This is a genomic window from Burkholderia crassaminum, assembly GCF_964265005.1.
Classification (GTDB): Bacteria; Pseudomonadota; Gammaproteobacteria; order Burkholderiales; family Burkholderiaceae; genus Burkholderia.
In genome coordinates this window covers 1,591,995-1,649,665 of sequence record NZ_OZ183800.1, presented here as the reverse complement: position 1 = coordinate 1,649,665, position 57,671 = coordinate 1,591,995, and the positions used below count along the sequence as shown (strand labels likewise).

The following is a 57,671-nucleotide window of genomic DNA, read 5'->3' as shown; positions in this document are numbered from 1 at the left end:
GTCGACGGCCACCGCGGCCGGCAACAGCGTCAGGTATTCGGCGCGCAGCCAGTACCAGAAGTGCCGCTCGCGCTTGCGCTCGTCGATCATCGCGCGCCATGCGGCGACGAACGCCGGCGCGTCACCTTGCCGGATCGCCTTCGCGGCAGCCTCGCCGAGCGGCCCGAAGTACTTTTTGTGCGCGTCGAAGCCGAGGCCGGCGACCAGCGTCATCGTGTCCTTCGCCGCCGCGGCGAGTCGCTTCACCTCCCACTGGTCGGGCGTTTTCGCCTGGTTGCGCTTCGCTTCGTCCCAGCATTCGATTGCGGCCAGTTCGAGCGGCTCCAGCGTCAGCGCCGCCGCCTTCTTCTGCCGCGCGGCAAGCCACGGTGGCGCCGCCAGCACGCCCGGCAATTCCTCGGCCGATGCGACGTCGGCCGGGCCGGCCAGCAGCGCGAGAAGCTTGTCGATCACGGCCTGTGCCGGCGCGTCGAGCCACGGCCGCAGCCCGTCGACGTGCACCGTATGCGCGCGCAACAGGCGCGTCAGGCTCGGGGTCAACAGCCCGGCGTCCTTGCCGCCCGCGGCCACGAGTCGCGACAGCGCGACCATGCCCGCCAGCGGCCAGCGATCGAGCGACAGCGACAGGCGCGCGAGCGCGCCTTTCGAAGCACTGGCGACCTTCGCCAGCGCAGCCACCGCGTCGGGCGTGCCGATCGCGGCGAGCGCGTCGCCCGCCGCATCGTCGCCGGCGCCGCGTTCGAGCACGTCGAACGCGGCCGTGCCGCGCTCGCGCAGCACGGTCGCGACCAGCCGCGACATCCCCCAGAACGAATGGCCATAGCTATCCGGCCGGATCTTCGCGGCCACCGCGATCGCATCGGGATCGGTCGCGGTCAGCAGCATCCAGTGCAGCGTCTCGGGCACGTCGCGCTCGGCGCCCAGCCGGCGCACCAGTGCATTCGACACGTGCGGCGCATCGGGCAGCAGTAGTGCGGGTACGGGCTGGCGAGTCGGGTGCAGCAGCGGCAACGCGGCCTCGATCCTGTCGACGCAGGCCTGCCAGTCCGCATCGCTCGCCGCGGCAAGATGCTCGCGCAGCGCCGCCTCGGTGCCGACGATCGGCCCGCGCCAGCTACCGCGCACCGGACCTTCGACATTCGTCGAGAAACGATGGACGCGGCCCTGCGCCTGACGGTCGTAGTCGGCGTGCACCTGGATTTTCAACGCGTCGAACAGCACGTCGATCGCGCCCGTCAATCCGTATTGCGCGACCATGTAGTCGATGACCGGGCGGCCAATCGTGGTTTCGCCGTGAGAGTCGCCCAGGACCATCGCCAGCGCGAACAGCGCGGCGTCGGCTTGCGCATCCGCCACCGGCCCGGCGATCGGCGTACGCGCGGCCAGCCGGTCGAGCATCCGCTGCACGGCTGGGCGCAGCGCCGCGTCGGTCGCGCCGATGTCGATCGAGTAACCGTTCTTGCCTTCGATCTTCAGCCACGCAGCGCGCACGTCGAGCACGGTCACCGCGACGGGAAAACGGCGCGACGCATACGCATCGCGCTGGATCTGCGGCGACAGCCGCACGGGATCGCCTTGCATCAGCCACGGCGGTGCGCCGGTGTCGGCGACTGCGGGTACGGCAGGCGCCGGCGCGGCGGCCGCCTCGGTTGCTACCCACTCGCCGAGGGCCACCGCAGCCGCCTGCGCGTGCTCGAGCACGTTGGCCGACGTTCCCCAGCCATACAGCAGGCGGCGCGACTTGAGCAGGTCGAACGCCATCGCGGCGCCCCGGTCGCCGACATCGTAGCGGCGCTTGATCACGGCGACCGTCAACGTGTCGCCGGGCTTCATGTCGCCGTTCGCGATCTGCGCGCGCACGGCCTCGAAGACACGCTCGCACTGGGCATCGAAACCTTCGGCCGCGACGGGCGGCACGGGCACGGGCACGGTGGCAGCGGTGGTGACAGCGGCCGTCGAAGGCGGTGTCGATGCGGCCGGCACGGCCGACGGCGTGAGCGGCGCACCATTCTCGGCCTTCGCCGCTGAGGGTTGCGTGCTCGCCGCCGACTCTGCATCCGTCGACGCCTGCGGCGCAGCGGATGAGGTCGCCGACGACGCGCCGGCCGGCGGCTTCGCGGCAGTCGCGCCGATGCTGGCGCCGGCCACCACCGCGACTTCGGCATAACCCTTGCCGGTCTTCTCCTTGACGAGCTTGTCGAGCGCGGCGCGCGCCTTCGCTTCGTCCGCGAACGACTTCGTCTGGCTCTGGCCCGCGGTGCCGATGCGGCCCCAGCGGATATTGAGCCCGGAGCCGTCCTGCTCCACTTCCCAGAACTTGCTGGAATTGCCTTCGATCAGTTCAAAACGACGCATCCGTTCCCTCTCACTCGGATCGACGACGCAGCACGATGCCGCGTCCGCATGTCATGGCCGCCACGCAGCCACGACGCCCTCTCGTTCATTCATCCCGCGGCCCGTGCAGCCTGCACGACTCGCGGTGTCGGGCGCTGCCTGCTCGCCCGGTCGACGGCCATGCCGTCATTGCTCGACGATGCCCAGCAGCAGCAACGTCAGCGAACCCAGTTGCGCCAGTATCGACGCCGATTGTGCACCGCGCAGGCCGTCGGTCAGCGCGCGCAGCAACCGGCCAGCCTGCGCGAGGCCGGCCCGCTCCAGCCGCGTGGCCTGCGCCAACGCACGCTCGATCGCGCCGCCGCCCTGATGGCGCATGCCCTGGCGCAGCCACTCGGCCAGCAGCGCCAGCGTGTCCTCCGCAAGCGCGACCAGCGCGGGCACCGGCTCGCGCCCGCCGGCCAGCGGCAGCAGTTGCGGCGGCGCCGCTTCGGTCTGCAGCACGACGGCGCGCTGTGCGGTCAACACGGCCAGCGGCCGCATCACGGCCGTGCCCGCATGCAGGCGCACGGTGCCCGCCAGCGCACGCAACGCGCCCCATTCGCCGGACAGCGCGCGCGCCAGCGCATCGACCGCGCCGGGCGCCACGGCGCGATGCGGCAGCGCGAGGTGCAGTGCATCGTCGCCGTCCGCGTCGGCCGTCCCGGCTTCCCCCTGTGCAAGCCGCGCGTGCAGCACCTGGGCGGCCGCATCCCAACGGACCGACCGCACGACCATGGGCTCGAACGCGACGACGTGCAGCGACCCGGCCGCGCCGGCCGCCGCGCCGTTCGCCGCCTGTCTCGGCCGCACGAAGTCGGGCAGCGCGTCACGCAGGTGCGCGACGAGCGCCGCGATGCCCGGCTGGCGGATCGGCGCGACGAGATCGTCCCAGGATGTCGGTGACAGCGGCAGCACGCCTGTCTGCCGTACGCCGGCCGCCATGTCGACCGCACCGTTGGCGCGCCGCTTGGCGGCCTTCGTGACGACCTGCCCGGCGGCGATCTGCCGCAACGGAAAACCCGCGACACGGCGGCCCGCCAGATCCGGGGCACGGCCGCCGGCCGCGACGTCGGCGGCACGCGGCCAGTTTCGCGTCAGCACCATCACGGTCTGCGTGTCGGGATCGGCGAACAGCACGCTCGCCCCCTCTTCCGCTTCGTCGGCCCACAGCTCGACGCCGAGCGACACCAGCCGCAGATGATCGAGTTCGACCTCGCCCTTCACGCCGATGCCGAGCATCTGGCGGGCCGGCACGGCGGCACCCTCGCGCTGCGTCGCGGCGGATATCGCCGCGCGCAGGCGCGCCCACAGTTCGGCCAGCACGCGCACGAGCCGCAGCGGCTCGAAACGGCTGCTGCGTGCGTGCTGCGCATGCACGAGCTGCCAGGCTTCGTCGAGTGCGTCGTCGACCCACTGCCAGCCGCGCTCGCGCAGGCGGCCACGCAGCGACTCCACGCGCGCGGCCAACGCGATCGGCGGCTGGCTCGAACCGTCCAGCCACAGCGCGTGTATCAGCCTGTCGAGGTCGGCGATCAACGCGTGCGCCGCGTCGTCGCGCAACGGCGACCGGTCGTCGTCACTCTCGCCTGCGTCGCCGGCCGGCGGGCGCACCTCGACGATCGTCTCCGATCCGCCGTCGGCCGGTACACCGGCCTGGCGGAATGCCCAGACGGCCACCACGACGTGCGCGCAGCCGCTGCCCTGCCGGCAGTCACAACGCGCATGCGCGAGCGAGCGGCGCGAGAAGAACCGCACGGTGCACATCGGCAGTCGCGCAACCGGCGACGACTGCGCGCCGGCCCCCGGCTGCACGGCCACAACGGGCCGGGAGGCCGCCATGCGCGCGGCCTGTTCGAGCACGGACGGCGCGAAGCTCGCCGTTAGCGCGGCGTCGTCGAAATCGGCGGGGCTCCATGTGCGATCCGCGGACGACGTCACGTTCGCGTCGTTATCCGGCGGTGCATCGCACGAACCGTCGCGCGTCTCGCCGTTCGCCACATCGTCGGGATTGCAGAGCGTTTCACCACGCGTATCGGCCTGCCCCGTCTTGCCGTCTTCGACTGCACGCACATCGCCCGGATCAGCCGCGTCGGCCGCTTCGTTCGCCTGCATGCTCGCCTGGTAGGCAAGCACGAGCATCACGCGATGCCGGCACATGCCGCTCGCGGTGCAGTTGCACGCCGCGTCGCGCAAGGTCCGGCCCGGCGGCAGGCTGGTACGCACGCCGTCGTCGAACGATGCGTGCACCGTACCGTCGCCGTCGACGGCCAGCGCCGGCACCGCGCCGGCTGCGACATCCTTCTGTGCACGCTTGACGAACCCGGCGTTGGCGAGCGCCGTCAGCGCTTCGGGCGTCAGTTCGAGCAGGTCGTCACGGATCGGCGCGCTCATCCCTGCACCTTTTCGGCGAGCCACGCGGCCAGTTGCCCGGGCGTCATCGCGCCGACTTGCGCACCGGCGTTCACAAGCCGCGCGGCCATCTCGCGGTCGTAGGCGGGTTCGGCTGCCGAATCGAGCGCGGCCAGCCCGAGCACGCGCGCGCCGCTCTCGGCCAGCGCCTTCACGCGGCGCACGAGCTCGTAGCCGCTGCCGCCTTCATAGAAATCGCTGACCAGCACGATGATCGTGCGTGCGGGATTCGCGACGCGGGATTGCGCATACGCGACGGCTTTCGCGATGTCCGTGCCGCCGCCGAGCTGGACCTTCATCAACAGCTCGACCGGGTCGGATACGTCGGCGGTCAGGTCGACCACCGACGTATCGAACGCCACGAGCCGCGTGCGCATGCCCGGCAATTGCCACAGGCACGCCGCCATCACCGCGCTGTGAATCACCGAGTTGACCATCGACCCGCTCTGGTCGACGAGCAGCACGATGTCCCACGGCTCGACGTGGCGACGCGTGCGACTGTTGAAGACCGGCGTGTCGAGATACAGCTTGCGCCGCTCGGGATGCCAGTGACGCAGGTTCGCGGCGAGCGTGCGGGTGTAGTCGAAATTGCGCGCGATCTTCATCCGCGAGCGCCGGCGGCGGTCGCGCGTGCCGCTGAAGGCCTGCCGCACCTCGGTCGCGAGCCGCTCCATGATGCGCCGGACCACCTCGGCAACCAGCCGCCGTGCGGCCGCCAGCACCTCGGGATTCATCAGGTGCTTCGTGTGCAGCACGGCGCGCAGCAACGATTCGGACGGCTCGATCCGCTCCAGCACGTCGAGGTTCGTGACGACTTCGTCGATGCCGAAGCGCTCGACCGCATCGCGTTCGAGGCGATCGATCACCTCCTTCGGAAACAGCGTGTGGATCGTGTTGATCCAGTCCGGCGTGCTCAGCGCGGACGGCCCGAGGCCGGCACCGCGCTCGCCACGCTGCGCGCGATCGTCGTCGCGACCGTACAGCCATTCGAGTGCCGCATCGGCGGCCTGCGCGTCGGCGCCCGGCTTGCCGCACGCGGCTTCGGCCGGTTCGCCGAGCAGCAGGCGCCAGCGTTCGAGCGGACCGGGAATGTTCAGCGGCATGGCAGGACTCGCGGAAACCGCGCCGCGCCGTGCCGAGACGGCGCGACATCGTCGTGGTGAAGGAAGAAGAAGCCAGGCGCGCTGCGGCCCGTCGATCGGCACGTCACGACGCCTCCGGGTCGGGCGTGAGCCCCCAGCGGCGCAGGCGGCCGAGCACCTGTGCCTCGATGCGCGCGGCGTGCGCGGCCTCCTCGGGCGATGCTTCGTCCGCGTGCCGCTCCGTCAATACACGGCGCGACAGGTGCGTCGCGTCGTGCAGCGTGAGCACCTGGTCCGCGAGCCGCCCGCGCTCTTGCGGCGGCAACCACGCGAACGCGCCGCGCAGCCCCGGCAGCGCGAGCACGAAATCGGCGTCGTCGAGCGCGCGCACGGTCGCATCCATGCCCGCGACGAAGGCCGGCGCGCTCGCCAGCGTCTCGCGCGCCAGCGCAAGCAAGCCGCCGAGCGCATCGCCGAGCGTGGCGGCCGGCATCGCCTTCAGCAGCGCCATCGCATCGTCGATGCGGGCGACGGGTTGACCGTCGTCGACACCGGCCTGCTCGGCAAGGCCGAGCAGCGCCCCGAGCGCCGCGCCGCGACTCGCGGGCGCCGCCGCCGTATCGGCCGCCTTGCGCCGCCAGACGGCCAGCGCGCGCAACGGTTCGATCACGAGCGGCGTGTGGGCGACACCAACGACACCGTCGACACCGGCCAGCACGTCGGCCACGATCCGGCGCAGCGCGACGTACCCCTGCACGTGGGCATCGAGATCGGCCGGCGGCAGCGTGGCGGCCGGCTCCAGCAACCATAGCGCGCGATCGAAACCGGCCTCGACGACGATCCGCAACACCGGTGCATCGCTCATGCCGAGCAGATGGCCATGACGCAGCAGCGTATGCAGGTTGCCGAGCGCCGGTGCGAGCGCCTCGAAGCGCTGCTCGCGCGCGACCGCATCGCGCAGCGTGTCCAGCAATGCGGTGCTCAGCGCTGCCAACCCGGCCCACGCAGCACGGTTCAGGCCATCCGCGAGCGGCGCGATGCGGCCGCCCGCCTCACGCAATTCATCCTCGAGCCGTGCGCGCGCCGCGTCGGACAGCGTCGCGCCCCACGCGCCGGCTTCGATCAGCGCAGCCTGCTGCTCGAGCGGCTCGCCGAGTTGCCAGACCTCGTCGCGCTCGCCCGACATCGCCAGCTGTGCGCCCTGGCGGCGCACGATGCCCGGCACGCGCAGCAGCGCCAGCCGGTGCAGCACGCGGCTGCGCGCACGACCCTGGTCGGTCAGCAGGTCGAGCGTCAGCGTGCCGTGCAGCACGATGCCGAGCGCGGCCAGTTCGTCGCGCACCGCGGCGACGAGCGGCGGTTGCGGCGTGCCCGGCGCGAGTTCGCCCGCGACGTCGCCCGCCAGCGCATCCATCGCCTCGACCAGCACCGGATCGGTGCCGGCCCGCAGCGGCCCGCGATAGGTCCACGGCAGCGGCGCGTCGAGCGCCTCCTTCACCAGCGCGCCGGCCAGTGCGTCGAGCCAGTCGCAACGCAGCGGCCGCGCATGGCCACGCAAGCGTGCCAGCCCTTCGGCCCGCACGTGCACGGCAATCAGGTCGGCCGTCGATACCGGCAGCTTGCGTGCACGCAGCCGCTGCATCACGTTCTCGAGCATGCGCCGCACGGCCTCTTCCGCGCCGTGAGCCCAGACCCACTGGTAATAGGCCGGCGAAGGCATCCCCGACGCGTAGCCTGCGAACGCGTCGAGGCGCTTGAACGTGTAAGGCACGAGATAGGAACCGTAGCGGACGCTGCGCGCGGCCTCGTCGGCGGGATTCGAAGCCGTCTCGCGCGCGCCGGCGTCATCCGCCTGTTCGTCCGGCACGGTGCAGGCACCGCCGTCGATCGAGCCGGGTTCGGGCGTGTCGGGCAACGCGGCCGGCAGCGTGTGCCAGAGTCGCGCCAGCGCCGGCGCGTGATAGCCGCCGCAGACGACCAGTACGTCGTCCGCCTGCCCGTCGGCTTCGGCGACGGCCCACGCGATCCAGCGCGCCATCATCCGCTCGCGTGCCTGGTTGCCGAGCGAGCCCGGATCGTCGTCGCGCAGATGCGAGAAGTAGGTCGACAGGCGCGCCGCGAGTTCGTCCAGCGCGCCCGGCGTATCGCCGACGTCCTCGAACAGGTGGTCCCATAGCGCGTCGCGGCCCTGTACGGCAAGCGTGTCCGCCAGCGCGCGCTCATAGGCATCGGCGCGCGCCTCGTGTTCGGCGTCCGCGACATCGGCATAGCGGTTCTCCAGCCGCGAGAACGCCGCGTGCCACGCGGGCAGGTCGATGAACCGAACCGTCGCGCCGACTTCGCGCCCCGCCTGCAATGCCTGCCATTCCGGCGAGTGCTCGGCGAACGGGGTCCACGACCCGTAATGCGCGGCAGCGCCGGACAGATAGCTGTAGATCGCGATCGGCAGGCGGTGCGGACGATACAGCTCGTCGAGCCGGCCGTTGAAATCGGCCGGCCCTTCGATCAGCACATAGCGCGGCCGCCGCGCACGGATGCGCTCGGCCACCAGCCGCGCGCAGGCCGGGCTGTGATGGCGGATGCCGATGATGTGGGGTTGGCTGGGCGTCACGGTCTGCATGCGGCGCGTGTCAGTTGACGTCGATACATGCGGCGGCGGCACCGGCGATTGCGATGGCGCCCAACCTGCCCTCGTCGCCATGTCCGCCGTGTCCGCCATCCACGCCGTGTCGGCCCACACGGTGCGCATCGGTCGCACCCCACCCCGGCCGCGGCATGCCGCCGTGATCGGTCGTACTCATGCCGCGCGTCACGGCAGGCGGTGGCGTGCCGCGTAGTACGCGCGCCAGTGCGCCCCTTCGCGCCGTGCAGCCTTTTGTTCGAAGTAGCGGCGCAGCTTCGCGCGATCGTCGGCGTTGTCCTTGACGACGGTGCCGGCGATGCAGTCGACGAGATCCTGCGGCGACCCTTCGCGCTGCTCGAGAAACCATGCACGCACGCCGACCGCGTGCGCGACGTTCACCGCTTCGGCCGTCGACATCACCGCCGTCAGCCGGTCCATCGCGCCGTCGCTGCCCGCCGCATCGCCGGCCCCGCCGCGCAAATCGCGAAACGTGGTGACCAGCAGTTCCAGCACCGGCTGCGGCACGGCTGCCGGAATGCCGCTGCCGGCCAGCAGGCGCGCGCTGGCTTCGCGCACGAGCGCGAGTTCGCTGTCGAAGTCGAGAATCGGAAACACGGTTTCGAAATCGAAGCGCCGCTTGAGCGCCGCGCTCATCTCGTTCACGCCACGGTCGCGCGTGTTCGCGGTCGCGATGATGTTGAAGCCCTCGCGCGCGTACAGCATCCCGTGTTCGCCGTGCAGTTCGGGCACCGCCATCACGCGATCGGACAGCATGCCGAGCAGGCAGTCCTGCACTTCCAGCGGCGCACGCGTGATTTCCTCGAAGCGCACGATCCGGCCGTCGTGCATGCCCTGGTACAGCGGCGCGGGCACGAGCGCGCGCGGGCTCGGCCCTTCGTTGATCAGCAACGCGTAGTTCCAGCCGTACTTGATCTGGTCTTCGGTGATCGATGCGCCGCCCTGGATCGTCAGCGTCGACGTGCCGCTGATCGCGGCCGCCAGCAGCTCGGACAGCATCGATTTTGCGGTGCCCGGCTCGCCGACCAGCATCAGCCCGCGGCCGGTGGCGAGCGTGACGAGCATGCGCTCGATGCTCGCGATCGGCGCGACCACCTTCGGCGCGATGCCGAGCGAGCGATCGCCGGCGATGAATGCGCGGGCGGCCGTCAGGCTCAGTTGCCAGCCCGGCGGGCGTGGTTGGCCGCCATCCTGCGCCTTCAGCTCCGCGAGCTGATCGGCATACAGGACTTCAGCGGGCGGACGCTGCAATGCATGCGGTTGAGACGGAGCCATGTCTGCTTCTTCTTGTCTTGTATTCGCGGTCGGGCTCGAATGCCCTCGGAGCGCGAATTATATCGCCGCGCGCGAGATCACGATCCGGCGATGACGGTTTTTGTCATCTCGCGGTTCGATCACCTGAGCGAGCGCTGGATTGCGATGGGTCGAGCCTGAGAGAAACCGCACCGGGCTCACGTTGCGCAACGTGCATCCGCACAATGCGCTTGCGACGCAGCTGTCAGGTCGGTTGGGTCGGAATCGCGGCTCAGTCGCGGGAGCGGGTGCTGGTTTGCGATGGGTCGAGCCTGAGAGAAACCGCACCGGGCTCACGTTGCGCAACGTGCATCCGCACACTGCGCGTGCGACGCCGCTGTCGGGTCGGTTGTGTCGGAATCGCGGTTCGGTCGCGGGAGCGGGTGCTGGTTTGCGACTGGTCAAGCCTGATGGAAACCACACCGGGCCGCACGTTGCGCATGCGACGCCGCAGCGGCGTCGGCCGGGCCGAAATCCGGATGATGTCCGGTCAAGCCAGACGAGGAGCAGGCGAGTATGCCTGTGGAAAAAGCGGAATCGGGCAACCCGAAGTGCCCGATCCGACAAGGGGAATTCATTGAACACACGAGCACTCGGTCGTCCTGACGTGACTCAGGTCATGACAGACATGGTGCTCGAGTCGGGTCGCGCCGCCAGGCGACTAGAACCGACGACGCGACAGACTGGACACGGTGGCGACCAACCGCGCGCTTTCGACCGTCGCCGCGGTCGCCCAGTTCACCCGGTTCGTCCTTGCCGACCGCATCCCGCACGCATCTTCGCCGGCATCACGCCGGCGAAGATTCATCGGCACGGGCCGGCGGCATCCCGTGTCGCCAATCCGGACCAGACCGCGATATCAGACCGCGATACGTGCCAGCCGGCTGCGGATGATCTCCGTCGCCTCGCTCACGATGCGCTCGACGAGTTCCTTCACGGTCGGGATATCGCGGATCAGGCCGACGACCAGACCGCACGACCATGCCCCCGCGTCGAGCGCGCCCTCCTTCATGATGCGCGGATACACGCCGGCGACCTCTTCGACGATATCGTCGAACCGGATGCCGGCGCCGAGCCGGCTTTCCTTTTCGAGGATGCGATCGACCGCGGCATTGCGCAGCACACGTTCGGTATTGCGCAACGGGCGCATGACCAGGCGCGTATCCAGTTCGGTCGCCGCGATCAGCGCCTGCTTCACGTTCTCGTGCACCGGCGCCTCGCGGGTGGCAATGAATCGCGTCCCCATGTTGACGCCATCCGCGCCGAGCGACAGTGCCGCAACCAGCGACCGGCCGTCAGCCATGCCGCCGGAGGCCACGAACGGAATCCTGAGCTCCTCGGCAGCACGTGGCAGCAGGATGAAGTTGGGAATGTCGTCCTCGCCCGGATGGCCACCGCACTCGAATCCGTCCACGCTGACCGCATCGCAGCCAATGGCCTCGGCCTTCAGCGCGTGACGAATCGACGTGCACTTGTGGATCACCTTGATGTGCGCCTCCTTGAGCGCCGCCAGGTAGGGCTGCGGGTTGTTGCCGGCCGTTTCGACGACCTTGACCCCGCCTTCGACGATGGCCCGGATATAGCCGGGATAGTCGGGGGACGTGACTGTCGGCAGGAAAGTGAGGTTCACGCCGAACGGCTTGTCGGTCATCTCGCGGCAACGCCGGATTTCGGCAGCCAGATCGGCCGGCGATCGCTGGGTCAGGCCGGTGATGATGCCGAGGCCACCGGCGTTGGAGACTGCGGCCGCCAGCTCCGCGTACCCGACGTGGTGCATGCCGCCCTGGATGATCGGATATTCGATGCCGAAGAGTTCGGTGATCCTGGTTTTCATGATGTTTGCGGTTCAGGTTGAGACGAAAGCGCCTTCGCATGCAGGGAACGCCTTGCGGCCACGACACGCGTCACGGCGCGCCGAATTGCCGGTGCGAAGCCGATGGAAATCCATGCTGCCAGGCAACGGAGGCGACTAGCGCTACCCAAGGGCGACCGCATTTGCGTTCGCACGGCCCGGACAGCACACGATGTCGCCTCCCCTGCGCTGCCGGCCGCGTGGGCGATTCTGTCTCCACCCGGCGGCTGGCGCGAGGTAGGCCAGGTGGACATGGACAGTTTCCCCCGGGTTCGAATTGCCGTACATTGGCGAAACTGACACATTGAATGCGATATCCGACACACCATGCCCCGCGCCGCCATCCTTGCGTATGACGATTGCTACGCTTCCAGCCTGGGAGGGTTCGCCGACATCCTTCAGATCGCGAACTCGCACTTGCGGCGACAAAGGGGCGATGCAATTGCGCAGTTCGAATGGCGGTTCGTTTCTCCGAAGGGGGAACCCGTCATGGCGAGCAACGGGTTGCAACTGAACACGGAGCCGATCCGGCCGCGCGAGAAGTTCGACCTGGTTTTCATTCCCAGCGCGCATTACGCAAGCGGCAAGGCCTTCGACCGGTTGCTGGCACGACAGTCCGCCGCATGCGACTGGCTGGTTTCGCAATGGAACGCGGGGGCCTACCTTGCGGCAAACTGCACCGGCACTTTCATACTGGCCAAAACCGGCCTCCTCGACGAACGGCCCGCGACGACCACGTGGTGGCTGGCCGATCAGTTCCGCAGCCGGTTTCCCCGCGTCGACCTTCAGCTGGAACCCGTCGTGACCGAAGCCGACCGCCTGATCTGTGCCGGGGCGTCGGCGTCCTACCTGCTGCAAACAATCCACGTCATCGAGCGCTTCGCCGGGGCGGTCATCGCCGCGCAGTGCGCCAAGACGATGCTGATCGACGTCAGCCAGACGAAGCAATTGCCGTATCTCCCGTTGCTGGCGGACAAGGAACACGCCGACTCGCTGGTTCACCGCGCGCAGCATTGGCTGCAGAAGAACATGACGAAGGACGTGAAGATGTCGGAGATGGCGCAAGAGCTTGGCGTGAGCGAGCGCACGATCATCCGCCGATTCCACGCAGCGCTGGATCAGCCGCCATTGCGGTACTTGCAGAGCCTGCGCATCGAAGCCGCGCGCGGTTTGCTGGAGGCAGGCGATCTCAGCCTCGAGCGGATTACGGCCCAGGTGGGATACAGCGATACGAGCTCGTTCTGCCGACTGTTCAAGGACAAGGTCGGCCTCAGCCCCGGCGCATACCGCGATCGCTTTCGACCGACGGGGGATTCGCAAACAGCCTGACCTGAAAAACCCGGCCGGCGCGACGCTCCGCGACAGGTGCCAGGAAGCGGCCGCATATGAGCTGAAACGTCGACCCGGTCGGCCGAATCCAGCCAGTCGCACCGGATCGGGATTCGGCACAACGCAGCCATCACGCAACGCCGTCACACGCAGCCGGATACCGCCGTCAGGCGCGGCGGATAATTGTCTTCAAGACCGGGCCTGCGATGCCCGACAGGATCGAGCGACACCCCCACCACCCACCGGAGGGCAGCATGGCGATTCACGAAGTCTTCCCCTATTTGCGCGCCCTGCGCGCGGACGACGCCATCGCGTTCTATGCGAAGGCGTTCGGCGCGCGGGAGAAATTCCGTCTCGTCGAACCGTCGGGGCGCATCGGCCACGCGGAACTGCAGCTCGGCCCGTGCACGCTGATGATCTCCGACGCGTTCCCCGAATACGATCTCCCTGCCCCCGATCCCGATGGCAAGGCGCCGATGCTGCTTCACCTGCACGTCGACGACGCGGACGCGACCATCGCCGCAGCGGTCGCGGCCGGCGCGCAGCTGACCCGCCCGATCCAGGACGAGTTCCACGGCGAGCGCGCCGGCAAGATTCGCGACCCGTTCGGTTACGATTGGCTGATCGGGCATACGATCGAAGCGGTCGAACCCGATGAAATGCAGCGGCGTTATACGGCGCTGCTGTCCGGCGATCAGCAGAAAACCTGACCGGCGCGCCGCGCGCACCGATCGATCATCCCGACATTCGCGATGCACTATCACCCCGACGACATCCACCGGCTCTACCGGAGCGTACCGACGCTGCTGCTGAACCGCCCGGCTCCGGCCGGACAGTTCCTGGCCGCTGCTGTCGAGACCGGCGCCGAACTCGGCCATGTGTTGCGAGACTATCCGCAGGTCCGCTACCAACCGCTCGATTTCCACTACCTGTGCCAGCAAAGCCTGTCCGTGCTCGACGACGCGCTGCTGGCCGACCTCACGCGCGACATGAACCATGGATGGCGCGGCGCGCACTGGGCCGCGCTGTTGATCGCGTTATCGGGCGACGCGCGCCATCTGCCGCACCTCGACGAAGTCAGGCGCCACCGCGGCGTCGAGTGGACGGCCGAGCTTGCCGACGCCGCGTCCGGCCCCGATGCGCGGTCGTCGGCATTCCATGGCTGCCAGTCGGTCGTGCGCCTGCGCGATCAGCTTGCCGCGTTGCCGCGCGTCGCGGTCCGCTTGCGGCCCAGCCTCTCACCGGAAGCACTCGAAGCCAAGGCGATCGCCGTCCGTGCCGCGTATCGCAGCGGTGGCGTCGAAACCGCACTGCCGGTTGCCCGCCGCTAACCTGCCCGCCGTCCATCGCTCGACGAACGAGCACGCGACGGCCAACTGACTCACCCGACACCCCCTCGAGCCCTCGAACGCATCGCAACCCCGGCGACGCACTTTCCGCCGCACCGCACGCTTCCCGTCTTCGTCCCGCCGCGATTCCACGCGATTTCGCAGAGGACCTTTCCTGTGCAACGCCTTAATCGACCGCCGCACGATCTCCAATAATGGCCGCTCGATCCGCCGGCCGCCGCGCCGGGAAAACGATAAAAACTCCTTTGCATTCCTACAAGATGAAAAAACACGCCAGCACTCGACTCGCGGGGACCGCCATTGCCACCTACCTGACCGCCTTCGCGTCGGGCAGCGCGCACGCACAGAGCAGCGTGACGCTGTACGGCCTGATCGACACGTCGATCACCTACGCGACCAATCAGCGCACGCATGGCGCCGGCTCGCCGGGCAGCGGCAGCGTCGCGATGACGAGCGGTGCACTGAACGCGTCGCGCTGGGGGCTGCGCGGCCGCGAGGATCTCGGCGGCGGGATGGCCGCGATCTTCGGGCTCGAGAACGGCTTCTCGGGCACCACCGGTGCGCTGTCGCAGAAAGGCGTCGACATGTTCGGCCGCCAGGCATGGGTGGGCGTGAGCTCGAAGACGGCCGGCACGCTCACGTTCGGCCGCCAGTACGACCTGATCCTCGATTTCGTGACGCCGCTCGGCGCGTCCGGCCCCGGCTGGGGCGGCAACCTCGCGGTTCATCCGTACGACAACGACGATTCGAACCGCAACCTTCGCATCAACAACGCGGTGAAGTACACGAGCCCGACCTACCGCGGGCTGACGTTCGGCGCGATGTACGGGTTCTCGAACACGGCCGGCCAGTTCTCCAACAACGCGGCGTGGAGTGCGGGCGTGTCGTATGCGAACGGGCCGTTGAAGCTCGGCGCCGGCTACCTGAAGATCAGCCGCGACCGCAATGCACCGAACCCGAATGGCGCGCTCAGCACGGTCGACGGCTCTGCGACGATCACCGGCGGCAACCAGCAGATCTGGGCCGCGGCCGGCCGTTATGCCTTCGGGCCGCATTCGGTCGGCGCCGCGTGGTCGCACTCGACCACCGACGGCGTGACAGGCGTGCTCCAGGGCGGCAGCATTGCGCCGTTGAAGGGTGAATCGCTGGTGTTCGACAACTTCTCGGTCGACGGGCGCTTCGCCGTCACGCGTGCGTTGAGCCTGTCCGCCGCGTACACGTACACGATGGGTCGCTTCGACACGCGTACCGGCCAGACGCGCCCGAAATGGAACCAGGTCGTCGCGCAAGCCGACTATGCGCTGTCGAAGCGCACGGATGCCTATCTCGAGGGCGTCTACCAGAGCGTCAGCGGCGGCAACGGCAATCCCGCGTTCAACGCGACCGTCTGGACGCTGACGCCGTCGGCGAACAGCAACCAGGTCGTCGTCGCGCTGGGGCTGCGGCACAAGTTCTGACGACGCGGCGTAGCGCTGCCGCGCCGACCGCGCGCCGCATGCGTTTCCCGCGCCGCTCGATCGTCATGCCCTGAGCCGGAAAGGCCGTGCCCGTGCGCGGCCTTTTCGCTGTGGCATCGCCCCGCGCGACGGCAAGAATGCCGCCCGGTCTGTCGCGCCGGCGCAAAAAAATGCGGAGAAACTGGTCACGCTGTGACATTTTTCCTAATCTGTTTGCAGCGACGCCGTAATTTGGCGTTCCGGCCGCGACACTCTTTCATATGGCGCACCACCGGCTTACGAACACGATTCACGTCGTGGATGCCGGACCTTTCGCGCTGTTGCGGCCGGATACGGACGTGCCGATCGCACGCCCCACGCGTTCAATGCAGTCAACCGCAGGAGACGAACGATGAGCAAAACGAACCGATTTGCGGTCCTGGCAACCGTCGTATTGCTGGCCGGTTGCCACCACGCGGCCAAGACACCCGAGAATGCCGGCATGGCGCCGGCGCCCTCGAGCGAAGCCGTCGCAACGGTGACGGCCGACGAACTCAATAATCCGAACAGCCCGCTCGCGAAGCGCAGCATCTACTTCGATTTCGACCAGTACTCCGTCAAGCCCGAATATCAGTCGCTGCTGCAGGCGCACGCCGACTACCTGCGCAGCCATCCAGCGCGGCACGTGCTGATCCAGGGCAACACCGACGAACGCGGCACGTCCGAATACAACCTCGCGCTCGGCGAACGCCGTTCGCAGGCCGTGGCGAGCGCGCTCGAAACGCTCGGTGTGCAAGCCACGCAACTCGAGGCGGTCAGCCTCGGCAAGGAAAAGCCCGTCGCGCTCGGCCACGACGAGGATTCGTGGGCGCAGAACCGTCGCGCCGATCTCGTCTATCGTTGATCGCGGGCCGCCGCGACAGCGGCGGCTTCCGGTTCAGGAACGGCATGGCAGCCAGCAGGCCGCGGAAGCGGCCGTGCGGCGCCTACATGCCACCGACGATGGCGCACTGCCTCTCGATCAACGCCGACGTACAAGCCGGCGATGCAGCCAGTACGACATCACGGCCGACGCCACCATCGCACTGAGCGTGGCGACCACTTTGACGGCGCCGAACTTGTCGGACTTCGTCAGGCAATTCACGATTTCGACGAAACCGAGCGTCGCGCCGGCACCGGCGACCATCCCCAGCAGCACGAACCAGCGCCGCTGGATTCGCGTGCCGATCGCGCCCATGATGCCGCCTGCCACGGCCGCCGGCAGGAAAAAGCCGAGCAGGAACGACCCGAAGAAGATCAGCGGCACCATGCCGGCACTGACATTCAGTCGCTCCCACGACGGGCCGTCGATCAACGACCACGCGATCAGCATCACAGCCGGCCAGACGAGCGATGTGATCAGCGGGCCGCCGACGGCAAACGACACGCAGCCGAGCGCGACGGAATGGGACGGACGCGACGTCGAACGTTCAACGGTGGCACTCATGTTTTTGTAGTCGGAATCGGAATGGCGGCCTGCCGGAGTGTACCAAGGCGCCGCGCGACGGCTCCGATCCGCCCCCTTCGCGCTCGATCATCCACAAAAATCATGGAATAAACGATCCGCCAGAAACGTTTCGTGTTTCGTCAGTGCGCAGACGAGCGGTTCACGCGAACCGGCCTTTCCCGCGGCCTGCGCGTGGCAAGGAGGCGGACATGAAATCGGCAACGTTGGCCGCGGCGCTGATCGCGGCGCTGGTGCTTGTGCTGTCGGCGGGATGTACGTCGGGCAGCGGCACTTCGCAAGGGCCCGGCATGAGCCGGTACGGCGGCGGGTCGGGAGGCAGCGGAAGTGGAGGCGGTGGCGGAGGCGGCAGCGGCTACTGAAGAGCCGCCGCAAAAAGTCGGGCGGGGCGTCGCGCGCGAACGCCGGAAACCGGCTGAATCGCGCGACGCCCCGCCCGGCGGCACGACTTAACGCATGGCCTTCACGTCGGCCGGCGTGACGCTCGCGGGCTGGCCGCCCCACGTCGCCCGCAGGTAGTTCGCGAGCTGCGCGAGTTCGTCGTCGCTCAGCGTGTGCGCAAAACCGGGCATCGGCTGCAGGTTCTCGAACCCGGCGAACTTCTGCTCGCCGATGCCGTCGAGCATCGCGACCAGCAGGTTGCGCGGGTCGCCCTGGCGCACCGTCGAATTGCCGTTCATCGGCACCGCCACGTGCGGCTTGCCTTCGCCGTTGAAGCCATGACAACCCGCGCACACCGCGAGATACACCGAGCGGCCGGCCGCGAGCTGCGCGGCGTCGGCCGACACCGGCTTCACCGGTTGCGGCGCGGGTGGCGTATCGCCCAGCAAGTACACGGACAGCGCGCGCAGGTCGTCCTTCGTCATGTACTGGGTGCTCAGGTGCACGACCGGGTACATCTCGCCGAACGCCGAGCCTTGCGGCGCGATGCCGACGCCGAAGAACGTCTGCAGGTCGGCGCCCGTCCAGCCGCGCGCGGCAAGGCCGGCCGGCGTGATGTCGGGCGCGGCCACGCGGCCGAGCGCCGCGCCCGCGAACGGCTTCGCGCTGTCGAGCTGCCCCGTGAACGCACGCGGCGTATGGCATTCCGCGCAGTGGCCGAGCGCACCCGCCAGGTAGCGGCCGCGCTGCCAGTCGGCGGACTGGCCGGCCGATGCATCGGGCAGGCTGTCCTTCAGGAACACCATGTCCCAGAAGACCATCCCGAAACGCAGGTTGTACGGGAACTTCAGCTCGTGCTCGCGGTTCTCCTGCGCGACCGGCTTGACGGTCTTCAGGTACGCGTACATCGCGTCGGAATCGGCGCGCGTGAGCTGCCGGTACGACGTGTACGGCATCGACGGATACAGGCGCTTGCCCGGCGCCTTGCCGTCATGCAGCGCGGCGTAGAAGTCGTCCGCGCTCCAGCTGCCGATCCCGTGATCCTTGTCGGGCGTGATGTTCGAGCCGTAGAACGTGCCGAACGGCGATTCGAGGGGCGCGCCGCCGGCGAACGGCGCGCCGTCCTTCGCGGTGTGGCACGCCGCGCAGTCGGCAGCCTTGACGAGATAGCGGCCGCGCGCGACCGGGTCGGCACCGGGCGCGCCGGACGCCGCGTTCGAGGCCGGCGCGTCATGGCCGCCGCACGCGGCGAGCAGCAGTGCGCAGGCGGCCGCGAGTGCGGGGAAGCCCGCAACCCGCGCGACACGATGAGCGAATGTGCGTTTCATGCGGCGTCCTTCACGAGTCCAGGCGTCGTCAGCACCACGTCCTTGACGGCTTCGTAGTAGCGAACATAGCCCGTGCAGCGGCAGAGGTGCGCATCGAGCGCCTCGGTGATCGTGCGTTCGACGTCGGCCTTTGCAACCGGCTCGCGCTTCAGGCGCTCGATCAGCACGGTCGCCGCGTTGACGAAGCCCGGCGTGCAATAGCCGCACTGGAAGCTGAAGTGCTCGAGGAACTTCTGCTGGATCGGCGACAGCTCGACCACTTCGCCCGCTTCATTGCGCTTCGCGTGGCCTTCGATCGTGCGGATCGAGCGACCGTGGAAGAAATGCGCGCCGGTGATGCAGGTGCGCATTTCCTCGCTGCTGCCGTCCGGCTTGTCGACGATCACGACGCATGCGTGGCAGATGCCCTGCCCGCAGCCGAGCCGCGAACCGGTGAGGCCCGCGTATTCGTGCAGGAACTCGATCATCATCAGCCCTTCCGGCACCTGCATCGGGCCGACGGACTTGCCGTTGATGTTGATCGACAGCGGTTTCGACTGGAACCGGACGAGCGGACGCTCGACGGCGGCCGGTGCCGATGCCGGCACAGCCGGGGCCGAGGCCGGTACGGCCGAAGCCGCGTCCGGTGCGGAAGCGCCCGTCGCAGCGGCGCTGGCGCTCGCGGCCGAAGCCGCGGTTTGGGCGGTCGTCATGCGAGCACCTCCTGAATCTTTTGCGGGGTCACCGGCAGGTCGGTGAAACGATGGCCGATCGCGTGCGCGATGCCGTTCACGATCGCACCGACGACGGGGATCATCACCACTTCGGCGACGCCCTTCGGCGGATCGGTCTCGGACAGCGGCGGCAGCACGTCGCCCGTCTGCGTCCAGACGGCGACGTCGGACGCGCGCGGCAGCTGGTAACGGTTGAAGTTCCACGTGCCGTTGCCGGGGCCGTCTTCATACAGCGGCAGGTATTCGTGCAGCGCATGGCCGATACCCATCGCGAGACCGCCCTGCAACTGGCCCGACACGAGCTGCGGCGAAATCTGGTTGCCGCATTCCATGATCGAGTGATGCGTGAGCAGCTCGACCTTGCCGGTCGCTTCGTGCACGGCCAGCTCGACCAGCGTGCCGACCGCCGTGTAGTACGTGACGGCCGCGTTGTTGCGGCTCGTCGGCGGGATGAACACGCGCTTGCGGTCCAGCACGCGGTAGCCGTTCGCGGTCGGCGCCAGCGTGCCGCGCATCGCGGTCGCGCCGGCCGGTGCAGCCGTGCCCGGCACCGGGCCGTTGTCGGCACCCGTCTTCGGCGCGCCGACACGCAGCGACAGCCCGTCGATCGGCAAGCGTTCGACCGTGCCGCCCACTTCGAACTCGGCGTCGGTCCACTGCCAGCGGTTGAACACGTGCACGACGGCGCCGGTCGGCAGGCCGAGTGCATACGCCTGCTTCGCAAGCTGTTCGAACGACAGCGGCTCGAGGCCGTCGGCGGTCAGCTTGCCGTCGACCCAGCGCGCGTCCTCGATGCGGATCGTGTACGGCGCGGCCTGGCCGCCGCCGAGGCCGCGCGTCCAGATCGACATCGCCGCCGGCCACAGGCCGTAGCGGAACACGGCGCGCGCGGCTTCGCGCGTGCTGTGCGTGAAGTAGTACGCGGAGTTCGTCGCGCTCGACGGCGACGCGTAGCTCGGCGACCAGCGCGGGTTCGCGCTCAGGCGATCCTGGTCGGCCTGCGACATCAGGTACGGATCGCCGCTCACCTCGACCGGCAGGTCCGGCCACTCGGTCACGGCAACCTGCACGTCCGTCGCCGGACGGCCGAGCCACTTCGCGACGGCAACCGCCTGCGACGTCGACATCCCGGTGCCGATCTCGGCCGCCGTGTGCCGCAGCGACACCTTGCCGTTCTCGTCGAATTCGACCTTCGCGAACGACGCTTCCGCGCCCGTGCCGAAATCCTTCTGCACGCACGCGAAGCCGACGCCGTAGCGCTTGCCCGGGTTCGCCGCCTCGTATTCGGCCTTGCGCGCGGCACGGCGCGTCCACAGCGGATGCTGCTTCGAACGCTCGAGCACCTCGTCGACGCGCAGCGCGCCGGCGGGAATCGCCCCTTGCGTGTTCTTCATCCCCGAACGCAGCGCGTTGCGCAGGCGGAAATCGATCGGGTCGATGTTCAGCTGCGCGGCGATCTCGTCGACCGCCATCTCGGTCGCCGCCATGCTCTGCAGCGTGCCGTAGCCGCGCGCGGAGCCCGCATCGATCGCGCGCGACGCGATCGCGACCGAGGCCAGGTCGCTCTTCGGGAAGTAGTAGATCGATTGCGCGGCCGTCGCGCCGACCATCGCGACCGACGGCGAGAAGTTCATGCGCCCGCCGCCGTTCGCCTCGAAGTCGCCCTTGAACGACTGCAGCAGGCCCGTGTTGCGGTCCACCGCGATCCGGTAATGCATCTTGAACGCGTGACGCTTCAGCGACGTCTGGAACTGCTCGTAACGGTCGTTCGCGAAACGCACCGGGCGGCCGTCCGCGTACAGCGCGCAGACGAGGCCGTAGAACGGCACGTTGAAGTGATCCTTGGAGCCGTAGCCGACCGTGTAGCACGGATGCACGAACAGCTTCTTCACCGGGAAGCGGCACTTCGCGACCATCGCGGCCGCGTTCTCCGCCACTTCGAGCGGCGACTGGGTCGGCACGACGAGGTGCAGCGACTGCGTCGCGGCGTCGTACCAGCAGTTCGCGTTGTCCGGCTCGAGCGCGGAGGTGTCGACCGATTGCGTGTTGTACTCGCGGTCGAACACGAGCCAGTCCGCCGACGGATGGTCGAGCTCGCTCGCGATCTGCCCGGCCAGGAACATGCCCTGCTCGTCGAGCTTGCCGTGCTCCTTGCCGTCCGGCCACACCGGCAGGTGCTTGCGCATCATGCTCGGGAAGATCGGCGCGTCCTTCAGGCTCGAATAGACGTCGTCGTCGTAGGCCGTCTTGCCGCCCACGCGCACGTAGCGGAAGGTGCCCCACGGATCGCGCTCGAGCGGGCCCGTGACCGCGCCGTAGCGGATCACGTCGTCGCGGAACTTGAGCGCGTTCTTCGCGAAACGGAAGCGCGCGAAGTCGTGATAGATCAGGATCGCGACCGCATGGCCGAGATACGCGGGCGTCTTGCCGGCCGGCAACAGCATGTCGTCGCCATAGAACGTCGGGAACGCGACGCCGTCGCGCGCGAGATCGTCGGCCGTGACCACACGGTCCGGCTTCAGGTCATCGCCGAGCAGCGACAGGTCGAAGCCTTCGTACGTGCGATCGGCCTGCGTGACACGCAGGATCAGCGCATGCGATTGCTGCTGCGGCCAGTGCGGCATGTCGGCTGCGCGCACGTCACGGGCGAACACTTTCGAGCCCGTGACCTTCGCGATGCCGTCAATGCGGAATTGGGGGATGCCGGTAACGCTATCCCATTTGACGGGGGTGAGGAGTTTTTCTTCGAAGAGCGCCGCGAATGCGCGGCTGCCCAGGGGCGCGACATACACTGCGACGCCCGCCAGCACGCTGGCTTTCAGAAAACCCCGCCGTGACAGGCCGTGGTTTTTCATTGGGGGGAACCTCCTGATGCGGCTCGGACGGCGATCGGGTGTCGCGACGTTCGGAGCGGCGCGCATTCTGGCATTGTTTTTGATATATCGCCTATAGTATTTCTCGCATGAAATACTTATTGAATTTCTTATAACGGCATTCAGCCGGGCTGCGACAGCCGGTCGCGGGGGGCGAATCGCTCGCTTCGCCTGCCCGTTTGCGGCGGTTTCGATCGTGTCGACCGCGCCCGGCGGATACGCGCCCGGTACAGGGTGACCGGTCTCCTGCCGGTCGCCGAACCGCGCTCCATTCGCAACGATGCTGCCCCCGCGGCGGTGAATGCGCAAGACTTTCGCGGGCGTGGTTTACGACTAGTGGCCGGCGCGGCGCGCAGTCCCGCCGGCCGGCCCCGGGCGACCCGCGCCGCCCGTGTTTCATGTTAATGTCGTGCGCATCCGGCCTGGCCGGGCTTCCGCCACGTGCCGTGCGGGCGCCGCCAGCCATCGCGACATCTCGCGACATCGTGTCGAGGTCAAAAACCATGGCAGTCAGGGCATCTCTCCTGCACTCCGTTCTCGCCACTCCCCCCTCCGGCAACCACCGTGTGACGGCCGCGCTACGCCCGTCGATGCTCGTCACCCTGTTCGAAGACGTCCGCCCGATGGCGCTCTCCGGGCTCGCGAGCGGCTTCGTCGCGGCCGTCGCGCTGATCCGGCTGCAGCAGCTCTGGTGCCTCGCGTGGCTGATCGTCGACGTCGGCCTGCTCGTCGCGCGGCTCTCGATCGCACGGGCATACACGGTTCAGCGCGATGCCGGCGACGACCGCGCCGAATACTGGGCGATGCGCTATGCGCCCGTATCGCTCGTCGCGTGCTTCGTGCTCGGCCTCGGCGTGATGGGCTGCGTGCAGGCCATCGACGTCGAGCTCGGCACGCTGTCGGTGATGGTCGCGGGCGGTGTGTTCGGCGGAATCGCGTCGCGCAATTCGGCGCTGCCGCGGCTCGCGATGATGCAGGTCACGCTCGGCGTGCTGCCGATCGGCGTCGGCGCGATGCTGGCCCATCGCTCGGGCGCATGGCTGCTGCTGCCGCCGCTCGCGATCTATCTCGCCGCGATGCGCACGGTCGTCCAGCGTCACTATCGCGTGCTCGTCGCGCTGATTGCCGCGCGCCAGCGCAACGCCGAACTCGTCGCACGCTTCGACGCCGCGCTCACCTACATGCCGCACGGCCTGTGCATGATCGACGGCGAGCGCCGCGTGATCGTCGCGAACCGGCGCACCGCGCAACTGTTCGGCTCGCCGCGCGAGATCATGCTCGATACGCCGCTGCCCGCCGTCGTCGCGGCGCTCGGCGCGAACGACGCAACCGATCCCGGCGGCGCCCGTCTCGCCGCGCAGTGCGAGATCTGGCTGACCTGCGACGAACCCGCACCGCTCGACGTGGTGCTCGCCGACGGCCGCCAGCTCGAACTGACGCGCCATCGCGTACCGGACGGCAACGCGGTGATCATCGTCGAGGACGTCACCGCACGCCGCCAGACCGAGCAGCACATCCGGCATCTCGCGCGGCACGATGCGCTGACGGGTTTGCCGAACCGCCACGAACTGCATGCCGAGCTCAAGCGGATGCTCGCGAGCCGGCCGCGCACGCCGGGCCCGGGGCTCGCCGTCATGTATCTCGACCTCGACGGTTTCAAGGCGATCAACGACCGGTTCGGCCACCAGGCCGGCGACGACGTGCTGACGCAGGTCGCCGAGCGACTCGGCAAGACGCTGCCGCCCGGCGAGCTGGCCGCGCGAATCGGCGGCGACGAGTTCGTCGTCGCGATCGACGACACGACGATGCACGCATGCTCGATCCTCGCCGCGCGCATCATCCGGCAGATCTCGGCGCCGTACGCGCTTTCGATCGGCGAGACCGTGCGCCTGGGGATCAGCATCGGCATCGCACTCGACGATGGGCACGGCTCCCCCGATGAACTGATCCGGCAGGCCGACAGCGCGCTGTACGACGCGAAGTCGGCCGGCAAGGGAATCTACCGCTTCTATTCGAGCGGCAGCAGCCGGGTCACGTCAGCCACCGCGAGCTGACCCGGCCGCGCAGCCCCCTTTCTCCCGCCTCCGCATCCTCCCGACGATTCAATTCCGAAACGCTTTGCGCAGCCGCACGTGGCGTCGCGCGCTCGCGTGTCACGTGACGTGTTCCGTAACATCGCCGCCCGCCACCCGTCACGTTGGCTGCAGAAGCCGGCACGATCGAAGCGGCGCAAGGCTTTTCGAGCCTGGCACTCTTATTGCTCCCTGTCAGGGAAACAGGTGGTCAGGGAGACCCAACATGAATACCGTCGAAGTCCTCAGCCGCAGCGAAACCATCGACGAACTGGATGTGATCGACGGCGCATCGCTGATCCGCCGGCTCGTATCCGAACGCCGCATGCCGGCCGCACGCGAAGCCCGATGCGTCGACAATCCGCCGCTGACGCTGTACGGCGCATTTCGCCAGGGCGTCGACGATCACGGCGCGCGCCGCGCGAATCCGTATCGCGCCGGCAGCCGTTTCTGGGCACTGTGGGAAGAAGGACGTCTCGAAGCTGAAACATCGGGCCGGTAAGCCGGCTGCACGCGCCGGCCCTGTCGCGGCGCGGGGCCGGCGCGCAACATCGGGCCCGAATGCGGCATGCCGGCGCGCCGGCATGCGTTCACCGCTGCAACATCGCGTGGGGTGCCACGTATCGGCTTTGCAACGCGCCCGTACGGATCCATGCGCATGCCGGTTGACGGCGTTCGGCGTTGCGCGCGCCCGGCGCGCCGCGCGGCGGTCGATTCCCGATAAGATGGCGGATTCCGTTCATCGAACGATGCCGCCATGACCGCCTCTTCCTCACACCGCAATCCCATCCACTGCGAAATCGATCTCGACGCACAAGGCAAGCACGCGGGCTACCTGCGGCTGCCGCATTCCGTGCACCGTTCGGCGTACGGCTGGCTGCCGATCCCGATCGCGTCGATCCGCAATGGCGAAGGCCCGGTCGCGCTGGTGATGGCCGGCAACCACGGCGACGAGTACGAAGGCCAGATCATCGTGTCGCAACTGATGCGCGAGATCGAGCCCGAGATGGTCAGCGGGCAGCTGATCCTGCTGCCGATGGCGAATTTCCCGGCGGCGGATGCGGGCCTGCGCGTGTCGCCACTCGACGAAGGCAACCTGAACCGCAGCTTTCCCGGCGACCCGGCCGGCAAGCCGACGCAGATGATTGCCCACTACATCGAGCATGTGCTGCTGGCGCGTTCGCAGTATCTGGTCGACCTGCATTCGGGCGGCAGCTCGCTGCTGTACCAGGGCGGCAACATGCTCGCGATCGACCCGCTCGACGCCGACGAAGCCGCGAAGCTCAACGGGCTGCTGGTCGCGTTCGGGTTGCAGAATGCGCTGCTGCACGCGCCGAATCCCGTGCACTCGGCATCGGCTGCGCGCCGGCAGGGTGCGATCTCGATCGTGACCGAACTCGGCGGTGCGGGCATGGCCGACCCGTCGCTGATCCGGCTCGGTCGCCACGGGCTGCTGCACTATCTCGGCTATATCGGCCTGCTGCGCGGCGCGCTCGTGCCCGACGCGCCGCCGACCGTCACGCGCTTCATGCGTGTCGACGGCGATCGCCATTTCGTTTATGCGTACGAGCGCGGGCTGTACGAGCCGCTCGTCGAACTCGGCGATCAGGTGAAGGCCGGGCAGCCGGCCGCGTGGGTGCACTTCCCCGATACGCCGCTGCGCGACCCGGTGCTGCACCGCTTCAAGGGTGACGGTGAAGTGGTGTGCAAGCGCGTGCCCGCGCAGGTGCAGCGCGGCGATTGCCTGTTCCAGCTGGCGGAGCTGTCGGCCCCGCCGAGCATCGGCCAGACGGCCTAACACCGGATCCCTCTCTTTTCCACACTGTCTGCCAGTCATGGCGGACGGCATGCGCTCGCCATTAACCAACTTGACAAATTAACTTACTTGGTTATGATCGCCAATGGAAAAGAGAAGGCCTCATTGCAAGCTGCCTCACGTCAAGGCGCTGGTCGAATCCGGCCAGGTCCGGTTCACCACGAGTGCGGTATTCGGCGCCCGGCAACTGGGTTTCACGGAAAGGGAGGCGCTCGATGTCGTGATGTCGCTGTCCGACCTCGACTTCCACAAGAGCATGACGACGTACGCCGACCACACGATCTGGCAGGACGTCTACCGGCCGTTGACGGTGCGTGGCGACGTGTACCTGAAACTGACGGTGATCGACGATGTGCTGATCGTGTCTTTCAAGGAGCGATGAAAATGAAGTGCCCTGCATGCGGTGCCGCGAAACTGGTCCGCGACACGCGAGACATCCCCTATACCTACAAGGGCCGGTCGACTGTCGTCCGCGATATCACCGGCGAGTTCTGCCCGGCCTGCGGGGAATCGGTACTGGATCTCGACGAGGCGACGCGTCTCGGCGAAGCGATCGCCGAGTTCAACAAGCAGGTGAACGCGACCATCGTCGACCCGAAGTACATCGCGAAGGTGCGCAAGAAGCTGAGGCTGGATCAGCGCGAGGCGGCCGAGATTTTCGGCGGCGGCGTCAACGCGTTCTCCCGTTACGAGACAGGCAAGACGAATCCGCCGCTTGCCCTCGTGAAATTGCTGAAGATCCTCGATCGTCACCCCGATCTGCTCGCCGAAGTTCGCGCAGCCTAGGCGCTCGCCGGTCGGCATCGCGCATGCGTCAGGCACCGGCTCCGACGCATGCGCGCGCTCCCCGTCATCCCCACCCCACTCCCGCTGCAAGCCTTCTGACGTCCGCCGCGAAATCCTTATCGAAATTGCTTCGTTCGCCTTTGCCGGCCGCGCCGCTAACGTGTTCAAAACGGCGGCGGCCCGCCACCTGCATCACCGCAGGATGCGCACCGGCCGCCGCCATCACGACAACCGCGCCGCGATAACGGAACAGACCGGACGGGCCGCGTGCCCGCACCCCGCCAGGAACGTCCGCATCGCGCGCCCTTCGCGATGCCCATGGCCACGACCGACCGCATCATCGACACGACACCGCTCGACGTCCGCGCGCAACCGCTGATCGACGCGCTGATCGACGAGTATTCGACCCGTTACAACGCGTATCGCCCCGACAGCCGCGCGTCCGCGCGCGACGAGCTCGCACGCTACCCGGCCGAACTGTTCGCGCCGCCCGAAGGCGCTTTCGTGCTGCTGCTGCGCGACGGCGAGACGATCGGCGGCGGCGCGTTCAAGCGCTACGACGCGCAGACCGCCGAGCTCAAACGCATCTGGACCCGCACGGACCTGCGCCGCCAGGGCCTCGCACGCCTCATCGTCGAGGCGCTCGAACTACGCGCCGCGCAGCAAGGCTATCGCCGCATCTACCTGACCACCGGTTTTCGCCAGCCCGAAGCATGGGCGCTGTACGACCGCACCGGCTATACGCGGCTGTTCGATTCGTCGATCCCCCCCGAGGTGCATTACCACCTGCGGTTCGGCAAGGATCTCGCCGATCCGTCGCGCACGTCGACGCTGACCGACCTGTGGGCGCCCGTGCCCGAACCGGCGCTGCCGCGCTGACCGCCGCCGCGCCCCCGCCTCCCTCCGATTACCGCTTGCCACCACAGGACGCTTTCATGCAACGAGCCGTACCGCTTTCTTCCCGTGCCGCGCGCACGCTGGCCACCGCGTTGATCGGCCTGACCGCGTTCGCCGCAGCCGCGGCCGCCGCAACGTTCGACTTGAGCCCGGAACAGCGCAGCCGCCCGCGCGGCGTGGCCGATGCGGCAGTCGAGCGCGCGGTGCCGGCGTCGTTCAAGTTCGCCGAACCGGGCACGCTGACGATCGGCATCGCGCCGAGCCTGCCGCCGATCAGCTCGTATGCGACCGATGCGCGCACGGTGATCGGATTCGACGCCGACGTCGGCCAGCTCGTGTCCGACAGTCTCGGCCGCAAGCTGAAGATCGTCGCGCTCTCATGGGCCGACTGGCCGCTCGCGCTCGAATCCGGGAAAGTCGACGCGGTGGTCTCGAACGTCACCGTCACCGAGGAGCGCAAGCAGAAGTTCGATTTCTCGACCTACCGCAAGGACCAGGTCGGCTTCTACGTGCGCAACGACAGCAAGATCCAGACGATCCGCGAGCCCAAGGACGTCGCGGGGCTGCGCGTCGTGACCGACGCCGGCACCAACCAGGAAAAGATCCTGCTCGCGTGGGATCGCGAGAACGTCGCGCACGGGCTGAAACCCGTGCAAATCCAGTACTACGACGACCAGGCGATGCGCATCGTCGCCGTGCAGTCGGGCCGCGCCGATGTCGTGTTCAGCGTGAACTCGGTGCTCGCGTACCAGAGCGCGCAGCAAGGCAAGACGCGGCTCGTCGGCGCAATCAGCGGCGGCTGGCCGCGCACGGCCGACATCGCGATCGCGACGCGCCGCGGCAGCGGGCTCGCCGATCCGCTGACCGTCGCGTTGAACGGGTTGATCAGGAACGGCCGCTACCAGCAGGTGCTCGACCGCTGGAACCTCGCCTCCGAAGCGATCGACCAGTCGCGCACGAATCCGCCGGGGCTGCCGAAGAGCTGAGCGGCGCACCCGCCCACCGTCCCGTCACGCTCATTTCACTCTCAGGCAGGAACGCCGCTCACCATGTCTTACTCGCTTTCGTTGCTGGACAAGAGTCCGATCGCCGACGGCGCGAACGCCGCCGACGCGCTGCGCTTCACCACGACGCTCGCGCAGCGCGCCGAACAGCTCGGCTACGAGCGCTTCTGGGTCGCCGAGCATCACGGCACGCCAGGCTTCGCCAGCTCGGCGCCGGAGATTGTCGTCACACACCTGCTCGCGCATACGTCGCGCATCCGCGTCGGCTCGGGCGGCGTGATGCTGCAGCACTACAGCCCGTTCAAGGTCGCCGAAACCTTCAAGGTACTGGCTGCGCTCGCGCCGGGCCGCGTCGATCTCGGCGTCGGCAAGGCACCCGGCGGGTTGCCGCTGACCACGCGCGCGCTGCAGTGGTTCCACGACAAGGCGCGCAAGCCGGACTTCGCGGGCCAGCTCGCGGAACTCGACGCGTTTCTCGGCTGGGGTGTGGCCGAGGATCACCCGCTCGCCGGCGCGGTCGCGCTGCCCGTGCCGCCGCAGGCGCCCGAACGCATCCTGCTCGGCGGCTCACCGGAAAGCGGCGCGCTCGCCGCGCGCAACGGCTGGCGCTTCTGCTACGCGGGGCATTTCAACGGCGACGACGCGAACATCGAACGCTCGCTGGACGCGTATCGCAGCGCGGGCGGCACCCGGCCGCTGGTCGCGCTGTACGCGGTGGCCGCGCCGACGCGCGACGAGGCCGAGCAACTGATCGGGCCGCTGAAGATCTTCAAGCTGCAGTTCGCGGGCGGCCAGAGCTTCAACCTCGCCAGCGCACAGGCGGCCGCCGAATTCGCGCGGCAGAGCGGCGCGTCCGACTACCGGATCGACGAGCTGCGCCCGACGGTGCTGGCCGATACCCCCGAGCGCGTGCACCGCGCGCTCGATGCGCTGAGCCGGCGGCTCGACGTCGATGCATTCGTGATCGATTCGCCGGTGACCGACTATGCGGCACGGCTCGCCTCGGCCGAATGGCTCGGCGGCGCACTGTCGGCCACGCCGTTGCAGGCGGCCCTCGCGGCCGACCGTTTCCTTTCCCCTGACCAGAACGCGTGACGCTCCCATGACGACCCGACGATCGATCCCATTCGGCCTGATGCTGCAAGGCGCAGGCAGCCACATGAACGCATGGCGGCACCCGAGCAACCCGCCGGACGCGAGCATCAATCTCGATTTCGCGATCGGCATCGCGCGCAAGGCGGAAGCCGCCGGCATCGCATTCGCGTTCGTCGCGGACGGCCTCTACATCAACGAGAAGTCGATCCCGCACTTCCTGAACCGCTTCGAGCCGCTGACCGTGCTGTCGGCGCTCGCGGTCGCGACGAAGAAGATCGGGCTCGCGGGCACGATCTCGACGTCGTACAGCGAGCCGTTCACGGTCGCCCGCCAGCTCGCGTCGCTCGATGCGATCAGCGGCGGGCGCGCGGGCTGGAACGTCGTGACGACGCCGCTCGAAGGCACCGCGAAGAATTTCGGCAAGGCGCATCCCGATCACGCATTGCGCTACGAGATCGCCGACGAATACCTCGACGTCGTGCAGGGCCTGTGGGACAGCTGGGACGACGACGCCTTCGTGCGCGACCGCGCGACCGGCCGCTTCTTCGATCGCGACAAGCTCCACACGCTCGATCACCACGGCCGCTTCTTCCAGGTCGCGGGCCCGCTCAACATCCAGCGCTCCCCGCAGGGGCAGCCGGTGATCTTCCAGGCCGGTTCATCCGACACCGGCATCGGGCTCGCGGGCAAGTATGCGGATGCCGTGTTCACGCATTCGCCGTCGCTCGACGAAACGGCCGCGTTCACGCGGCGCGTGAAGCAGAGCGCGATCGAGCACGGCCGCCAAGGCAGCGACGTGAAGATCTTCCCCGGCATCGGGCCGATCGTGGGCCGCACGGCCGCCGAGGCCGAGGACAAATACCAGGCGATCCGCGACCTGCTGACGATCGACGAGGCGCTCGCCTATCTGGGCCGCTATTTCGATCACCACGATTTCACGCAGTACGCGCTCGACGCGCCGTTCCCGGAACTCGGCGAGCTCGGCCGCAACAGCTTCCGCTCGACCACCGACCGGATCAAGGCCGACGCGAAACAGAAAGGGCTGTCGCTGCGCGAGACGGCGCTCGCGGTCGCCACGCCGCGCCCGAACTTCATCGGCACGGCCGAGCATGTCGCCGACGAGCTGATCCGCTGGCACGACGCAGGCGCCGGCGACGGCTTCATCCTCGGCTTTGCCGTGCAGGCGCAAGGTGTGGAAGATTTCGTCGAACTCGTGATCCCGGCGCTCGAGGCACGCGGGCGCTACAGCCGCGACCTGCCCGGCGCGACGCTGCGCGACCACCTCGGCCTGCCGCGCAAGGCAAGCCGCCACGCGGCGCCTGACGCGTCGCACGAACCGGCCGCCGAAGCGCACGCCTGACACCCGCCGCCGCGCCGCCCGTGCGCGGCGCGCCCGCCCGACCGATTCGAGGATTTCCACCGACATGAGCGACACGACCCACCTCGGCGGCGCGCTGCCGCCGCTCTCTTCCCCCGGCGCGCGCGAGCCCGGCACGCGTTTCCGGATCGTGCCCGCGCGCCACCGGTCGCGCACGGCCGGCACCGTGCTCGCCGTCGCGCTGATCGCGATCGTCCTGCATTCGATACTCGGCAACCCGCAATGGGGCTGGCCGGTGTTCGCCGAATGGTTCCTGTCGCCGCCGGTGCTGTCGGGGCTCGTGCGCACGCTGGTGCTGACCGCGCTCGGCGCGGTGTTCGGCCTCGTGCTCGGCGCGTTCGTCGCGCTGGCCCGGCTGTCGCGTTCGCGGCTGCTGTCGGCAAGCGCGTGGGCCTTCGTGTGGCTGTTCCGGTCGATTCCGCTGATCGTGCTGCTGCTGATCCTGAACAACCTCGGCTACCTGTACGAGCATGTGCGGCTCGGCGTGCCGTTCACCGACATCGTGTGGTTCGACACGCCGACGACCGACCTGATCAGCCCGTTCCTCGCGGCCGTGCTCGGCCTCACGCTGCACCACGCGGCGTTTTCCGCCGAGGTGATCCGCGGCGGCATTCTCGCGGTCGACCAGGGCCAGCTCGAAGCGGCCGCCGCGCTCGGGCTGCCGCGCGGCCGCCAGACCACGCGGATCGTGCTGCCGCAGGCGATGCGCGCGATCCTGCCGACCGCGTTCAACGACCTGATCATGCTCGCGAAAGGCACGTCGATGGTCTACGTGCTTGCGATGCCGGAGCTGTTCTATACGGTGCAGGTGATCTATCGCCGCAATCTCGAAGTGATCCCGCTGCTGATGGTCGCCACCGTCTGGTACCTGATCATCCTGACCGTGCTGTCGGCCATCCAGGTGCAGGTCGAGCGGCACTATGCGCGCGGTGCGCTGCGCAACCCGCCGCCGTCCGTCGTCACGTTCGCGCTCGCGCGCCTCGGCGTGCTGTGGCGGCGTGTCAGGTCCCGCCGCGACACGTCGATCGTGCGCGCCGAAGGCGATGCCGGTACGGTTGCCGTCGCGCCGCGCGCCGGCGGCGAAGTGGCCGTGCATGGCGTATCGAAACAGTTCGGCATGCAGCGCGTGCTCGACAACGTCTCGTTCGTCGCGCCGCGCGGCAGCGTGACCGTGATCGTCGGGCCGTCGGGCTCGGGCAAGTCGACGCTGCTGCGCACGATCAACCATCTCGAGCGCGTCGACGACGGCTTCATCGACATCGACGGCGAACTGATCGGCTATCGCCGCGACGGCGACGTGCTCTACGAGCTGAAGGAACACGACGTGCTGACGCGGCGCACGGCCGTCGGGATGGTGTTCCAGAACTTCAACCTGTTCCCGCACCTGACGGTGCTCGAGAACCTGGTCGAGGCACCGGTCGTCGTCGGCGGCATCACGCGCGACGCCGCCGAGCGCATCGCCCGCACGCTGCTCGCCCGCGTCGGTCTCGCGGATAAGGCCGATGCGTATCCACGCCAGCTCTCCGGCGGCCAGCAGCAGCGCGTCGCGATCGCGCGGGCGCTCGCGTTGCGCCCGAAGGTGCTGCTGTTCGACGAACCGACGTCGGCGCTCGACCCGGAACTCGTGAACGAAGTGCTCGACGTGATCAAGGAACTCGCACGCTCGGGCACGACGCTCGTGATCGTCACGCACGAGATCGGCTTCGCGCGCGAAGTCGCGGACAACGTGCTGTTCATGGAGCGCGGGCGCATCGTCGAGTCCGGGCCGCCGGCCGTCGTGCTCGACGCGCCGACCCATCCGCGCACCCGCGCGTTCCTGTCGCGGGTGCTGTGATGCGCGCCGCTGCCGGCTTGCGAGGTGCCGCACGATGACCGACCGACGCCAGTTCATGACCGCCGCGCTGGTCGCGGCAACGGGCCTGCCGTGGCATGTGGCGCACGCGGCCGCCGCGACGGCGGACCTCGACCCGCGCCAGGCCGGCCGCGTACGCGCGCAACGCGACGACGCGGCGATCCGCGCGGCAGCCGGCTACCGTTGGGTACGCGACGGTGCGTTCACGGTCGCGATTTCGCCGCACGCGCCGCCCGTGTCGACCTACGCGACCGACGCGCGCACCGTGGTCGGCGCCGATCCCGACTATGCGCAGCTCGTCGCCGACGCGCTCGGCCGCACACTCGCGCTGGTGCCGATCGCGTGGGCCGACTGGCCGCTCGGGCTGACGTCCGGCAAGTACGATGCGGTGATCTCCAACGTCGGCGTGACCGAGAAGCGCAAGGAGAAATACGATTTCACGACCTACCGGCTCGGGCTGCACGGCTTCTACGTGCGCACCGGCAGCCCGATCGCGACGATCGCCGAGCCGAAGGACATCGCCGGCCTGCGCATCATCACGGGCGCGGGGACGAGCCAGGAGCGCATCCTGCTCGAGTGGAACAAGCGCAACGTGGCGCAGGGGCTGAAGCCGGCCGAGCTGCAATATTTCGACGACGATGCGGCATCGCGCATCGCTCTGCTGTCGGGCCGTGCCGATGCGGAGCTGAACCCGAACGCATCGCTCGCGTACGAGGCCGCGCGCACCGGCAAGATCCGCCGTGTCGGCGTCGTCAATGCGGGTTGGCCCAACAATGCCGATGTCGCGATCGCGACGCGCCGCGGCAGCGGCCTCGCACCCGCGCTGACGCTGGCGACGAACGCGCTGATCGGCAGCGGTCGCTACGGGCAGGCGCTCGCGCGCTGGGGCTTGCAGAGCGAGGCGATCGCGCGCGCCGAAACCAATCCGCCGGGGTTGCCGTCGTTCTGAAGGCGTCGATACGTCGACGACCAACGTGACATCGCCCCGGCATCCCGCAACGGAAATACCGGGGCGAATCGAAGCCGTCCCGTACGTCGTTGCGCCGCGATGCGTTTACGCCGACGCCGCCGCGTGATACCGGTCGAGTTCCGCGACCTGCGCATGAATCGCCGGAATCAGGTCGCGCCCGTAATCGAGCGCATCGTCGAGCGGATCGAACCCGCGAATCAGGAACGTCGACACGCCGAGCCGGTAATACGCACCAAGCGCGCGCGCGACCTGTTCGGGCGTGCCGACCAGCGCGGTCGAATTCCAGCGCGCGCCGGTCAGGTTCGCGACGCCCATCCACAGCCGCTCGTCGAGCACGTCGCCCTGCGCGGCCGCCGCCATCAGCCGTTGCGAGCCCGCGTTCTGCGGCGCGTGGCCGGCGATCGGCTGGCCGTTCGCGAGCCGCGCCGCGCGCACGCGCTCGCGGATCGCCTCGGCCTTCTCCCATGCGGCCGCCTCGGTGTCGGCGACGATCGGCCGGAACGACACGCTGATGCGCGGCGTGCGCCCGAACGGCGCGGCGGCCGCACGCACGCGCGCGATCTGCTCGCGCACCGAATCGAGCGGCTCGCCCCACGTCATGTAGACATCGGCATGCTCGCCCGCAACCGCCAGCGCAGCCGGCGACGAGCCGCCGAAATAGATCGGCACATGCGGCCGCTGCGCACCCTTCACGAGCGGCGACGCGCCGCGCAGCCGGTAGAACTCGCCATCGTGATCGACTGGCGCGTCGGCGAGCCAGATCCGCTTCAGCACGTCGAGATATTCGCCGGTGCGGCGGTAGCGCACATCGTGCGCGACGAAATCGCCGTCGCGCCGCAGGTCGGTATCGTCGCCGCCGGACACGACGTTCAGCGCGAGACGCCCGCCGCTGAACACGTCGAGCGTCGATATCTGCCGCGCGGCGGCCGACGGCACGATCACGCCCGGCCGGTGCGCGAGCAGGATGCGGATGCGTTCGGTCGCGGCGGCCGCGAACGACGCGACGATGAAACCGTCCGCCGCGTTGCTGAAATGGCCGACCAGGATCTGGTCGAAGCCGGCGGCCTCGTGCGCCTGCGCGAAGCGGCGCACGTAGTCGGGCTGGACGGCCACGCCGCCCGGTACGTCGACCTCCGCGCCGGGCGTCGCGGTGATCATGCCGATGATGTCGACTGGCATGTCGGGATGTCCTTGGGGTGCTTGATCGGGAACCGCGGGAATCGCGGGCATCCCGGGAATCGTGGCAATGACCGCACGCTTACTGCGCGGCGGCCGTCTTCTGCGCAGGCGCCGCGAACGCGCCCGCATACGAGCGGTCGAGCAGCTTCGACGTGTCGTACGCAGCCGGAATCACGCCGGCCTTGTGCAGGAAATCGGCCGTGTTCTGCGCGTCCTTCGCTGCCGTCTCGTCGACCGGGCCCACGCGCTGCTTCGCGTTGTTGAGCCAGCGGTACGCGACATCCGGTTCGAGCTTCGCGCGCTTCGCCCACAGGTCCGCGTACTCGCGCGGATGGCTGTCGACCCACTGGCGCGCGGCAACCACGCGCCGCAGGAAATCGGTGATCTCGGCGCGCTTGCCCGCTGCAGCCTGCTCGTTCGCGGCGACGAAGCTCAGCGCCGGCATCAGCCCCTGCGCGGTCGTCACGGGCCGTGCGCCCTGCCGCAACGCCAGCGTGCTGACGAACGGCTCCCACAGCGACACGGCATCGACCGAGCCGTTCGCGAGCGCGTTGGTCGCATCGATCGGCATCAGGTACGCGTACTTGACTGAATCCGCGCGCAGGCCGGCGTGTTCGAGCGCGCGCAGCACGAGCTGCTGGCTCCACGCGCCGCGCCATACGGCGATGGTCTTGCCCTGCAGGTCGGCCAGGGTGCGCACCGGCGAATTCTTGGGGACGAGAATCGCGACGCCGTCGAGGCTCTGGCGCGACACCGCGACCACCTTCACCGGCGCACCGCGCGCGGCCAGCGTGAGCAACGCGGAATCGCCGAGGAAGCCGACATCGATCGCGTTGCCGTTCAGGCTCTCGGCAACGGGCGCGGCGGCCTGGAAATGCTTCCATTCGATCGTGTAAGGCAGGTCCTTCAGCACGCCGGACGCCTCCATCGACGCCTGGATGTTGAAGTAGTTCTGTTCACCGACGCGCAGCGTGACGGTGTCTTTGGCCATGCCTGGCTGCGCGGCAAGCGCCAGCAAGAGTGCCGTGACGATTCGGCTCAGCAACGTGATCTCCCGGAAGGTTGGCGGGCGGCCGCGCGATGGCGGCGCCTCGTGGTCCGCCCTGCACGGCGGCCGGCGGAACGGATGGAACCGGTGAAGATACGTCGATCCGATCTATGAAACAAACGCAATATTCTTCTATGTAAAGATGCAAATATTTTATGACCGGGTCGATGTCGCCGGATGTCGCCTGCTGCCCTCCCGCCAACCCGGTTCGAATGAATCCTCGACAGATATTTCGTGCGCGAAATAAATTACGCACTATATTTCGCATACGAAATAACGACCCGGAACGAGGACGGCCATGACCTCCCAACCCATCGAGTTTTCCGCCGCCGACGGCTACGCACTGCACGGCACGCTGTGGACGCCGGACGCAGCGCCGCGCGCGCTGGTGCTGATCCATCCTGCGACGGCCGTGCCGGAGCGGCTGTATGCGGGCTTCGCGCGGTTCCTGACCGAACGCGGCTTCGCGGCGCTCACCTACAACTATCGCGGCATCGGCACGTCGCGGCCCGCGCGCCTGGGCGCGCTGCAGGCCCGCATGCGCGACTGGATGGAACTCGACGTGGGCGCCGCGACCGCGTGGGCACGGCAGGCCTATGAAGGGTTGCCGCTGCTGGCGGTCGGGCATAGCGTCGGCGGGCATGCGATCGGGTTGTCGGCCGCTACGCCGCACCTGCGCGCGGCCGTGCTCGTCGCCACGCATGCGGCCAGCACGCGACTGATCACGCAGGCGGCCGAACGCCTGAAGGTGCGGCTGATCCTGCGTGTGTTCGGCCCGCTGATGTCGGCGCTGCTCGGCTACGTGCCCGGCAAGCGCCTCGGACTCGGCGAAGACATGCCGGCCGGCGTGTTCCGCGAATGGGGCCGCTGGACGACGCTGCCGCACTATTTTTTCGATGATCCGACACTCGGCGCGGCCGAGCGTTACGCGAAACAGCAGTTGCCGATCCTTGTGCTCGGCTTCGACGACGACCCGTGGGCGAACCCGGCTGCCATCGGGCTGCTGGTAAGCTATCTGACCCGCGCGGCGGTCGAACGCCGTCAGATCGATCCGCATGCGGCGGGCAGCGGCCCGGTCGGGCACATGGGCTTCTTCCGCAGCCGCCCCGGTACCGTGCTGTGGCCCGACGTGGCCGACTGGCTCGCGCAGGCACTCGACACGCCGCGAACCGCGGGACGTCCCTCCCTTTCCATTGCAGCCGGGAACCCAGCTTGAGCGAAGACCGACGACTGTTTTTCATGTTGAACATCGGCCAGCGGCGCGTGCAGCGCTGGATCGACCGCAAGGCGGAGACCGAGACCCGCGCGAGCGCAGCGCAGGCCGGCGTGCTGTTCTGTCTCGCGAAACAGGACGGTGCGCTGATCGGCGAAGTCGGCGCCGCGCTGCAGCTTGCGCCGTCCGCGATGACGGGGCTCGCCGACCGGATGGAGAAAGCCGGCCTCATTACGCGTCACGCCGATTCGGACGACGGCCGCGCGACGCGGTTGTACCTGACCGACGACGGTCACGCGGCGCTCAAGCGGGCGCGCGTGCTGCTGCGCGAGCTGAACGGCAAGCTGTGCGACGGGTTTTCCGACGATGAACTCGATACCGTCGCGCGCTGGCTGCACGCGCTGCAGGAGCGGTTTCCTGCGGAGCGCTGAGCAAGGGCGGAAATGCCGTGTCGCTGCCGCCTTCGCGAGTTCCCCGCACAAACTGGCGTACGTGCCGCCGCGCAATCGACGCGGCGGCACGCACACACTGATGCGTCAGGCAGCCTGCGGTATCGCGGCGACTACGGGTTCGGCTTTCAGCGCGGCGACCTTGCCGATCGTATCGACGCATGCATGCGCGAGTTCCGCGCCTTTCACGAGGAAGTGGTCGTGGAAGAACGCGACATGCTCGGCCCCGTGGAAATGATGCGGCGTCAGAACCGCCGATAGCACCACCACGCCGGTTTCGAGCTGCACCTGCATGAGACCGGAAATCACCGCTTGCGCGACGAAGTCATGGCGATAGATACCGCCGTCGACGACCAGGCCGGCGCACGCGATGGCCGCGTATTTGCCGGTTTTCGCGAGCAGTTTGGCATGCAGCGGAATTTCGAAAGCGCCTGCCACTTCGAAGAAATCGCAATCCGCCTGGCTCAGGTTCGCGTTGACGAGTCCGCCGACAAACGCGTTTCGGCACTGGTCGACGATCTCCTTGTGCCAGCATGACTGGACAAAAGCGATACGCGGCGCGGCAGTTTGGGAGGGGGAAGCAAGTTGGGTCATCGATGGGTCCTGTGTGAGTTGAATGGGCGCACAGGGAGAAGCCGCGTACCTTGCGTACGCAACGAACCCCGCTCTCTCTCATCCGGACTTTGACCGTCGGCCCCGGAATCAAACCGGGTCTGCTGACCTTGCCGTGCACATGCGTGTCGGCAAGCGCTCGCGGGCTACACGCAATCAATCGCGCGATTACCGCCGGTGGGGAATTTCACCCCGCCCTGAGAACGTTCGCGGCACATTGGCCGCGCCGGAAATCTATCACACTCGCGTCGTGCAGGTCTTCGATGTCACCCGCCCACTTCATGCACTCAACGTGCCCCCGGGTGTCCGGCCTCCTGTCCAGCAGCCTTTTCACCCATCCGACGGAAAACCTACGACTTCCTGCCATCCGGCTTGGAATTTGAAATGATATAACATATCATTTCACGTGCTCGTCCGCCTGACGCCGTTCCACTCCGGGCGGGCGAGCCTCGCCGAGCCATGTTCCAACGGGTCACTACGCGTCGCAGACGCAACAATATATCGTATCCAGCCGTGACCCGCATCGCTCGTTATCCGATCCGATTCCAACCGATTCACCGACCATGCGCGACCTCCCTCGTCTACCGCTTCGCCCGCTCTCGTCCCTTTCGCTGATGCTGTTCGCCGCCGTCGCACACGCACAGGCGGATACGCCTGCCGTATCCGGCACGCCGCCGGCCACGCCGCTCGCACCGATCTTCGTGACCGCGAACCCGCTCGGCGACAGCGACCTGATCGCGCCGACCGTCCAGCTTTCCGGCGATGCGCTGACGCGCCGCCAGGCCGATTCGCTCGGCGAAACGCTGAACGGGCTGCCCGGCGTGTCGACCACTACCTACGGGCCGATGGTCGGCCGCCCGATCATCCGCGGGATGGACGGCGACCGGATCCGGCTGCTGCAGAACGGCGTCGCGGCCTACGACGCGTCGTCGCTGTCGTACGACCATGCGGTGCCGCAGGATCCGCTGTCGATCGAACGCGTCGAGATCGTGCGCGGGCCGGCCGCGCTGCTGTATGGCGGCAACGCGGTGGGCGGCGTCGTCAACACGATCGACAACCGGATTCCGCGCGAAGCGATCGAAGGCGTGACGGGTGCGCTCGACGCGCGCTACGGCGGCGCGAATTCCGTGCGCGCGGGCGCCGCGCAAGTCGAAGGCGGCAACGGCCGCTTCGCGTTCCACGTCGACGCGTTCGACCGCGAAACGAGCAAGCTGCGGATTCCCGGCTACGCACGCAGCGGCGCGCAACGCGCGATCGACGGCCCCGACACGCCGCAGCCGTACGGCAACGTGCCGAACAGCGACGGCCGCGTGCACGGCGGCGCGCTCGGCGCGTCGTACACGTGGGCGGACGGCTTCGCGGGCCTGTCCTACAGCGGCTACGAATCGAACTACGGCTCCGTCGCGGAGAGCGACGTGCGGCTGCGGATGCGCCAGGAACGCCTCGCGCTCGCGTCCGAGGTACGTAACCTGAGCGGGCCGTTCACGAAGCTGAAATTCGACTTCGCGTACACCGACTATCGCCACAAGGAAGTCGACAACGGCGAAACCGCCACCACCTTCCGCAATCGCGGCTACGAGGCGCGCATCGAGGCAACCCATCGCAAGATCGGCCCGTTCGAAGGCGCGATCGGCGTGCAGTTCGGCCAGAACACGTTCTCCGCGCTGGGCGACGAGATGCTCGTGCCGTCCACGCGCACGAACAGCGTCGCGCTGTTCGGCCTCGAGGAATGGCAGGTCGTCCCGGCGCTCAAGCTGAGCCTCGGCGGCCGTTTCGAGCACGTGAAGGTCGATCCCGATCCGGCCGGCGTCGAGAAATTCGCGAGTGCGCAGCCGCGCGAATTCAACGCGGGCAGCCTGTCGGCCGGCGCACTGTTCTCGCTGACGCCCGTGTGGTCGGTGGCGGCCAACGTCGCGTACACCGAACGCGCGCCGACCTTCTACGAGCTGTATTCGAACGGCCCGCACGATGCGACCGGCCAGTTCCTGATCGGCAACCCGAACGCGTCGAAGGAAAAAGCGGTGTCGACCGACCTGTCGCTGCGCTACGCGAGCGGCCCGAATCGCGGCAGCGTCGGCGTGTTCTACAACCGCTTCTCGAACTACCTGGCCGAGTACAACACGGGCCGCGTGGTGAACGACGACGGCGAACCGGTCGCGCCCGGTACCGACGGCTCGCTCAACGAGGCGATCTACCGTGGCGTGCGCGCCGAGTTCTACGGCATCGAGCTGGACGGCAAGTGGCGCGCCTTCGCGCGGCGCGGCCATACCGTCGACCTGGAACTGACGGCCGACTATACGCATGCGCGCAACGTCGACACGGGCCAGCCGCTGCCGCGCATCGCGCCGCTGCGCGCGACGCTCGCAGCCGACTACGGCTACGGCCCGTTCGGCGCGCGCGCACAGGTCACGCATGCGTGGTCGCAGCATCGCGTGCCCGACAACGACGCTTCGACGGACGGCTACACGTCGCTCGGCGTGATGCTGACCTACAAGTTCCGCATGGGTCCGACGCACTGGCTCGCATACCTGCGCGGTGACAACCTGACGAACCAGGAAATCCGCTATTCGACCTCGGTCGTGCGCGGCTTCGCGCCGGAAGGCGGCCGCAGCGTGATGGCCGGGTTGCGCACCACGTTCTGACCCTCTCATGGCCCGCGGCGCCCGCCGCGGGCTGCTCTGCGGCGCCTCCACTCCGCACCGCATTTCCGTTTATCGGCCATTACCGCCAATCGCGCGGCACACACCGACGATACGTATCGGTTCCCTCCCCAATTAGATCGCAACGAAATTCCCTTATTCACCCATAAATCGAAACAAATTCATCAGACGATTATTAGCAAAAAGACTGTTTTTGTTTCAACCAATAAAACCGGTTTCAAATTCCACGTATAAACCTTTTAATCACGGGCGCTCCGGCGTTTTTTCGGTTGAAATCAAGAGCGCCCGCCCGACAAGGTTTCAGCGATAAAAAAACTAATATCAGGGTTTTCAACGGGTAAAGAATCATCCGGTATACCCGTTAAAGCCGGCACGAGCCCGTATCTGGTCCAACAATAATTTCAATTCGCCAACCACAAGCACAGAGGCACACTGTGAAAATCGCCAGAATAAGCATCAAAACAAAACTCCTTGGCGGCTTCGGCCTGCTCTCCGCGATCGTCGTGATCGTGTCGGGCATGGCACTCAAGGCGCTATCCGATACGAATGCCGAGTTTTCCCGCTACATGAATGGCATCAGCGCGCGGGCGACCCTGTCCGCGCAGATCCGCACCGCAGTCGACCGGCGCGCGATCGCCGCGCGCAACCTCGTGCTCGTGACCAAACCGTCCGACCTCGAGCTCGAACTGGCCGAGGTGAACCAGGCGCACAAGGACGTGCAGGAGCATCTTGCGAAGCTCAAGGACATGATGGCGAACGCGACTGACACCTCCGATCGCGCGCGCGAACTGGTGGCCGACATCGTGCGCATCGAAGCCAGCTACGGGCCTGTCGCGCTGCGCATCGTCGGGCTCGCGCAGGCCGGCAAGAAAGACGAGGCGACCGCCGACATCGACGACAACTGCCGCCCGCTGCTCGCGCAACTGGTGCGCGCGACCGACGCGTACGCGTCCTATACGCATGAACGCGAACTCGCGATCGCCCAGCAATTCGCGGATCGCTATGCGATGGAGCGCAACCTGCTGGCCGGCATCTGCCTGATCGCGGTCGCGATCGCGGCCTGCGGTGGCCTGTGGCTGACGCGCAAGATCACGGTGCCGATCGGCTCGGCCGTGGACGTCGCGCGTACGGTCGCGAACGGCGATCTCGGCAGCCGCATCGACGTGAGCGGCAACGACGAGACGCGCGATCTGCTCGAAGCGCTGCGAACGATGAACGAGCGGTTGATCGGCATCGTCGGCCGCGTGCGCGATTCGTCGAACAGCATCGCGCATGCGGTCGGCGAGATCGCATCGGGCAACCTCGACCTGAGCCAGCGCACCGAGGAACAGGCCGCGTCGCTGCAGGAAACCGCCGCGACGATGGAGGAATTCACGTCGACGGTGCGGCTGAATGCCGAGAACGCGCAACAGGCGAGCACGCTCGCCGCGAACGCGTCGGATGTCGCGCATCGCGGCAGCTCGGTGGTCGGCCGTGTGGTCGACACGATGACGGAGATCGGCCACAGCTCGTCGAAGATCGCCGACATCACGGGCATCATCGAAGGCATCGCGTTCCAGACCAACATCCTCGCGCTGAATGCGGCCGTCGAAGCGGCGCGGGCGGGCGAACAGGGGCGCGGTTTCGCGGTCGTGGCGAGCGAGGTGCGCAGTCTCGCGCAGCGCTCGTCTACAGCGGCGAAGGAGATCAAGGAACTGATCTCCGCGTCGGTGCAGACGATCCGCGACGGCTCGGCGCTCGCCGGCGAAGCCGGCAAGACGATGTCGGACGTCACGCAGGCCGTCGCGCGCGTGACGGACATCATGGGCGAGATCGCGGCCGCGTCGGCCGAGCAGAGCCGCGGCATCGACCAGGTGAACCTGACGATCACGCAGATGGACGAGACGACCCAGCAGAACGCGGCGCTCGTCGAGCAGGCCGCAGCCGCGTCGAAGTCGCTCGAGGCACAAGGCCGCGAGCTGTCCGAAACGGTCGCCGCGTTCCGGATGCCGTCCGGCACGCACGTGACGTCGTCGGGCGCGTACGCGCAAGAGCCCGCCATGCATCACTGGCAACCGGCCACCGCGTAACGGACACCGCAAGGAGACGACGGTGCGCACGCTGTCTCGCCGGTCTGCCAGCGTCACGCTTGCGCGTACCGCGCGATGCGCGGCCGCACGCGGCACGCGGTGCGGCTGTGCATCGTCGCCGTCGGGCGCGGCCGGTTCGCACGCGCGACGTCGCGCCGCTCCGATTCGCGTCGCGCGTGCGCGGCACGCGTGCATGTAGCTCGCACGTCGGCATGGCCGCATCATCGACGGTCGTTTCTACCGACCGGCACGGCATCGCGCGCGTGTCCGGCAATGCGCGTCGTCACGGACGATCGCGTTTGATGCCGCCTCCTCCGCATGGCATGGCGCATGCTGCGTTTGCACCATCGCGCAAGTTTCGATCCCGGCCATGTATCGTGCGTTGCCACACCGACGACATGGAGATCACGCTGCATTCGCACGCGCATCGCTCACCGATGCAGACTTTTAAAACGAACGAATGACGAGTATGCTTAAAAAAGCACTCCCCGTTCGGACGGCGAATCGCGTGCCCTGACTCCCGTCCGATCGCATTGCGGCCCCATCGCTTCGCACACCGCGTGCCGATGGCGGCGTCTGCTTCTCGCGCCACGGCCGCACGAACCTTTCCCCCAACAATCGTCAGGAGAGCTAGTGAGCCGACTCGTCGTCGTATCCAATCGCATTGCAGATCCCCGTAAAGCCGCGGCCGGCGGGCTCGCCGTTGCCGTGAAAGACAGCCTGCAGGAATCCGGCGGCGTCTGGTTCGGCTGGAGCGGGAGGCTGCGCGGCGGCGACGATCAGCCCACGCATGGCGACGACGTGCAGATCCAGAACGTCGGCGGTATCCAGCTCGCGACGATCGATCTCGACCCGCAGGATTACGACGCTTACTACCTCGGTTATTCGAACAACGTGCTGTGGCCGGTGTTTCACTACCGGCTCGATCTCGCGCAGTTCGACCGTCGCTTCGCCGACGGCTACCGGCGCGTGAACCAGCTGTTCGCGCGCAAGCTGCGCACGCTGTTGCGGCCCGACGACACCATCTGGGTCCACGACTACCAGCTGATTCCGCTCGCCGCCGAGTTGCGCGCGATGGGCTGTACGAATCCGATCGGTTTCTTCCTGCACATCCCGATGCCGCCGCCGCCGATCATGGCCGCGATCCCGGAACACGAATGGCTGATGCGCTCGCTGTTCGCCTACGATCTCGTCGGCTTCCAGACCGAGTCGGATCTTCTCCACTTCGAGCATTACGTCGAAGCGGAAGCCGGTGCCGCGCGGCTGCCCGACGGCCGCCTGCGCGCGTTCGGCCGCACGTTGTCGGCCGGCGCCTTCCCGATCGGCATCAACGTCGACGAGTTCGAATCGCTCGCGCGCGATCGCGACGGGCTCGACATGTTCGAACGGATGCGCGACGAGTATTCACGGCGTCAGCTCCTGGTCGGGGTCGACCGGCTCGACTACACGAAGGGGCTGCCGCAGCGCGTGCATGCGTTCCGCCAGTTGCTCGAGCAATATCCGGAGAACCGCGACCGTGCGACGCTGATCCAGATCGCCGCGCCGAGCCGCGAGGATCTCGGCGCATACGACGACCTGCGGCGCGAGATGGACAGCCTGTGCGGCGCGATCAACGGCGACTACGGCGAACTCGAATGGATGCCGATGCGCTACATTCACCGCACCGTTGCGCGCAAGCGCTTGCCGGGCCTCTATCGCGCGAGCCGCGTCGCGCTCGTCACGCCGCTGCGCGACGGGATGAACCTCGTCGCGAAGGAATTTCTCGCCGCGCAGGACGCAGCCGATCCGGGCGTGCTCGTGCTGTCACGTTTCGCCGGCGCGGCCGAGCAGCTGAAGTCAGCACTGCTCGTCAATCCGTACGACACACAAGGCACGGCGCAGGCGATCCAGCGCGCGCTCACGATGCCGCTCGAAGAACGCCGCCAGCGTCATGCGGCGCTGATGGCGATCGTGCGCAAGACCGACGTGCACTGGTGGCGCACGCGCTTTCTCGACGCGCTCGCCGAAGCGGCGGAAGTCGCGGCCGCGACCGAATCCTGACGCGCGCTCACGCGTTCGTCGTCGCGTATTCGAGCGCCGCGCCGCTTACGTCGCACAGGTCGACCGACACCGGAATGCCTTCGCGCAGGCTCTCCGTCAGCACGCAATACGCATCGAACTGATTGAGCACGCGCGTCGCCGCCGCGAGATCGGCCCACGTCTTGCCGATCGACAGTCGTACCGACATCGCGCCCACGCGCACCCTGCCTGCTTCGTTCTGCACCATGTCGACATCGATGTGCGCGGCAATCGGCTGCGGATCGACATGCTGCTTTTCCAGTGCGAACAGCAGGCTCGCCGCGAGACAGGTCGCGACTGCCGCGGCCAGCAACCGGATCGGGTTCGGCCCGCGTCCGTCGCCGAGCGGCGGTGGCTCGTCGGTGAGCACCGGCGACAGCGTCGTGCCGGCAAATGCCACTTCGAAACAGAAACGCGCCTGCTGCGCGACATCGACCGATACGTGCGCCTCGCTCATGGCGACTCCGCGGAGATCAACGGGGAAAGGAATGCCGGCACGCAGTCGCATCGACGCGCGCGGCTCGCAGGTTCGCGGCACCTTCAGCGCTCGGGTTCGCGTGGCGGCCCGTACGCGACGAAATCGCGCTCGACCGCGGACGCGTGCTCCGTTTCGATCGCGCCGCCGCGTGCACCGGCTTCGTCGTCCGGTGCCGGCGCTGCGGACGACGGTTCGACGCGCCCGTCGATCAGCGCCTGCAGCGCTTCGCGTTCGAGCACCTCGCATTGCAGCAGCCGGCGCGCGATGCGTTCGAGCGCATCGCGGCGTTCGCCGAGCGTCATCGCGACCCGCGCATGCGCGTCGGTCAGCAGCGTGCGCACCTCGTCGTCGATCATCCGTGCGGTGTGCTCGCTGCAGCGCCCTTCACCCGCATGCCATGCGCCGGGGATACCCTGGCGCGCATCGCCGTCGTCGAACGTCGCGAGCCCGATCTTCTCGCTCATCCCGTACTGCATGACCATGTGGCGCGCCATCGCGGTCGCGCGTTCGAGATCGTTCTGCGCGCCCGTCGACACGTCGCCGAACACGAGTTCTTCGGCAACCCGGCCGCCGAGCAGTGCATCGATGCGGTCGAGCAGCTCGCTCCTGCGCAACACGTAGCGATCCTCGGTCGGCACCTGCTGCGTATAGCCGAGCGCGGCCACGCCGCGCGGAATGATCGACACTTTCTTCACCGGATCGCAATGTGCGCGGCTTTCCGCGACGAGTGCATGGCCGGCTTCGTGATACGCGATGGTCAGCTTCTCCTGCGCGTTCATCACGCGGCTCTTGCGCTCGAGGCCCGTCAGCGCGCGATCGATCGCCTCGTCGAAATCGGCCATGCCGATCGCCGGCTTGCCGAGTTCGGCCGCATGCAGCGCGGCCTCGTTGACGACGTTCGCGAGATCCGCGCCGACGAAGCCCGGCGTGCGCGACGCGAGTTCGCCGAGATCGACGTCGGCCGCGAGCTTCACGCGCTTCACGTGCACGCCGAGGATCTGCCGGCGGCCGGTCACGTCGGGCCGGTCGATCGCGATGTGGCGATCGAAGCGGCCCGGCCGCAGCAGCGCGGGATCGAGAATCTCGGGACGGTTCGTCGCCGCCATGATGATCACGCCGGAGCCCGCCTGGAAGCCGTCCATCTCGACGAGCAACTGGTTGAGCGTCTGCTCGCGTTCGTCGTTGCCCGACATCGGGCCGACGCCGCGCACCTTGCCGAGCGCATCGAGTTCGTCGACGAATACGATGCACGGCGCCTTCTGCTGCGCCTGCTCGAACAGGTCGCGCACGCGCGCCGCGCCGACGCCGACGAACATCTCGACGAACGCCGAACCGCTGATCGAGAAGAACGGCACGGCCGCCTCGCCGGCCACCGCGCGCGCGAGCAGCGTCTTGCCCGTGCCCGGCGCGCCGACGACGAGCACGCCCTTCGGGATCTTGCCGCCGAGCCGCTGGTAGCGGTCGGGGTTGCGCAGGAACGCGACGAGCTGCTGCAGCTCGGCCTTTGCTTCGTCGATGCCCGCGATATCGTCGAACGTGATGCCGGTTTCCTGCTGCACGTAGACGCGCGCGCGGCTCTTGCCCATCCCGGTGAAATCCTGCAGCCCGCCGCGCCTGCGCAGCATCATGTTCCAGATGAACACGAACAGCACGAGCGGCAGCAGCCACGATGCGAGCGAGGCGATCCAGCTCGTGTCGGGCGCGCCGTGATAGCGGATGCCGGCGGCGGTCAGCGTGTCGGTCAGGTGTTCGTCGCTCACGCGGTTGGTCGTGAACCGCCACGGCGCCCCGGCCTGCTGCACGGCCGCGGCTTCGGACGCCGGCAGCATCGTGCCGGCCTGCGGCATCTTCAGCGTGCCCGTGATCGATGCGGGGCCGACTTCGAGATCATCGACGAGCCGGGCGGCGACGAGCTGGTGGAAATCGCTGTACGCGATCGACGCCGACGTCGGGTGAAGCATCAGCAACTGCGCGGCGAACAGCACGAAGAAGCCCGCCGCGATCAGCAATCCCGGGTAGTCGAATTTCTTGTCCATGGCATCGGGCCGGACGTGCGCACGACGCTACGCTGCGCGGCACGGCGAACGTGCGCGGATACGCGCGCAATCGGCGCGCGGCATCGGCAGCCATGCGGAAGGGGCATTCATGCGTGCCATCGTCGCCTCGCTTCATCGCCTCGTTTCGTCGCATCAATGGCGCCGCGACAACGCCGTCGGCCGGCGCCGCCGGGCAATCCTCGCCCGGGCGGCGCGCCGCGACGCGCCGCCCCTGAATCCAGTCTAGTTCGCGCGCGAGCGTCGCGCATCGCCCTCGGCGCGACTCGAATCGTCCGACAAACACCTTTCATCCGCCCCCGTTGCCGCGTTATAGTCGCGTTCGTGACATTTTTGTGACAGACGCATCGCGCCCGCCGATACGCAACACGGGCCGTTGCTTTCGCTCCTGCGGCACGGCAGCCTGTGCGGCACCGCAGCGCATCACGCCCCGTCCATCCGCCCATTCGAGGAACCCACGACGTGAACGACACCCCCGATCGCCCCGACGACCTTCCCGCCGACCCCGACCGCCGCCGCGTGCTCGGCGGCCTCGCCGCGCTCGGTGCGGGTGTCGCACTCAGCGGCTGTGAAACCACGGCGGGCAGCGCGCCGCGTTCCGCCGCCGACCTGCGCATCGACGAAGCGCTGCGCCAGCGCGTGCGCCACATCGTCGTGATCTATGCGGAAAACCGCAGCTTCGCGAACCTGTACGGCGATTTCCCCGGCGTGCAACATCCGCTGAGCGAGGTGCAGCCCGCGCACGCGCAGCAGCTCGATCGCGACGGCAAGACGCCGCTGCCCGTGCTGCCGAAGATCTGGGGCGGGCTCGTGCCGCAGGCGCAGGAAGTGGAGGGCAAGCGCTACGCGATCGCCGAGCGCGACATCGACAAGCTGCCGAACGCGCCGTTCCGGATTACGGACGCGCAGGGCAAGCCGCTGCCGAACGGCGTGATCACGCGCGACCTGTGGCACCGCTTCTACCAGAACCAGATGCAGATCGCGGGCGGCCGCAACGACCAGTTCGCCGCGTGGGCCGATTCGGGCGGCCTCGTGATGGGCCACTACCGCAATTCGGCCGACACGCTGCGGCTGTGGAATCTCGCGCGGCAATACACGCTGTGCGACAACTTCTTCATGGCGGCGTTCGGCGGGTCGTGGATGAACCACATGTTCCTGATCTCCGCGCAACCGCCGATGTATCCGGACGCGCACAAGCATCCGCACGCGGCGAAGCTGCTCTCGAAGGTCGAAGGCGACGATCCGGCCGGCACGCGCCTGAAGCTCGCCGACGATTCGCCCGCGTCCGCGCTCGACGGCCCGCCGAAGTTCGCAGGCGACGGCCCGCTGACGCCCGACGGCTACGGCGTGAACACGATGGCGCCGCCGTACCAGCCGAGCTACGTGCCGCCGCCCGACCCGGGCAACGCCGCGTATGCCGATCCGGACGACCATCGCGTGATGCCGCCGCAGGGCTATGCGACGATCGGCGACCGCCTGTCGGAAAAGAACGTCGACTGGGCGTGGTACAGCGGCGCGTGGCAGTACGCGCTCGAGCATCGTGACACGGGCACCGTGCCGGATTTCCAGTACCACCACCAGCCGTTCAACTACTTCGTGAACTATGCGCCGGGCACCGACGCGCGCAGCAAGCACCTGCGCGACGCAGGGCTCGGCGACGAGCCTTCGACGAACCACTTCATCGCGGACATCGACGCGGGCCGCCTGCCGGCCGTCACGTTCTACAAGCCGCAGGGCAACCTGAACATGCATGCGGGCTACGCGGACATCGAATCGGGCGACCGTCACATCGCGACCGTGATCGAACATATCCGGCGCGGGCCGCAATGGGACAACACCGTGATCGTGATGACGCACGACGAGAACGGCGGCTGGTGGGATCACGTCGCGCCGCCGGTCGGCGACCGCTGGGGCCCTGGTTCACGGATTCCGGCGCTCGTGATCTCGCCGTTCGCGAAGAAGGGTTTCGTCGATCACACGCTGTACGACACGAACTCGATCCTGCGCTTCATCAGCCGCGTGCACGGACTCGCGCCGCTCGACGGCGTGGTCGCGCGCAACAAGGCGTTCGCCGCACGCGGCGCGACGCCGCCGGGCGATCTCACGAACGCGCTCGACCTGGGCTGACGGCGGGCGGGCCTGGTGGTCGGTTACCTGGGTGGCCGGCTTGGTCGCTTGGTCGCTTGGTCGCTTGGTCGCTTGGTCGCTTGGTCGCTTGGTCGCTTGGTCGCTTGGTCGCTTGGTCGCTTGGTCGCTTGGTCGCTTGGTCGCTTGGCTGCTGGGCTGCTGGGCTGCTTGGCTGCTTGGCTGCTGGGCTGCTGGGCCGCTGGGCTGCTGGGCCGCTGGGCTGCTGGGCTGCTGGGCTGCTGGGCTGCTGGGCTGCTGGGCTGCTGGGCTGCTTAGCCGCTTGAAACGACGACGCCCCGGGCAATGCGATTGCCCGGGGCGTCGTTCATTTCCACCCTGCCAACGCTACGCTACGCGGCACTGCGCAATGCGTCGCACCCCGCCCGCGCGGCGTGACGGCCGGCCTGCCGGCCGAAGAACGTCGCGTCGGCCAGCGACAGCCCCGAGCTGTACCCGGCGCCCCAGCGCGGCAGCCCGCAGCTCGTGCGGCCGGCCGCATAGAGCCCCGCCACCGGCGCACGCGCCGCGTCGACCACCTGCCCGGTCGGCAGCGTGTCGAGCCCGCCGAGCGTGAAGTGCGGATAGAACGCGTAGTCGATCCGGCAATCGAGCGCGACGAACGGCGGCTCGATCAGCGGCTGCAGCCATTTCTTCGCCTTGTGGAACAGCGGATCGGCGCCTTCGGCCGCATGGCGGTTGTAGACGTCGACGGTCGCCGTCAGCGTGCCGGCCGGCATCTGCAGGTCGCGTTCGACTTCCTCCCACGTTTCGCCGGCCGCCGCGATGCCGATCCGCGCGATCGCGGGCGGCTCCCGGTACGTCGCCTGGTCGACGAGCAGGTAGATGCGGTCGCCGGCCTGGTGAAACGCGTGATGGCCCGTGCGGCCGTGATAGCCGTCCTCGTTGATGAAGCGCTGGCCGCGCGCGTTCACGAAGATCCCTCTGATCAGCGATTCGGGCGCGTAGAACGGCAGGCTGACGAAGCCCTGGTCCATGTGGATCGCCGCGCCGCCTGCGCTCTGGCCGAGCAGGATGCCCGAGCCGTCGTCGCCGGGGCTGCCGATCGGTTCATCCGAGCGCAGGAACTGCGGCGCATGCCGGCGCACCATGTCGCGATTCATCGCGAAGCCGCCCGCGCACAGGATCACCGCGCGACGCGCACGCACGAATGCCGTCTCGCCATACGCGCGCAGCACGACGCCGCACACCGTGCCGCCGTCGTCGACGATCAATGCGAGCGCACGCGTGTCGTAGCGCGTCGCGACGCCGAGCGCCGCCACGCGTTCGGCCAGCACGCGCATCAGCATCTGCCCACCGCCCCAGCCCGGCCATTGCGGCGTGTGCCCGCGCGGGCACGGCTTCGCGGCCTCGCTGAACGGCCAGGCTTCCTCGCTGCCCGACCAGATCAGGCAATCGTCGGTCTCCGGTTCGACGATCCGCTCGGCAATGAACGTGTTCTTGTACGTGAGGCCCTGCGCGACGAGCCAGTCGTGGTGCGCGAGGCTTTCGTTCGCGTAGAGCCGGACCTTCGCGTCGTCGGCGTCGCGGCCGCCGGCCAGCATCAGGTAGCGGTACAGATCCTCGGTGTCGTCCACAAAGCCGGCCTGCCGCTGCGCGGGCGTGCCGCCGCTGCCGCCGAGGTAGATCTCGCCGCCAGACAGCGCGCTCGTGCCGCCGTAGCTCGATGCACGCTCGACGATCAGCGTGTCGGCGCCGGCGCTCGCGGCCTCGATCGCCGCACAGGCGCCGGCCGCGCCGAAGCCGACGATCACGACATCGTGTTCGGCATCCCAGCGATGCACGTCGCGGGTGTTCAGGGGGTGAGTCAGGGAATAGTCGGATGACATGAGGAATGGGTCAGCGTTTAGGAAATCTGCGCAATGCGGCGGATGTGGCGGATGTGGCGAGGGCCGGGCAGGCGGCCCGACGCGACGTTGCCGCGACGCCCCGTTGCCGTGACGACGGGCGTGCGACGGTGCGCGCGCAGGACGCACGCCATCTCATGCCCGGTTGAAGCCGCCCCGCACAACGCGGGATCGGCGCGCGATGATTCCACCGTGCCCGTAGCGAAAGGCGTCCGTACGCCATCGCGCTGCCACGGCTTCCCGCCTGCGCGGCGCGCGGCCGCGCCGACGTCACATGCCGCGCAACGCGGCGAAACCGAAGTGCAACGGATCGATCGGCACGCAGCCGGTCGGCAGGCCGTTTGCGTCGACCGAGCGGCATTGCAGGATGCCGGCTGCATACGGCGGCGACGGCACCTGATCGGCACCATATCGCGCCATCGCCATGGCAGCGAACGTGCCCATCGCCAATACGCACAGCTTGCGAGTCGTCAGTCTCATGATCGTCGTCCCCTCCGGTTGTCCGCTGGTGCGGTTCGTGTCCGGCGTGCATCGCATGCGGCACCGGATGACTGCACGGTAGCCAGCGCCCGGTCGCCGGCCATCGTCCATTTCGACTAGGGGCAAACGCTGAGCGGAGGGCAAGCGGCGTGCCGCATCGCAGCATCGTGCGCCACGCCTTCGCACACGTGGAGGAGACACGGCACGTTGTGCGCCTGTCGCAGCCGGACGCGCCAATCGTCAGACGCTTGTCGCGCACCGGTCGCTGCGCCGCACCATCCGTGCGCCATCGTGTGACACGCCGCGGCCGGCCCCGGTGTTTTCCCCGACCCTCGCCCTGCTCCGTATGGATGATGAGTCGCCATCGGTCCGATGCGAACCTTCGCCTCGACGTCGCAATGCCGCCGTGTCCGCACTCGCGGCGCGGCTGACTCTTTCCGTTCTTCCACGGGAGTACTGCATGACCGATTCGAATCCCCGCCACGCGCTGTACGAACTTGCGTGCCGCTACGCGCAAGCCGTCGACCGGCGCGACTGGCCGCGCCTCACCGCCCTCTTCACGCCCGATGCGCAGCTCGCCGGCCCGGGCTTCCGCTTCGACGACCGCGACGCGATCGTCGCGGGCATGCGCGTGATCGAGCGCTACGAAGCGACCCAGCATCACGTGCACAACCAGCTCGTGACGCTCGACGGCGGCGAGGCCGACGTCGAGACCTACGGCGTCGCCTGCCACGTCTACGTGCGCGACGGCGTGAAGCGCAAGCTCGACTGGGGGCTGCGCTATCGCGACCGCTGCGTGTTCGACGGCGGCACGTGGCGCTTCGCCGCGCGCACGCTGCACGTCGACTGGGCGCAAGACCTGCCGCTGGAGGGCTGAACGATGCGCAAACCCCTTCCCCTCGACGGCCGCACCGCACTCGTCACGGGCGGCGCCGGCGGCATCGGCGCGGCCTGCGCGCACGCGCTCGTCGCCGATGGCGCGGCCGTCGTGCTGATGGGCCGCCGCCGCGACGCGCTCGAACGCACGCAACGGCAACTGACCGACGCGGTGCCCGGCAGCCGCGTCGCGATCCATGCGGGCGACGCCTGCGACGAAGCCGACCTGCAGGCCGCGCTCGACTGCGCGTGGGCGCTCGACAACCGCCTCGACATCGTCGTACCGACGGTCGGTGGTGCAGGCTTCCGGCCGCTGCTGCTGCACGACGCCGACACCTTCCGCGCCGAAATCGAGCTGAACCTGCACAGCGCGTTCGCCGCGATCCGTCACGCCGCGCCGCGGCTCGCCGACAGCGGCGGCGGCGCGATCGTCTGCATCTCGTCGACGGCCGCGCAGATCAATTTCCGCTGGCTGTCCGCGTACTGCACCGCGAAGGCTGCCCTCGAAGCGCTCGTGCGCGGCGCGGCCGAGGAACTGGCCGGCGCGAAGATCCGCGTGAACGCGGTGCGCCCGGGCCTGACGCGCTCCGAAGCCACGGCGCCGATGTTCGACAACCGCGCGCTCGTCGACAGTTTTCTCGAGCAGATTCCGCTCGGCACGCTCGGCGAACCGGAAGCGATCGCGCATGCGGTGCGCTATCTCGCGGGCCCCGAGTCGGGCTGGGTGACCGGCCAGAGCTTCGCGGTCGACGGCGGCCACGAACTGCGCACCAACCCGCGCGTCGACGACACGATCGCGCAGATCTACGGCGCCGCCGCGCTCGACGCGATCAAGGCCGGCCGCGCACCGGACGCCGCATGAGTGCCTGCCATCTTTCAACGTCAAAGGAATTCGACTGATCATGAATCGAGTCGCAAACAAGGTCGCGCTGGTCACCGGCGCGGCCAGCGGCGTCGGCCGCGCCGATGCGCTGCTGCTCGCCGCCGAAGGCGCGCGTGTCGTGCTGACCGACATCGACGAGGACGCCGGCCGCGCGCTCGCACACGAGATCGGCGACACCGCACTGTTCGTCCGCCACGACATCGCCGATGAAGACGGCTGGCGACATGCGATCGCATCGACGCTCGACCGCTTCGGCCGCCTCGACGTGCTCGTCAACAACGCGGCGATCTGCCCGGTCGGCTCGATCGAGGACACGAGCCTCGACACGTGGCGACGCGTGATGCGCACCAACGCGGACGGTTATTTCCTCGGTTGCAAATATGCGATCGGTGCGATGAAGGGCAACGACACGCCGGGCTCGATCGTGATGATGTCGTCGGTCGCCGCGCTCGGGGGGCTGCCGATGATGTGCGCGTACACCGGGTCGAAAGGCGCGGTGACAGCACTCGCGCGCAGCGTCGCCGTCCACTGCAAGCGCAGCGGCTACCGGATCCGCTGCAACTCGATCCATCCGGACGGGATCTGGACGCCGATGACGCAGGCGCTGATGCCCGATCTCGACCCCGCCGCGCTCGGCATCGGCAGCGATCCGATGGCGCGCATGTGCGACCCGCAGGACGTTGCGAATCTCGTGCTGTTCCTCGCGTCCGACGAATCGCGTTTCGTGAACGGTGCGGAGCTGCGGATCGACAACGCGCAACTGGTGTCGTCGCTGTGACGCGACGCACCGCCTTCCCGTTCAAAGGAGTTCATCGATGATTTCATTCACCGGCAAGACCGTGCTGGTCACCGGCGGCGGCGCGGGCATCGGCCGTGCGTGTGCGGAAGCATTCGGCGCGGCCGGCGCGCGTGTCGCGGTGGCCGAGATCGACCCGGCCCGCGCGCAGGACGTGCGCCAGGCGCTCGAAGCGGCGGGTGTCGACGCGCTCGTCGGCACCGTGGACGTCACGCGCCGCGACCAGGTCGATGCGTTCGCGCGAACCGTCGACGCACGCTTCGGCGGCCTCGACGTGCTCGTCAACAATGTGGGCGACTTCCTGCAGATCGCGAAACCGTTCGAAGACTGCACCGACGACGACATCGCGCGACTGTTCGACGCGAACCTGCGCCAGGTATTCGTCGTCACGCGCGCGATGCTGCCGTTGCTCCGCAAGCGCGGCGCGGGCGGCAGCATCGTCGGTGTGTCGTCGATCGAAGGCTTTCGCGCCATTCCGAACTGCACCGTGTACGCGTCTTTCAAGGCGGCACTGACCGGATTCACGAAAAGCCTCGCGCTCGAACTCGGGCCGGCCGGCATTCGCGTGAACCAGATCGCGCCCGAAACCACCGAGACGCCCCAGGTGCCCGTCAGCGCGATGGTCGCGGCCGAGCACCACGACCATATCCCGCGCTGGATCCCGCTCGGGCGCTTCGGCGCGGCGGGCGATATCGCGGGCGCCGCGCTGTTCCTTGCGAGCCCGCTCGCCGCGTGGGTCACCGGCACGACGCTGCATGTCGACGGCGGCGCGCTCGCAGCGGCCGGCTGGTATCGCGACCCGAACGGCTTCTGGACCAACATGCCTGTCGTCACGGGCAACGGCTTCAATTTCTGAGCGGCACCGCTAGCCTGTTCATTTCACGCGGCGCGGTTGCGCCGCCATCGGAGACACCATGAAGATCCTGATCGTCGGCGGCACCGGCCTCATCGGCGGCCATGCCGCGCTGCACCTGCACGCGCAGGGCAACCACGTCACGCTCGCCGCACGCAAGCCCCCCGCCCCCGGCAGCGCGCTCGCGCAGTTCGACGTGCTGCTGCGCGACTACGTGGCCGGCAACTTCACGCGCGACGATCTCGCGCCGTTCGACGCCGTGGTGTTCGCCGCCGGCAACGACATCCGCCACCTGCCGCCCGGCACCGACGAAGCTGCTCACTGGGAACGCGCGAACGTCGACGCGGTGCCGCGCTTCTTCGCGCTCGCGCGCGACGCGGGCGTGAAGCGCGCGGTGCTGGTCGGCAGTTTCTATCCGCAGGTCGCGCCGGCGCTCGTCGACACGGTGCCGTACGTGCGCTCGCGCCATCTCGCAGACGAACGCGTCCGCGCGCTCGCGACGCAGTCGTTCGCCGTCTGCAGCGTCAATGCGCCGTTCGTCGTCGGGTCGGTGCCGGGGCTGCGCAACGAAATGTTCGCTGCGTACACGGGCTATGCGCAAGGCCAGTTCGCGGGGCTGCCCGTGTTCGGGCCGGCCGGCGGCAGCAACTTCATCTCGACGCAATCGCTGTCGGAAGCGATCTGGGGCGCGCTGCAGCGCGGCGAAGCGGGCAAGGCCTACCTCGTCGGCGACGAGAACCTCAGCTTCGCCGACTACTTCGCGGCGTTCTTCCGCGCGGCCGGCAATCCGCGGGACGTGCCGTCGCTCGACCAGGAGCATCCGCTGTTGCCCGACATGGCGATCTACACGGGGCGCGGCAACGTCGTGTCGTACGAGCCCGATCCGGCCGACAGCGCGCTGCTGCGCTACCGGCGCGGCGACGTGCAGCGCGCGGTCGACGAAGTCGTTGCGCATTGCAGCGCGCGGTAGGCGTCGCGGTCGAGGCATCGATGCGGACCGTCAGGCGACCCTAAGCAGTTCGATCCTCTTCATCGAGTCGGACACCTCGGCCGGCGGGTGTTGCACGTCCGGAGTCACGAAGCGCGAATTCGGGCGTGCAACTCTGCGGTCGGTTTGATACGCCTACTTGCCCAGCGCATTGAACCAGCCCGGACCGATCGGCGCGTAACCGGCAGTGCCCGCTGCCGCTGCACGTGCATTAATGCCGAAATCAGGCCACGCGGGATAGTACTGACTCGACTTCACTTGAGGCGTGCCCTCGATTTTCGCGGGACCGGGGGTACCGTTAGAACCGGTCGCCGCGCCAAGCGTCACGATGCCGAAATACGGCTCATAGATGTTCGTGCTGTTCGGCAATGACAACGCCATGTCGGAATAGCAGTACGCATACACCGGACCGTATGCACCTATCGGTTGCTGTGCAATCCATGCCATCAGTGCACGATATTCGCGCGCCTGGTTCGCTTGCGTCAGAAATGGCGCATTCTGCATGGTCCGAAAATTGGCATTCGTGTATTGCGTCGACGAGCCGCCC

The 57,671-nt window shown here is 68.4% G+C and carries 46 protein-coding genes and 1 riboswitch (2 of these 47 cut by a window edge); of the genes, 28 read left to right on the top strand and 18 right to left on the bottom strand.

Features of this window, described 5'->3' with window-relative positions:
• The 6 genes from ACPTTF_RS24455 to ACPTTF_RS24430 all read right to left on the bottom strand — a co-directional run.
• A protein-coding gene (locus ACPTTF_RS24455) for a WGR and DUF4132 domain-containing protein (protein ID WP_423368566.1) crosses the window boundary here: on the bottom strand, positions 1–2,355 show its 5' portion. The gene continues 1,920 nt to the left of window position 1, outside the view; only the first 2,355 of its 4,275 coding nucleotides appear in the window; it begins with the start codon at positions 2,353–2,355; its stop codon lies off the left edge, out of view.
• A gap of 165 nt (positions 2,356–2,520) precedes the next feature.
• A complete protein-coding gene (locus ACPTTF_RS24450; RefSeq protein WP_423368565.1) occupies positions 2,521–4,767 on the bottom strand; it encodes a hypothetical protein in 2,247 nt (748 codons plus the stop codon).
• Entirely contained in the window at positions 4,764–5,888 is a 1,125-nt protein-coding gene (locus ACPTTF_RS24445; RefSeq protein ID WP_423368564.1) for a vWA domain-containing protein, read from the bottom strand. The genes ACPTTF_RS24450 and ACPTTF_RS24445 overlap by 4 nt, the downstream gene beginning before the upstream one ends.
• A 103-nt stretch (positions 5,889–5,991) precedes the next feature.
• On the bottom strand, positions 5,992–8,487 hold the full coding sequence (locus tag ACPTTF_RS24440; RefSeq protein WP_423368563.1) for a DUF5682 family protein: 2,496 nt from the start codon (positions 8,485–8,487) through the stop codon (positions 5,992–5,994).
• A 189-nt stretch (positions 8,488–8,676) separates the two neighbouring features.
• Positions 8,677–9,783 (bottom strand): ATP-binding protein, encoded by a 1,107-nt coding sequence (locus tag ACPTTF_RS24435; protein WP_166952495.1) that lies wholly within the window; start codon positions 9,781–9,783, stop codon positions 8,677–8,679.
• A gap of 877 nt (positions 9,784–10,660) precedes the next feature.
• Positions 10,661–11,635 (bottom strand): NAD(P)H-dependent flavin oxidoreductase, encoded by a 975-nt coding sequence (locus tag ACPTTF_RS24430; protein WP_423368562.1) that lies wholly within the window; start codon positions 11,633–11,635, stop codon positions 10,661–10,663.
• A 345-nt stretch (positions 11,636–11,980) separates the two neighbouring features.
• On the opposite strand from ACPTTF_RS24430, the gene ACPTTF_RS24425 reads away from it, so the two are divergent.
• From ACPTTF_RS24425 to pal, 5 genes are all read left to right on the top strand, one after another.
• Positions 11,981–12,982 carry a GlxA family transcriptional regulator gene (locus ACPTTF_RS24425; protein ID WP_423368561.1) on the top strand — a complete coding sequence of 334 codons (1,002 nt, stop codon included), beginning with the start codon at positions 11,981–11,983 and terminating at the stop codon, positions 12,980–12,982.
• 254 nt (positions 12,983–13,236) lie between these two features.
• On the top strand, positions 13,237–13,692 hold the full coding sequence (locus ACPTTF_RS24420) for a VOC family protein (protein ID WP_423368560.1): 456 nt from the start codon (positions 13,237–13,239) through the stop codon (positions 13,690–13,692).
• 42 nt (positions 13,693–13,734) lie between these two features.
• Positions 13,735–14,313 carry a hypothetical protein gene (locus ACPTTF_RS24415; RefSeq protein WP_423368559.1) on the top strand — a complete coding sequence of 193 codons (579 nt, stop codon included), beginning with the start codon at positions 13,735–13,737 and terminating at the stop codon, positions 14,311–14,313.
• A gap of 278 nt (positions 14,314–14,591) precedes the next feature.
• Positions 14,592–15,788, top strand: coding sequence for a porin (locus tag ACPTTF_RS24410; RefSeq protein ID WP_423368558.1), 1,197 nt, complete (start codon positions 14,592–14,594; stop codon positions 15,786–15,788).
• A gap of 391 nt (positions 15,789–16,179) precedes the next feature.
• The gene (gene pal / locus ACPTTF_RS24405) at positions 16,180–16,671 is read left to right on the top strand and encodes a peptidoglycan-associated lipoprotein Pal (protein WP_166952480.1); all 492 of its coding nucleotides are present in this window, start codon (positions 16,180–16,182) and stop codon (positions 16,669–16,671) included.
• Positions 16,672–16,788: 117 nt separating this feature from the next.
• Here pal and ACPTTF_RS24400 read toward each other — a convergent pair whose 3' ends face one another.
• A complete protein-coding gene (locus tag ACPTTF_RS24400; protein ID WP_423368557.1) occupies positions 16,789–17,253 on the bottom strand; it encodes a hypothetical protein in 465 nt (154 codons plus the stop codon).
• Positions 17,254–17,462: 209 nt separating this feature from the next.
• Between ACPTTF_RS24400 and ACPTTF_RS24395 the strand changes: the two genes are divergently transcribed.
• Positions 17,463–17,633 (top strand): hypothetical protein, encoded by a 171-nt coding sequence (locus ACPTTF_RS24395; RefSeq protein WP_423368556.1) that lies wholly within the window; start codon positions 17,463–17,465, stop codon positions 17,631–17,633.
• Positions 17,634–17,720: 87 nt separating this feature from the next.
• Here ACPTTF_RS24395 and ACPTTF_RS24390 read toward each other — a convergent pair whose 3' ends face one another.
• The 3 genes from ACPTTF_RS24390 to ACPTTF_RS24380 are packed head-to-tail and all read right to left on the bottom strand — an operon-like array spanning position 17,721 to position 22,548.
• A complete protein-coding gene (locus ACPTTF_RS24390) occupies positions 17,721–18,980 on the bottom strand; it encodes a c-type cytochrome (protein WP_423368555.1) in 1,260 nt (419 codons plus the stop codon).
• Positions 18,977–19,672, bottom strand: coding sequence for a (2Fe-2S)-binding protein (locus tag ACPTTF_RS24385; RefSeq protein ID WP_423368554.1), 696 nt, complete (start codon positions 19,670–19,672; stop codon positions 18,977–18,979). The genes ACPTTF_RS24390 and ACPTTF_RS24385 overlap by 4 nt, the downstream gene beginning before the upstream one ends.
• Positions 19,669–22,548: a xanthine dehydrogenase family protein molybdopterin-binding subunit gene (locus ACPTTF_RS24380; protein WP_166952467.1), complete on the bottom strand. Its 2,880-nt coding sequence runs from the start codon at positions 22,546–22,548 to the stop codon at positions 19,669–19,671. The genes ACPTTF_RS24385 and ACPTTF_RS24380 overlap by 4 nt, the downstream gene beginning before the upstream one ends.
• Before the next feature lie 521 nt (positions 22,549–23,069).
• On the opposite strand from ACPTTF_RS24380, the gene ACPTTF_RS24375 reads away from it, so the two are divergent.
• From ACPTTF_RS24375 to ACPTTF_RS24325, 11 genes are all read left to right on the top strand, one after another.
• A complete protein-coding gene (locus ACPTTF_RS24375) occupies positions 23,070–24,620 on the top strand; it encodes a diguanylate cyclase domain-containing protein (protein WP_423368553.1) in 1,551 nt (516 codons plus the stop codon).
• A gap of 244 nt (positions 24,621–24,864) precedes the next feature.
• Positions 24,865–25,140 carry a hypothetical protein gene (locus ACPTTF_RS24370; RefSeq protein WP_166952453.1) on the top strand — a complete coding sequence of 92 codons (276 nt, stop codon included), beginning with the start codon at positions 24,865–24,867 and terminating at the stop codon, positions 25,138–25,140.
• 255 nt (positions 25,141–25,395) lie between these two features.
• Complete coding sequence (locus ACPTTF_RS24365; protein WP_423368552.1) at positions 25,396–26,436, top strand: succinylglutamate desuccinylase/aspartoacylase family protein; 1,041 nt, start codon at positions 25,396–25,398, stop codon at positions 26,434–26,436.
• Between the two features lie 103 nt (positions 26,437–26,539).
• Positions 26,540–26,836, top strand: a complete 297-nt coding sequence (locus ACPTTF_RS24360; protein WP_166952449.1) for a type II toxin-antitoxin system MqsR family toxin — start codon at positions 26,540–26,542, stop codon at positions 26,834–26,836.
• A 2-nt stretch (positions 26,837–26,838) separates the two neighbouring features.
• Positions 26,839–27,240, top strand: a complete 402-nt coding sequence (locus ACPTTF_RS24355; RefSeq protein ID WP_423368551.1) for a type II toxin-antitoxin system MqsA family antitoxin — start codon at positions 26,839–26,841, stop codon at positions 27,238–27,240.
• Between the two features lie 318 nt (positions 27,241–27,558).
• Positions 27,559–28,119 carry a GNAT family N-acetyltransferase gene (locus ACPTTF_RS24350; protein WP_423368550.1) on the top strand — a complete coding sequence of 187 codons (561 nt, stop codon included), beginning with the start codon at positions 27,559–27,561 and terminating at the stop codon, positions 28,117–28,119.
• 56 nt (positions 28,120–28,175) lie between these two features.
• Positions 28,176–29,123 carry an ABC transporter substrate-binding protein gene (locus tag ACPTTF_RS24345; RefSeq protein WP_423368549.1) on the top strand — a complete coding sequence of 316 codons (948 nt, stop codon included), beginning with the start codon at positions 28,176–28,178 and terminating at the stop codon, positions 29,121–29,123.
• Positions 29,124–29,186: 63 nt separating this feature from the next.
• Positions 29,187–30,236, top strand: a complete 1,050-nt coding sequence (locus tag ACPTTF_RS24340; RefSeq protein ID WP_166952437.1) for an LLM class flavin-dependent oxidoreductase — start codon at positions 29,187–29,189, stop codon at positions 30,234–30,236.
• A 7-nt stretch (positions 30,237–30,243) separates the two neighbouring features.
• Complete coding sequence (locus ACPTTF_RS24335; RefSeq protein WP_423368548.1) at positions 30,244–31,596, top strand: LLM class flavin-dependent oxidoreductase; 1,353 nt, start codon at positions 30,244–30,246, stop codon at positions 31,594–31,596.
• A 64-nt stretch (positions 31,597–31,660) separates the two neighbouring features.
• On the top strand, positions 31,661–33,448 hold the full coding sequence (locus ACPTTF_RS24330) for an amino acid ABC transporter permease/ATP-binding protein (protein WP_423368547.1): 1,788 nt from the start codon (positions 31,661–31,663) through the stop codon (positions 33,446–33,448).
• Between the two features lie 34 nt (positions 33,449–33,482).
• Positions 33,483–34,415, top strand: a complete 933-nt coding sequence (locus ACPTTF_RS24325; RefSeq protein WP_423368546.1) for an ABC transporter substrate-binding protein — start codon at positions 33,483–33,485, stop codon at positions 34,413–34,415.
• A 105-nt stretch (positions 34,416–34,520) separates the two neighbouring features.
• Here the strand turns inward: ACPTTF_RS24325 and ACPTTF_RS24320 are convergent, their stop codons facing one another.
• Together ACPTTF_RS24320 and ACPTTF_RS24315 are read right to left on the bottom strand one after the other, a co-directional pair.
• Complete coding sequence (locus tag ACPTTF_RS24320; RefSeq protein ID WP_423368545.1) at positions 34,521–35,615, bottom strand: LLM class flavin-dependent oxidoreductase; 1,095 nt, start codon at positions 35,613–35,615, stop codon at positions 34,521–34,523.
• Positions 35,616–35,694: 79 nt separating this feature from the next.
• Positions 35,695–36,606: an ABC transporter substrate-binding protein gene (locus ACPTTF_RS24315; protein ID WP_423368544.1), complete on the bottom strand. Its 912-nt coding sequence runs from the start codon at positions 36,604–36,606 to the stop codon at positions 35,695–35,697.
• 355 nt (positions 36,607–36,961) lie between these two features.
• Between ACPTTF_RS24315 and ACPTTF_RS24310 the strand changes: the two genes are divergently transcribed.
• Positions 36,962–37,879 (top strand): serine aminopeptidase domain-containing protein, encoded by a 918-nt coding sequence (locus ACPTTF_RS24310; protein ID WP_423368543.1) that lies wholly within the window; start codon positions 36,962–36,964, stop codon positions 37,877–37,879.
• Complete coding sequence (locus ACPTTF_RS24305; RefSeq protein ID WP_166952416.1) at positions 37,876–38,307, top strand: MarR family winged helix-turn-helix transcriptional regulator; 432 nt, start codon at positions 37,876–37,878, stop codon at positions 38,305–38,307. The genes ACPTTF_RS24310 and ACPTTF_RS24305 overlap by 4 nt, the downstream gene beginning before the upstream one ends.
• 105 nt (positions 38,308–38,412) lie before the next feature.
• On the opposite strand, the gene ACPTTF_RS24300 is transcribed toward ACPTTF_RS24305, so the two are convergent.
• Complete coding sequence (locus tag ACPTTF_RS24300) at positions 38,413–38,919, bottom strand: 6,7-dimethyl-8-ribityllumazine synthase (protein ID WP_166952413.1); 507 nt, start codon at positions 38,917–38,919, stop codon at positions 38,413–38,415.
• A gap of 66 nt (positions 38,920–38,985) precedes the next feature.
• A riboswitch (FMN riboswitch) is annotated at positions 38,986–39,146 on the bottom strand.
• 354 nt (positions 39,147–39,500) lie between these two features.
• On the opposite strand from ACPTTF_RS24300, the gene ACPTTF_RS24295 reads away from it, so the two are divergent.
• The 3 genes from ACPTTF_RS24295 (at position 39,501) to otsA (ending at position 45,706) form a co-directional block, all read left to right on the top strand.
• Positions 39,501–41,579, top strand: coding sequence for a TonB-dependent receptor (locus tag ACPTTF_RS24295; protein WP_423368542.1), 2,079 nt, complete (start codon positions 39,501–39,503; stop codon positions 41,577–41,579).
• A gap of 452 nt (positions 41,580–42,031) precedes the next feature.
• Positions 42,032–43,666: a methyl-accepting chemotaxis protein gene (locus tag ACPTTF_RS24290; protein ID WP_423368541.1), complete on the top strand. Its 1,635-nt coding sequence runs from the start codon at positions 42,032–42,034 to the stop codon at positions 43,664–43,666.
• Positions 43,667–44,299: 633 nt separating this feature from the next.
• Positions 44,300–45,706: an alpha,alpha-trehalose-phosphate synthase (UDP-forming) gene (gene otsA / locus ACPTTF_RS24285; RefSeq protein ID WP_423368540.1), complete on the top strand. Its 1,407-nt coding sequence runs from the start codon at positions 44,300–44,302 to the stop codon at positions 45,704–45,706.
• Between the two features lie 7 nt (positions 45,707–45,713).
• Here otsA and ACPTTF_RS24280 read toward each other — a convergent pair whose 3' ends face one another.
• A complete protein-coding gene (locus ACPTTF_RS24280; protein ID WP_423368539.1) occupies positions 45,714–46,181 on the bottom strand; it encodes an OsmC family protein in 468 nt (155 codons plus the stop codon).
• Between the two features lie 83 nt (positions 46,182–46,264).
• Entirely contained in the window at positions 46,265–48,238 is a 1,974-nt protein-coding gene (gene ftsH, locus ACPTTF_RS24275) for an ATP-dependent zinc metalloprotease FtsH (RefSeq protein WP_423368538.1), read from the bottom strand.
• Between the two features lie 480 nt (positions 48,239–48,718).
• Here ftsH and ACPTTF_RS24270 point away from each other — a divergent pair, with 480 nt between their 5' ends.
• Positions 48,719–50,383: an acid phosphatase gene (locus tag ACPTTF_RS24270; protein WP_423368537.1), complete on the top strand. Its 1,665-nt coding sequence runs from the start codon at positions 48,719–48,721 to the stop codon at positions 50,381–50,383.
• Between the two features lie 350 nt (positions 50,384–50,733).
• Here ACPTTF_RS24270 and ACPTTF_RS24265 read toward each other — a convergent pair whose 3' ends face one another.
• Positions 50,734–52,230, bottom strand: coding sequence for an FAD-dependent oxidoreductase (locus tag ACPTTF_RS24265; protein WP_423368536.1), 1,497 nt, complete (start codon positions 52,228–52,230; stop codon positions 50,734–50,736).
• A gap of 288 nt (positions 52,231–52,518) precedes the next feature.
• Positions 52,519–52,728 (bottom strand): hypothetical protein, encoded by a 210-nt coding sequence (locus ACPTTF_RS24260; protein WP_166952392.1) that lies wholly within the window; start codon positions 52,726–52,728, stop codon positions 52,519–52,521.
• A gap of 460 nt (positions 52,729–53,188) precedes the next feature.
• Here ACPTTF_RS24260 and ACPTTF_RS24255 point away from each other — a divergent pair, with 460 nt between their 5' ends.
• From ACPTTF_RS24255 to ACPTTF_RS24235, 5 genes are read left to right on the top strand one after another with little or no spacing between them, the layout of a single operon-like run.
• A complete protein-coding gene (locus ACPTTF_RS24255) occupies positions 53,189–53,605 on the top strand; it encodes a nuclear transport factor 2 family protein (protein ID WP_166952389.1) in 417 nt (138 codons plus the stop codon).
• A gap of 3 nt (positions 53,606–53,608) precedes the next feature.
• Entirely contained in the window at positions 53,609–54,466 is an 858-nt protein-coding gene (locus ACPTTF_RS24250) for an SDR family NAD(P)-dependent oxidoreductase (protein ID WP_423368535.1), read from the top strand.
• A gap of 40 nt (positions 54,467–54,506) precedes the next feature.
• On the top strand, positions 54,507–55,265 hold the full coding sequence (locus ACPTTF_RS24245; protein WP_423368534.1) for an SDR family oxidoreductase: 759 nt from the start codon (positions 54,507–54,509) through the stop codon (positions 55,263–55,265).
• 40 nt (positions 55,266–55,305) lie between these two features.
• A complete protein-coding gene (locus ACPTTF_RS24240; protein WP_423369867.1) occupies positions 55,306–56,139 on the top strand; it encodes an SDR family NAD(P)-dependent oxidoreductase in 834 nt (277 codons plus the stop codon).
• 58 nt (positions 56,140–56,197) lie between these two features.
• Positions 56,198–57,106 carry an NAD-dependent epimerase/dehydratase family protein gene (locus tag ACPTTF_RS24235; RefSeq protein ID WP_423368533.1) on the top strand — a complete coding sequence of 303 codons (909 nt, stop codon included), beginning with the start codon at positions 56,198–56,200 and terminating at the stop codon, positions 57,104–57,106.
• Between the two features lie 153 nt (positions 57,107–57,259).
• On the opposite strand, the gene ACPTTF_RS24230 is transcribed toward ACPTTF_RS24235, so the two are convergent.
• Positions 57,260–57,671: the end of a cellulase gene (locus ACPTTF_RS24230; protein WP_423368532.1), read on the bottom strand. The gene runs 1,214 nt beyond the window's last position; 412 of the gene's 1,626 nt are visible here — the last part of the coding sequence; the start codon falls outside the window, past its right edge — the gene reads right to left on this strand; its stop codon occupies positions 57,260–57,262.

Coding starts and splice junctions, on each gene's coding strand:
- ACPTTF_RS24300 (WP_166952413.1), bottom strand. CDS start 38,919: ATGACCCAACTTGCTTCCCCCTCCCAAACTGCCGCGCCGCGTATCGCT.
- ACPTTF_RS24415 (WP_423368559.1), top strand. CDS start 13,735: ATGCACTATCACCCCGACGACATCCACCGGCTCTACCGGAGCGTACCG.
- ACPTTF_RS24315 (WP_423368544.1), bottom strand. CDS start 36,606: ATGGCCAAAGACACCGTCACGCTGCGCGTCGGTGAACAGAACTACTTC.
- ACPTTF_RS24435 (WP_166952495.1), bottom strand. CDS start 9,783: ATGGCTCCGTCTCAACCGCATGCATTGCAGCGTCCGCCCGCTGAAGTC.
- ACPTTF_RS24345 (WP_423368549.1), top strand. CDS start 28,176: ATGCAACGAGCCGTACCGCTTTCTTCCCGTGCCGCGCGCACGCTGGCC.
- ACPTTF_RS24350 (WP_423368550.1), top strand. CDS start 27,559: ATGGCCACGACCGACCGCATCATCGACACGACACCGCTCGACGTCCGC.
- ACPTTF_RS24335 (WP_423368548.1), top strand. CDS start 30,244: ATGACGACCCGACGATCGATCCCATTCGGCCTGATGCTGCAAGGCGCA.
- ACPTTF_RS24395 (WP_423368556.1), top strand. CDS start 17,463: ATGAAATCGGCAACGTTGGCCGCGGCGCTGATCGCGGCGCTGGTGCTT.
- ACPTTF_RS24365 (WP_423368552.1), top strand. CDS start 25,396: ATGACCGCCTCTTCCTCACACCGCAATCCCATCCACTGCGAAATCGAT.
- ACPTTF_RS24310 (WP_423368543.1), top strand. CDS start 36,962: ATGACCTCCCAACCCATCGAGTTTTCCGCCGCCGACGGCTACGCACTG.
- ACPTTF_RS24245 (WP_423368534.1), top strand. CDS start 54,507: ATGAATCGAGTCGCAAACAAGGTCGCGCTGGTCACCGGCGCGGCCAGC.
- ACPTTF_RS24355 (WP_423368551.1), top strand. CDS start 26,839: ATGAAGTGCCCTGCATGCGGTGCCGCGAAACTGGTCCGCGACACGCGA.
- ACPTTF_RS24260 (WP_166952392.1), bottom strand. CDS start 52,728: ATGAGACTGACGACTCGCAAGCTGTGCGTATTGGCGATGGGCACGTTC.
- ACPTTF_RS24235 (WP_423368533.1), top strand. CDS start 56,198: ATGAAGATCCTGATCGTCGGCGGCACCGGCCTCATCGGCGGCCATGCC.
- ACPTTF_RS24420 (WP_423368560.1), top strand. CDS start 13,237: ATGGCGATTCACGAAGTCTTCCCCTATTTGCGCGCCCTGCGCGCGGAC.
- ACPTTF_RS24385 (WP_423368554.1), bottom strand. CDS start 19,672: ATGACGACCGCCCAAACCGCGGCTTCGGCCGCGAGCGCCAGCGCCGCT.
- ACPTTF_RS24250 (WP_423368535.1), top strand. CDS start 53,609: ATGCGCAAACCCCTTCCCCTCGACGGCCGCACCGCACTCGTCACGGGC.
- ACPTTF_RS24320 (WP_423368545.1), bottom strand. CDS start 35,615: ATGCCAGTCGACATCATCGGCATGATCACCGCGACGCCCGGCGCGGAG.
- ACPTTF_RS24410 (WP_423368558.1), top strand. CDS start 14,592: ATGAAAAAACACGCCAGCACTCGACTCGCGGGGACCGCCATTGCCACC.
- ACPTTF_RS24450 (WP_423368565.1), bottom strand. CDS start 4,767: ATGAGCGCGCCGATCCGTGACGACCTGCTCGAACTGACGCCCGAAGCG.
- ACPTTF_RS24330 (WP_423368547.1), top strand. CDS start 31,661: ATGAGCGACACGACCCACCTCGGCGGCGCGCTGCCGCCGCTCTCTTCC.
- ACPTTF_RS24445 (WP_423368564.1), bottom strand. CDS start 5,888: ATGCCGCTGAACATTCCCGGTCCGCTCGAACGCTGGCGCCTGCTGCTC.
- ACPTTF_RS24390 (WP_423368555.1), bottom strand. CDS start 18,980: ATGAAACGCACATTCGCTCATCGTGTCGCGCGGGTTGCGGGCTTCCCC.
- ACPTTF_RS24340 (WP_166952437.1), top strand. CDS start 29,187: ATGTCTTACTCGCTTTCGTTGCTGGACAAGAGTCCGATCGCCGACGGC.
- ACPTTF_RS24360 (WP_166952449.1), top strand. CDS start 26,540: ATGGAAAAGAGAAGGCCTCATTGCAAGCTGCCTCACGTCAAGGCGCTG.
- ACPTTF_RS24370 (WP_166952453.1), top strand. CDS start 24,865: ATGAATACCGTCGAAGTCCTCAGCCGCAGCGAAACCATCGACGAACTG.
- ACPTTF_RS24430 (WP_423368562.1), bottom strand. CDS start 11,635: ATGAAAACCAGGATCACCGAACTCTTCGGCATCGAATATCCGATCATC.
- ACPTTF_RS24400 (WP_423368557.1), bottom strand. CDS start 17,253: ATGAGTGCCACCGTTGAACGTTCGACGTCGCGTCCGTCCCATTCCGTC.
- ACPTTF_RS24255 (WP_166952389.1), top strand. CDS start 53,189: ATGACCGATTCGAATCCCCGCCACGCGCTGTACGAACTTGCGTGCCGC.
- ACPTTF_RS24295 (WP_423368542.1), top strand. CDS start 39,501: ATGCGCGACCTCCCTCGTCTACCGCTTCGCCCGCTCTCGTCCCTTTCG.
- ACPTTF_RS24425 (WP_423368561.1), top strand. CDS start 11,981: ATGCCCCGCGCCGCCATCCTTGCGTATGACGATTGCTACGCTTCCAGC.
- ACPTTF_RS24440 (WP_423368563.1), bottom strand. CDS start 8,487: ATGCAGACCGTGACGCCCAGCCAACCCCACATCATCGGCATCCGCCAT.
- ftsH (WP_423368538.1), bottom strand. CDS start 48,238: ATGGACAAGAAATTCGACTACCCGGGATTGCTGATCGCGGCGGGCTTC.
- pal (WP_166952480.1), top strand. CDS start 16,180: ATGAGCAAAACGAACCGATTTGCGGTCCTGGCAACCGTCGTATTGCTG.
- ACPTTF_RS24375 (WP_423368553.1), top strand. CDS start 23,070: ATGGCAGTCAGGGCATCTCTCCTGCACTCCGTTCTCGCCACTCCCCCC.
- ACPTTF_RS24380 (WP_166952467.1), bottom strand. CDS start 22,548: ATGAAAAACCACGGCCTGTCACGGCGGGGTTTTCTGAAAGCCAGCGTG.
- ACPTTF_RS24265 (WP_423368536.1), bottom strand. CDS start 52,230: ATGTCATCCGACTATTCCCTGACTCACCCCCTGAACACCCGCGACGTG.
- ACPTTF_RS24280 (WP_423368539.1), bottom strand. CDS start 46,181: ATGAGCGAGGCGCACGTATCGGTCGATGTCGCGCAGCAGGCGCGTTTC.
- ACPTTF_RS24325 (WP_423368546.1), top strand. CDS start 33,483: ATGACCGACCGACGCCAGTTCATGACCGCCGCGCTGGTCGCGGCAACG.